This window comes from Deferrivibrio essentukiensis, from assembly GCF_020480685.1.
Lineage (GTDB): Bacteria > Chrysiogenota > Deferribacteres > Deferribacterales > Deferrivibrionaceae > Deferrivibrio > Deferrivibrio essentukiensis.
The window spans coordinates 1-57671 of the sequence record NZ_JAJAFU010000010.1; the positions used below are offsets into that span (position 1 = coordinate 1).

The window sequence follows — 57671 nt, forward strand, 5'->3', positions numbered from 1 at the left end:
TGGTTCTTATATGGTTATAAATTAAATTTATTTTAGAACTTTTTATAAATCTACTCTTTAAAACATTTACGCACGCTAAGGAATTGCATGTAAAGGAGTCAATAATAGGGTTAATATAGTAGAAAAGGTTATTTGGCTTACTTAGTACCCCTCTATTTATAAAGAGTTTGTTCTTTTTTAAATTTAATAATGTTAGCCAAAAACCAAGTTTATGGCCACCGTTATGATAAGTGTGAATGATATCGATATGTTCTTTTTTTAGTACATTCAATAAACCAAGAGCAGCTAGAATTTTATATTTAAAATCAGCGTGGTAAATATTCTTACAAAACCCTGAAACTATATTATTAATTTCAGCATTTTTTTTGCTTATTAAATAGATATCTAAACCACAATTGTACAGTGATTCGATGTTATAGCTTAATTGACGAATTCATCCTGAGGAATATTTATTAGAATCCGTAATAAACAAAATTTTATTTAATTCTTTTTGTTTCTTAAACTTTTTAAAGAAGATTGTAGCTGTTATTTTGTTTGAGTAGATGTTAAGCTTTTGACTCAACCACTTTATATTATCTTTATCATTAACCCCTATACGGTTTATGTAAAAAGGATTGGTTCCATAAGAATTAGGAAATCTTTCAAGGGTAAAACTTCCTTTATATCCCGAATCTTTTAATGCCTGCATAGAAACTTTGTCAAAATGCCCCCAAGGCCAACAAAAAAAGTCAATAGGTTTGTTTAGAATATTTTCCAGATACTCTTTACTTTCTTTGAATTCTTTGAGGCAAAAATGGTATCTTTCATCTGTATTTCTTTTTTTAAATATAACTTTTCCATTTTCTTCAATAGGCCAAAACCCATCATATGCATATGCAGAACCTTTATCAAAGTATTTTGTTCCCTGTTTTACCTCGTTGTATATTCCATAAATTCCCCAATGAAATTTTTCAGGATAATTACCAATTAATTTCATAGATTTAAAACACATTTGATGGTTAACGGAATGGCTATATACTTCATGTCCAAAATCATGTACTGCTGAGTAAATTTCATTTTTATTCATAAATTGTGTTTTATCTGAATTTTTTAGTACATTTATAAATGAAGTTTTAGCATCTAAAATTTCAGGCAAATTTTTATTTGGAAATTGAGCCCTTTTTTCCCCATCCCCTATAAAGTTTGTAATCGCAAAGAAAATACCACTGAAATTATATTTATTAAGCAAAGGGATTGCATACACCCAGTTATCTAGGGAACAGTCATCAAATGTGATTACAACAGGCTTTTTAGGTAATTTAACGTTATTTGACATAAAATTGTATAACAGTTCTGCTGAGATGGTTTCAAAACCATTGTTTTGAAGATACTCAAGGTGCTCTGTAAATCTTTCAGGGGTTATCCCCCCTGCATAAGAAACTTTATGGTAGCATAAAACAGGTACACTTTTAAACACCTATAACCTCTTGTAAAAAATTATTAAAATCATCTTTTATTTCATCAAAACTGAAATCATGTAAACATGGAATATTATCACCATATTTACATTTATTGCTTTTACAAGGTTGACATTCAAGGTTTTTTCTAACCCATCTATATTCATTGGAAGGAAAAATCCAACCTTCACTTGAAGCGCCAAGTATAACAAAAGATGGCTTGTTTAATGCTACTGCCATATGAAAAGGGGATGAGTCATTGCCAGAGTGAAATCTTGATAAACTTAATATTGCCACAAATTCTGATAATGAAAAAGCGTTGGTAAAAAAAACACTGTTGTATAGTTTGTGTTTTTTAATTTTATCTAAATAACTATCTTCATTAGGTCCATATGAAAAAATTATTTTAAAACCAGTTTTCATATGAATATATTCTGCCAGTTTAATATAATTATCCAAAGTCCATCTTCTGGTATCCCCTTTGTGAGTGGGAGAAATAACTACAAAGTCTTCAATATTGTTGTTTTTTAGATATTGCTTTACTTTTTCGATTTCTTTTTCACCTGGATATATTACCGGCCTAATATTATACTCATTAATACCTAAAGATTTGAGTAAAGAGCATTTTATTTCTGTTGCAGTCCCTTTAAGTGGTTCGATAAGCTTGTTATAGGCAAGTTTTCTTTTTGTATATGAATAAGTAACTCTATACTTGGCTTTTGATAAAAGAGATATCCACATAGTGCGGGGATTATTCTGAAAATCCAGAATGTAGTCATATTTTTCTTTTCTTATATCTTTAATTAGCTTTAAAGTTTGTAAAGGATTTTTATCTCTTTTAATACTCAATATTTTATCAATATTTTTATCATATTTAAGTATTGCATTACACATTGGAGTAGTTAAAAAATGAATTTCTGAATCTGGATATTTTCTCTTAATTTCTCTTGGTATTTGTGTTGTCAGTACGACATCTCCAATTTGGTACAACTGAATTATAAGAGTTTTCATGCAAGTTCCTTTATAACATTTAAATAATTATTAAATATATCTTTATCAGAGAATAAAGTACTATTTTTATTAATATGTTCCTTTTTAATGCACATTGCTTTTTTTAGGTAAATAGAAAGTTCTTTACCACTTAATTCTTCCACAGTTATTAAATAACCATTTTTTCCTTCATTAACAAAGTCCTGAGCTCCATTGTTTGTTGTAGTAATAACTGGAGTGCCAGCAGCTAAAGATTCTAATACAACATTTGCACATGTGTCATAAAATGTAGGCAAGCAAAAAACACTTAAAACATTGTAAAACTCATTCATATCTTTAATCTTACCTAAAAAATGAACTCTATTTTCTATTTTAAGTTGCTTGGCTTTTTCTATATATTTTTTAGGATTTCTATTACCTGCAATTAATAATTCTACATTATCAGGCAAATATTTAATAGCTTCTATTAAATAAATCAAACCCTTTAACTCGAAATTTGAGGCAGCAAAACCAACATAAATTTTATCTTTTGATAGACTATATTTTTCATAAAAAGAATTAGAGATATCATGCATTAACTTAAAAATATTTTTATTTACGCTATTCGGAATAATTTTATAATTCAAATTTGTTAAATTATACCTATTTAAAAATTCTTTTTTTGCCATATTTGATTGAAAAACAACTAACTTTAAATTAGGATTATTTCTATACATTTTTTTCTCAATAAATACAGTAATATAATTTACAGGTGAAAAAAGTCTTTTCAGCATCTTTTTAAACTTACTATAACCTCTATACCCTTTTAAAGAGTTCATTAAAAAATCCAAATGAGATCCACTCCCAGCTCTAATTACATGACAGTAGTTAACTTTTGTAAGAGCTATGTTCAAAGAATTTTCACTATATTTTGCAATCTTTGATGCTTTTAAATAATAACTTAAGGTCTTCAAAAACCTACCTGGTCTCCATAAACCTAATTCAATGATATTTTTATTCTTGATATCAGTTTTATTTTCACCACATACCACTTTGACTTCATACCCTTTTTCTACCAAAAACTGATAGAATCTATAACAAAAGCTCTCTACACCACCATACCTTGAAAAAGCCCTTATAAAAAGAATAATTTTTTTCCCCATTTAATATCCTTTAAAACCAACCAATTATTCATTTAAAGCATCAATATAGTTTTTATTTGAGTTTAATGAATATAATATTCCTATCAGAAAGCAAAAAAGCATTAATACTTCCGAGTCGCCAAAATTATTTTCTGTTAACCCATCAAGCATGTAGGCAATTGTTATACCTAATCCTGCCAATTTAGTAAATTGGTCATCAGAATTGTAAAATCTATATAATAACATACCTAATATTGCCATTAGTATTAATAAAGCGGGTACCCCATAATAAACGGCCAATGTTAAGTATGAGTTATGGGAGTGAGCCTTTGAGCTCACCGGCACGTCTATATATTGATCAAAATATTTTTTTATATTGTTGCCTATTCCAAAAATAGGGTTATCCCTAATTATTTCAAGAGAGCTTTTCCATAATACAACTCTGGTGCCAAATGAAGTATTTGAGACGTTGTACGAATTATTAAAGAAATCATTGAATCGATTTTTTAAATTAGTATTAGTAAATATCAGGCTGGTGAAAATTAATATTATAATTAAAGAAAATATTATGCCTTTTGATTTATATTTTAGTACAAGTATTACCAATAAAGTGATTGTTGTAAAAAGTATCGGGCCTCTTGAAAGAGTTAATATTAAAGAAGTAAAATATAGTATAAATAGTAATATGTAAGAATACAATTCTATTTTTGTCGTATATGTTTTAGTTATTAGTATGACAAAAACTAAAATAACTATTAATGAAATGGTATTACCATATGTTAGTGCGTGAGTAAAAAAGCCATCTGCTCTATGGGTTATTTTATTTATTATTTCATATATCGCATAGCATGAGGATAAAAAAGCTCCGAACATTAAGAATTTAAAAGTATTAAAAGGCTTAAGTTTTTTTTCTTCAAAGAAATACCATGTCACAAAAAATATCAGGTAGTGCCACCAGCTAAAAGATTTTTTTATTAGTTTACTTATACTACTAAAATTTTCATAGTTTACAAATTTTGATAATGTTGTCCATGCAACAAATAATATGAATAATATAACAATTTTATCTGAAAAGATATTTTTATTCCCTTTGATAATATCCTTTATAAAAAATAACAAAAGAATCCCAAATGCTATTTGTGTTGCACTTATTGATATAAAATGCGACAAACTAAAAATGTACATAAAATATTCAACCATTTTTATGCTCCCAAGCCTTTATGTATTTTAATGCTTCATAAAAACTGCCTAAAATGGCAATAATAAGCCCTCTGTAACCTTCAAAAATCCCACCTTTTAAAAAATACATTTTTATAAACTTTAAAGGTGGTTTAATAAATAAATTTAGAAGTATACTTAGATTACTCAGTTTACTTTTTTCTTTTCCTAAAATTGTTGTGTACTTATTCATTTTATTAATGTGGTCTTCAATATTTTTATATGAATAGTGATAAAGGTCACAATTTTTAGGGATGTAAAATATTTTTTCTCCGCAGACTAATGATTCATGCACCGATTTATCATCCCAAAAGCAGACATTTTTGTCATAAATCCTTATTTTATAATCAGGATACCAACCGCTGTTTTTAATGAATTTACCAAGATAAAAGGTCCGCCTTGGGGTTGCAACAGCGGAATAACCCTGGGAGAAAATATCATCTACATGCTCTAACAGATATTTTTTTAGCTCTACCGAAACTTCTTCATCAGCATCAATTGAAAATATGATATCATTTTTTGCTAAATTAGAGGCAAAATTTTTTTGCTGTCCATACCCTTCAAACTTATTAATATACACCTTATCAGTATATTTTTTGGCTATTTCTATTGTCTTATCAGTGCTTTCGGAGTCAACTACGATAATTTCATCAACAAAATCCAAAGATTTAAGGCATCTGTCTAAATTGTCTTCTTCATTAAAAGTTATAATTGTTGCCGAAAGTTTCACTTATTAATTCCTAAAAATTCTATATATTGTCCACAAACATTTAATTGCTCAAATTTTTTAATGTGTTCATCTTTTATTTCAGGATAATTTCTTAATGCTTGCTTCATTTTCTCAGCCAATGCATCTACATCTCTTGTAGGAACTAAAAAATTGGCAAGTTCACCAGTCAAAATTTCACTTGGTCCACTATCACAATTTGTACTAACTACAGGCGTTTTCAATATCAAAGCTTCAATCAAAACTCTTGGCAATCCTTCGAAGTCTGAACTTAAAACCAAAAGTTTTGCATTTTTAATTAAAGGGTAGGGATTAGTGACCATAGGATGCAAAATTACTTTACCATTTAATTGTAATTCATCAATCAACTTTTCCAAATATTGTTGACCACTGCCTTCACCTAAAAGTATTAATTTCTCTTTTAAATTTGCTTTTTCATATGCCTTTAATAAAATATCTTGTCTTTTGTGTTTAATATCAAACCTACCAACATGTATAATGTGGTCATCAACAGGAAGATTAAAATGCTCTTCAGACTTATTTAAAATATAGTCAGTATCAAAAGGATTATATATTGTTATGATACTCTCTGATTTTATACCAATATTTTTTACCAAATCATTATAAACTCCCTTTGATACACATATTATATTCTTACCCTTATAAGTATTAGCTAAATACTTCCTTTTAATATTTTTCAAAAATAAGCTATCGTTTCTATCTATTCTTTTTTTTGTAAATGAATTTCTAATTATATAGGAGATATTGTATTTCTTATCTAATTGATTAAGAATTTTTTCCCAACTTTTTGATGTTTGCGCTGTTAATATTGCATCATATTTACTTATTTCAAAAAAATTATTCAACTTATTCTTTAAAATAATATGTCTTAAAGGATGTTTTTTGTATTTATCAAGTTGCAATTTAATAATATTAAAATCACATTGCTTATCCCATTCAACTTTACTGCCATAAGCAAGGACTAAGTCAACTAAATAACCTAATTTAACGAACCCGTTTAAAAGAGTTAGCGTTGAAACCTCTGCTCCACCAATTCCAAAATTTCCCATTAAATATGCAATTTTTTTCATTTTATCCCATAATTCTTTTGTAAATTTTTTTATAATTAAAGGTCATTTTTTCAAAACTAAATTCTTTTACTGAATAAATTAAATTATTTTTATTAAATTTACTATCTAAAGAGTACAAAAAAAGTTCTGCTATTTTTGAACTATTTTTAACCTCAGCAAGGTATCCATTTACTCCATCTTTTACAATCTCAGGTATCCCACCGACTTTTGTAGCAACCACTGGTATTCCAAAGCTTAAAGCGTCTATAATAGATGTACAAAGCCCTTCCTCTTTTGATGTCATAGCAAAAACATCCATACATTTCAAGCAGGAATATACATCGTCTCTAAAACCGGTAAAAATAATATTGCTAAAACATGGTAAAGTTTTTGCGAAATCAACTACTTCATTAAAGAGTGGCCCGTCACCAACTAACAAAAGTTTAATTTTTTTATTTTCTTCGTAAGCTTTATCAAAAGCTTTTATCAGTGTTTTATGATCCTTATGATCGGCAAAATTTGCAATACAGCCAATAACAAAATATCCTTCCAATATTTTTTTTAAATCTTCCGGACAGTTATAATCATCTGGGTTTTTAAACTCAACACCACTATAAATAACTTCAATTTTACTGTTATCAACACCGTCATTTATTAATATATTTTTTACTGCTTCTGATATGGCAATAACTTTATCAACATATTTATTTGTATACTTGATTGCACTAAAAATATTTTTCTTTATCGAGAAATCAACTCGCCTTGTATGCAGCAGCTTAAAATCTTTTCCGAGCATTTTTATAATAACAAGAGGCGTTAACGAATGAGCATCATGTGAATGTACGATATCAGGTTTTATTTTATTAATAATTTTCGTTAGATTTAAAATACTGAGAGGATTAACTTCCCCTTTAAAATCAAAAGGTAAAATATTTTTATCATATTTATTAATCAATTCACCTTTACTGTTGGCAGCCAGGTAGCTTTCAAATCCATTTTCCAAAAGCCCTTTATGAAGCAGTAAAGCTTGCCTCTGTCCGCCTCTCCACTCTTTGCCTGTGTCAACATGCAAAATTTTCATCGACTATCCATTTTTAAATTGCATATCGTATAATGTTTTGTATGTAGAGGAAATAGATATCAAGTCTTTATGTTTACCTGTAGCTTCTATTTTTCCATTTTTTAAAACAACAATCATGTCAGCATTTAAAATAGTAGATAACCTATGAGCAATAACAAAACTTGTTCTTCCTTTCATTAGATTCTCTAATGCCTTTTGAACAATTTTTTCTGACTCAGTATCAAGAGCACTGGTAGCCTCATCAAGTATTAATATGGGTGGATTTTTGAGCAAGGCTCTAGCAATAGTTATCCTTTGCCTTTGTCCCCCGGAAAGTCTTACTCCTCTTTCTCCAATAAAAGTATTGTAACCGTAAGGCAAGTCTAATATAAAATCATGGGCATATGCTGCTTTTGCAGCCATTATAATATCTTCCTCTAAAACATTGTCTAATCCATACGCTATGTTATTTTTTATGCTATCGTTGAAAAGAAATGGTTCTTGGGAAACAATACCTATATTTCTCCGCAGGGAATGAATTTTAAAGTTTCTTATGTCCGTGCCTCCAATACATATGGAGCCATCTGTAACATCGTAAAATCTCGGTAATAGATTTACCAATGTGCTTTTACCTGCTCCGCTAGAGCCGACAAGTGCAACAGTAGTTCCAGGCTTTAAATTTAAATTAATTTCTTTTAGTATAAAATCTTCATCGTCTTCATATTTAAAATAAACATTTTTGAAAGTGATTTCCTTGCCTTGAGCTTTACACTCCAAATAACCGTCTTTTTCTAAGATCTCGTTATTTATATCCATAAGTCCAAAGACCCTTTCAGCTGCACCAATTGCAGCTTGTACTTTACTGTTGGCCCTATTTAACCTTTTAAATGGTTCATACATGAGTGCTAGAGCCGCAAGAAAAGAAAAAAATGTGCCTGGTGTAGTGCTACCGTTTAGGACTTGTTGTCCTCCATAATATACAATAAATGCGATCCCTAATGCTCCAAAAAACTCTAGTAGTGGTGAGCTTATTTCATCATAAATGATCATTTTAATTTGATCATTTACAAATTTATCATTAACTTTTTTAAACTTTTCTTTTTCTTTTTCTTCGTTTGTAAATGCTTTAACGACTTTTATGCCACTGAATATCTCTTGTAACAGGCTTGAAATATCGCCCATTTTTTCCTGGCCACGCTTGCTATATTTTTTTACTTTTTTGCCCAAATAAACTATGGGATAAATCAAAAATGGAACAATAAAGATTGCAATAGAGCCTAATATTAATTCTTGATTTAGTACTACACCAGCTAATACTACGATAGTAATACTTTCTCTTAGAAGAGAAATAGCAGATGGAATAGCATCTTGAATAACATATATATCATTTGTAATTCTTGACATTAGCATACCTGTTGGGTTTTTGGAAAAAAACTTCATGGGTAGTATTATGATTTTTTCCAACAAGTCGTTTCTAATAGCTTGTATGACTTTCTGCCCGGTTTTCCTTAGTAAATAGTTTTGAAAAAATCTAGAAACACCTTTAAGGGTATAAATTCCTATTAATAATAATGGGATAAACATCAACTTTTCTTTATCTTTGTTAATAAAGATTCCATCTAGTGCTGGTTTTATGATGTACGCTGTTGCTCCAGTTGTTCCAGCAACGGTTAGAGAAAATAAAATAGAGAGCAGTAATTTGATTTTATGTGGCCTAAAATATAGCCAAATCCTTTTTAACTTTTTCAATTTTCCACCTTTAAAAATTCTATTTTAAAATATCAAAACATAATGTATTTGTAAACAATGAAAGGACTCTATATACATATACCTTTTTGCAAAAGCAAGTGCAAATACTGCGGATTCTTCTCTCAAACAGATTACTCAGATTCTCTTGTAGAGAAGTATCTGAAAAAAGTAATAGAATATATTAATATCTTTGAGATTAAAGATTTTTCTACGATTTATATTGGTGGTGGCACCCCTACATCTATTTCTTGGAGATTATTTGATAAATTTTTGCTGAATCTTTCAAAGACTGTTTTTTGGGATAAAATTGCTGAATTTACTATCGAAGCAAACCCTGAAAGTCTTACTAAAGAACATTTGGATGTTTTTAAATCGTATTCTGTTTCCAGAATAAGCATGGGTGTTCAAAGTATGGATGACGAAGTATTAAAATTTTTGGGAAGGGTACATACAAAATCAGATGTAATTAGAGCAGTAAATTTAGTGAATAAAATTTTGCCAAACACTGCCTTAAATATCGATATTATATTTGACATACCAAAAATTGAGCCTGCAATAATTATCGATTCTTTGGATACGATAATAAGAATAAATCCTGAGCATATTTCTGCATATTCATATAGCTTTGACACGGATTTTTTACCGCAACATCTTGAAGTGGAAGAAAGTCAATTTTTAAAAATTAAAGAGATGCTGCAAGAGAATTCATACAAAAAGTATGAGATTTCAAATTTTGCCAAAGAAGGCTTTGAAAGTATCCATAACAGGCTTTACTGGGAAATGAAAGAATATTTGGGAATTGGTGCGGGAGCAAGCTCGATGCTTATTAAAGGTGATAAGAGGGTTAGATTTTCTTTTCCTAAAAGTGTAACTGAATTTTTGGAAACTCCTTCCCTTACAGACTTTGAGGTTATAGAAGAAAAAGTTGAGCTTCTAAAAGAGGATTTGATATTTGGGCTGAGGTTAATTGAAGGTGTAAATTTGAATGTTTTAAATAATAGATATGGAAAGCTGGTTGAAAAAATAATTAAAAAATGCGATAAGCTATTTACTGAAAATTTGTTACGTTATAAAGGGGAGAGTGTATGTCTCACGGAAAAAGGGGAGCTTTATTTGGACTTTGTGCAGCAGTATTTGTGGGAATTATAGGCTTTGTATTATTGACGTCTGACAGTTACGCCGGTTGCGCAGGTGATTGTATGACTTGCCATCCGGTATTAAAAGGCTCTGCCGAGCACCGCTCACTGGAATCATGTATAAAGTGTCACGACCCTGCAAAAAATATTTCTATTGTCCCTTCAAATGACAACGGCTGTGGAGACAGATGTTTTGATTGTCATAATGAGTGGCCAAAAGATGGATACCATGCTGACCTTGATACCTGTAAGAATTGTCATAAGGGTTAATAAATGAATTGGTACTGTATTTATTATAAACCTAATTGTTTCAAAGTAGTAGCAATTCATTTGAGCAGACTTAATGGTGAATACGAAATTTATTCTCCGAAGCTAAAATATGTTAAAGTCATTAATGGTAAAAAGGTAGAGAAATATCAAGACCTTTTCCCTTGTTATTTCTTTTTGAAAATAGATGAGGAAAAGTTGTCTCTTGTTCGCTTTACGAGGGGTGTAAAAAAAATATTGGGCAACTACAAAGGGGACTATTCTGTAATAGATGAGAATTTTATTGATTCTTTAAAAAGTGCTGAAAATGAAGATGGTTATATCTTTTTTGAAAATGACAAAAAGTTTGAAAAGGGTGAGCAGCTTGAGATAATAGATGGGCCTTTTAAGGGGCTGTCAGCACAGTATTTATATTCATTAAGCTCTCAAGAGAGGGTTGCTATTTTGTTAAATGTGGCAAATTCTTCAACAAAGATAATTATTGATAAACATTTAGTAAAGCCAAGGGGGTAGGTGTGAAAATTTTGGTAACGGGCGGAGCAGGATATATTGGCAGTCATGTGGTAAAACAGCTTGGAGATTATACCAAACATGAGATTGTAGTCCTTGATAATCTTGTGACAGGATTTAGGGAGTCTATACTTTACGGAAGATTTGTGGAGGCAGACCTTTCTGACTGGGATTTTGTTGCAGACTTTATGAAAAAAGAACAGTTTGACGCAATTATTCATTTTGCTGCAAGCCTTATTGTACCTGAAAGTGTGGTAAACCCTTTAAAATATTACCTAAACAATACCGCCAATACTGCAAATCTTATAAAATGTGCAGTAGAAAGTGGAGTTAAAAAATTTATATTTTCTTCAACTGCCGCCACTTACGGTGAGCCTGATAAAAAATATATCCCTATCAACGAAGAATGCCCTACAGTCCCTATCAATCCATACGGAATGAGTAAATTAATGAGCGAAAATATCCTTAAGGATGCATCTTATGCACATAAAGGTTTCAAGTATGTTATTTTAAGATATTTTAATGTTGCGGGGGCTGATGTGGGAGGGCGAATAGGCCAATCCACAAAAGATGCTACCCACTTGATTAAAGTTGCGGCAGAAGCAGCGACAGGTAAGAGGGATAAAATTTTGGTTTTTGGAACAGATTATGATACGCCGGATGGCAGCTGCATCAGAGATTATATTCATGTAGATGATTTGGCTTCAGCACATCTGCTTGCACTTGATTATCTTGATGATAATGATAGCGATATATTTAATTGTGGTTATTCAAGGGGTTATTCTGTCCTTGAAGTATTAAACACTATGAAAAAGGTTACGGGGGTTAATTTTAAAGTAGAAATTACTGGTAGAAGGGCAGGGGATCCGGCTGAGCTTGTGGCAGATAATAAAAAGATTGTTAGTAAATTAAAATTTAACCCTAAATATAATGACTTGGAGCTGATATGTAAAACAGCTTACGAATGGGAAAAAAGGCTTGAAGCTAAATAGACTGTATAGAGAGCAAAAAATTAATGCAGGAATTAATGAGGTTTGGGATTATTTTTCATCCCCTTCCAACCTGCCGGTAATTACCCCAGATTGGCTTAATTTTGAAATTATTTCAGTGGTGCCGGATGATATGTATGAGGGATTAATTATAGAATATAAAGTTTCTCCAATATTAAATATCCCATTTAAATGGATTACTGAGATTACTTATGTAAATAAGCCTTATTTTTTTGTTGATGAACAACGATTTGGACCGTATAAATTTTGGCATCATAAACATTTTTTTAAAGAGCTTGATGATGGCTCGACTTTAATGAGCGATGAGGTTCATTATATTGTTACTTTTAATTTTTTGGATAAAATGTTAATTGCTAAGAGGCTAAAGAGCATTTTTGATTACAGATTTAAAAAAATCGAAGAAATTTTTAACAAGAGGTGAATATGAGTCTTAAAGTAGTTATCCTTGCCGCAGGAAAAGGGACAAGAATGAAGTCTGAGAAGCCTAAAGTACTATTTGAAGTTGCCGGAAAACCTATGATTGATTATGTAGTGGATGAAGCAAAAAAACTAAACCCGGAAGAGATAGTTGTAATCGTAGGTAATCAGAGTGAGCTTGTAAGAGCCCATTTAAAAGATAAAGGTGTTGTTTTTGTTGAGCAAACCGAGCAAAAAGGGACAGGGCACGCTCTAATGTGTGCAAGAGATAAAATAGAAGGTAAAGAGCAAAATATTTTGGTATTGTGTGGCGATATGCCGCTTGTTAAACATGAAACTTTGGTTAAGTTTATTGATTCAGCCAAAGGTAGCAAAGTTAGTTTTATTTCTGTTAAGGTTCAAAATCCGACAGGTTATGGAAGAGTTATTCGCGGGGCGGATAAAAAGGTCTTAAAGATTGTAGAAGAAAAGGATTCCAACGACAATGAGAAAAAAGTAAATGAAATCAATACAGGTGTTTACCTCGTAAATTCCAAAATACTACTTGAAAGATTAAGCATGCTTACAAATGAAAATGCTCAAGGGGAATATTATCTTACAGATATAGTCAAAAGCGGGGCTGATGTATATATGGCTGACGATGAGCAGGAGTTTATAGGGATTAATGATAAATATCAATTATCTGTCGCATCAAAGGTGATTTGGAAAAGAATGGCGATAGAGCATATGAAAAACGGCGTACAAATACTGGATTTTGAAAATTGCTATATTGATGAAGATGTTAAAATAGGTATTGATACGGTAATATATCCAAATGTGTATCTGTTTGGTAAAACTGAGATAGGCCTAAGATGTAAGATTTATCCGGGTGTTCATATTGTCGATTCGGTAATAGAGGATGATGTGGAGATTAAGGATAATTCCTTTATAACTGAATCATTTGTCGGGGCAAAATCTTCGGTAGGACCTATGGCACAATTAAGGCCCGGGACAAAACTTCTTGGAGAAAACAAAATAGGTAATTTTGTGGAAACAAAAAAAGCCTTGATTGGAAAGGGCTCTAAAGCAAGTCACCTGACATATCTTGGAGATTGTGAAATTGGTGAAAATGTAAATGTAGGTTGTGGTACAATTACTTGTAATTACGATGGTATTTCCAAGCATAAAACAATTATCGGAGATAATGTATTTGTTGGTAGTGATGTCCAATTTGTGGCACCTGTTAAAATAGGCTCAAACTCATTGATTGGAGCTGGCTCTACTATTACTAAGGATGTTCCTGACGGAGCATTGGCTGTGACAAGGGCTGAGCAAAAGAATATCGAAGGTTGGGTGGAAAAATGGCGTGCTAAAAAGATGAAGATGAGGGGTGAATAATGTGCGGAATTGTTGCGTATATTGGCTCTAAAAATGCTCCTAATGTTTTGATAGATGGTCTGACAAAGCTTGAATATAGAGGGTATGATTCTGCCGGGATTGCAGTAATTAATAAGGATAAAATTGATGTTTATAGAAGTGTAGGCAAACTTATTAATCTAAAGAATATGTTAGATGAAAAAAAACCGGTTTCAAATATTGGAATTGGTCATACAAGATGGGCAACTCACGGTAAACCTTCCTATGAAAATGCTCATCCCCATTCTTCATTTGGTATATCACTCGTCCACAACGGAATTATAGAAAATTACCTTGATATAAAGAGGAATTTGGCTGATAAAGGGTATAAATTTGAATCTGAAACGGATACAGAAGTAATAGCTCACCTTATTCATTCAAATTACAAAGATGACATATTTGAAGCTGTAAAGGTGTCTGTCAAACAAATTAAAGGCTCATTTGCTTTGGCAGTAATTTCGGTCAATGAGCCGGATAAAATTATTTTGGCAAGGCATGACAGCCCATTGGTTATAGGCATTTCTGACGGGGAAAATTTTGCAGCAAGTGATATTCCTGCACTTATCAGTTACACAAACAAATTTATCTTTCTTGAAGAGAATGACATAGCCATACTTACAAAAAATTCTGTGACATGTTATGATTTTGAGGGGAAAAAGACTGATAGAGAAGTCAAAATTGTAGATATTAACCCTGTAATGGCTGAAAAGGCTGGTTACCGACACTTTATGCAAAAAGAAATCTTTGAGCAGCCAAGAGCCATAATTGATACAATTAGAGGGAAGTATTCACTTGAAAATGGTGAGCTTCTTTTAGATGAGTTAAAAAGTATAGATATTAAAAAATATAGAAGGGTTAATATTGTAGCGTGTGGGACTAGTTGGCATGCCGGTCTTGTCGGTAAATTTTATATTGAAAAATTCGCTAAAATTCCTGTTGAAGTGGATATTGCATCCGAATACAGGTATAGAGATACTATAATTGATGAAGAAACTTTATTTATCGCAATAAGTCAATCAGGGGAAACAGCCGATACGATTGCCGCTATGAGGTTAGCTAAAAGTAGAGGGGCTGGCATCTTATCGATTTGTAACGTAATTGGGTCAACAATTCCAAGAGAGTCAGACGCGACATTTTTCACGCACGCCGGGCCAGAAATCGGTGTAGCTTCTACTAAAGCTTTTACCACCCAAGTCATTGCTCTTCTTATGCTTGCCTTATATTTTGCTCAGGAAAAACAAACTCTAAATCATGTAGAAATAAGAAATATTTTAACTGAGATTGTGAAATTGCCTGAAAAGATGGAAGAGGCATTAAAGCTTGATAGCCATATTGAAGAGATGGCAAAGGATTTCAAAAGTTTCCCAAGCTTTTTATATCTTGGCAGAAATGTAAACTACCCAATTGCACTCGAAGGTGCTTTAAAACTAAAGGAGATTAGTTATATTCATGCGGAGGGTTATCCGGCAGGTGAGATGAAGCATGGACCTATTGCCTTAATTGATAAAAATATGCCGGTATTCATAATTGCTACTGATTCTAAGGTTTATGATAAAGTCCTTGCAAATATTCAAGAGGTAAAGGCAAGGGACGGAATTGTAATTGCAACTGTCACAGAGGGGAATAAGGATGTAGAAAAGTTTACCGAGTATTGCATTAAATTGCCTGCAGCCGTTGAAGAGCTTTCGGTGTTTTTAAACTCTATTGTTATTCAGCTGCTTGCTTATCATATTTCGGCAGAGCTTGGTCTTGATGTAGACCAGCCGAGAAACCTTGCAAAAAGTGTTACGGTAGAATAAAAAAGGCCTCTTTTGGAGGCCTTTTGTTAAATCTTTGGGAGATTTTCCATAGATTTTTTAATCTCTTCTTCAGGATATTCAAAGTCAACCAGTTTGCCGTCAAGGTAAGCGTCATAACTTCCCATATCAAAGAAACCATGACCGCTCAAGCAAAACAGGAGTGTTTTTTCTTTCCCTTCCTCTTTACATTTTAAGGCTTCTTTTACAGTAGCAGCAATTGCGTGTGAAGATTCCGGAGCGGGGACTATCCCTTCTGTCTGAGCAAATAACATCCCATATTGAAATACTTCAGATTGCAATACGCTTTCGGCATTTATAAGCCCATCTTTATAAAGTTTGCTAACAATAGGTGAATCTCCGTGATATCTAAGGCCTCCTGCATGGATAGCAGGTGGTTCAAAATCATGACCTAAAGTAAACATTTTCATAATAGGTGTCAATTTAGCTACATCACCGTAATCATAAGCAAATACGCCTTTTGTAAGGGTAGGGCAGCTTGCTGGCTCAACAGCCACACATTCTACGTTTTTATCTTCTACAATTTTATCTCTGACAAATGGGAATGCAATCCCACCAAAATTTGAGCCGCCACCGCAAGAGGCAAATACTTTGTCGGGATAATCGCCGACTTTTTCAAGCTGTTTCTTAGCCTCAAGTCCTATAACTGTTTGATGAAGAAGCACATGGTTTAGTACACTTCCAAGAGCATAGTTTGTATCTTCTCTTCCGGCAGCCTCTTCCACGGCTTCACTGATTGCAATACCAAGACTTCCGTTTGAATTTGGATTTTTTTCCAAAATGGCACGGCCTGAATTGGTAAACTCAGACGGACTTGGGATTACTTCCGCACCAAACATATGCATAAATGACTTTCTGTATGGTTTTTGGTGAAAACTTACTTTTACCATGTAAACACGGCAACTCATATCAAACATTTTACAGGCAACAGACAGTGCGCTCCCCCATTGGCCGGCGCCCGTTTCAGTAGTAAGTCTGTTAATTCCTGAAATTTTATTGTAATAGGCCTGAGCAACCGCTGTGTTTGGTTTGTGGCTTCCTGCTGGGGATACACCTTCATACTTGAAATATATTTTTGCTGGTGTACCCAATGCCTCTTCGAGCCTCTTTGCTCTAATTAGTGGGGTTGGTCTCCAGATTGAGAGTATATCAAGTACTTTTTCAGGAATATCTATCCACCTTTCCGAAGACATTTCCTGTTCGATTAATGCAGGCGGGAAAATTGCTTTCAGTTCGTCAAGAGTTACGGGCTTACCCGTAAAAGGGCTGATAGGTGGCTCCATCGGTGTGGGCAAGTCAGCCAGAATATTATACCATTGCGTAGGCATCTCTTTTGCGTCTAAATATATCTTATGCATCTCATCCTCCTTAAAAGATTAAAAAATATTTAACATATTTGGGGCATAAATCAACAAAATATTTGAGGTTGAAAGTTATCAATATTTATAACTTAAGCATATATTTGAAGATTTCCAATCCTTGAAAGAGCTGATTTGAATATGTCAAATTTTGTAACATCGGCGTCATTGAGTTTTTCCCATTTTAACTTAAGGCCCGGCAAATTTAATGCGTTAACAAAACTTGATATATCTATTGAAGTTTTCACCGTGCCGAAAATAGTTCCTTTTGTTTCTGTCAAAAATATTACGACATCTTTTAACTCGGAAAAGTTAGCCTTAATGTAAATGGAGTTAGATTTTTCTCCTTTTTTAAAGATTATTTCTCCGTCCTTAATGTCAAAATCTTTGGCTGAGAAGGTATAAAAGAGTGCCTGATTTAAAATTGTTGTTACTTGCAGTTTTGTTATGCTGTCAACTGTTTGTGCGTCACCTGCTTTATAGGCTACAGTTTTTAAATCATCATCAATATTTTCATCATGCAGCAATTTTGCCTCAAAATTAAGCCCCGAGTTTTTGATAAGTTTTTTAAACTCTTCTTTATTTAAGCTTTTCAAATCGTTGCCATCAAATTTGAAAAGTGTATTTTTTATAAGGTTTTTATCAAAATTAACGAGGAACTTTTTCAAAACATTTAAACTTTCCGTTTCTTGATTTAATAACTTTATTTCCAAAAAAGGTTCAGTGGAGGCTACTTCCCCAAAATATCTTGAAAGGGTAGGCTGGCTTTTAAAAGCAGCATTTAAAAGTTTTCCTTTTATATTAATGAGAAAAAGGTCTTTGGAAATGGCTTTGAGGACATTGATTGCTACCTTATCCCCTATCTTTAAATTTAAATCGGAATTTTTAAGATTTAAAGTTAAGTTGTTTATATTATTTATAGTGTTCATTGTTTCATTTTTATAACGAGATTGACTTCAGTAACTGATACACAAAGCTCCTTAGCAATCTCAATAGGACTTAATCCTTTGTTGTATAAATCTTTTATCTTTTCACTTAATTTTTTTTCTTCCTTGTTTGTGCTTGTTATTGAGGCATATTTATTAAGTTTTTCATCAACTAATACACTCAAATCTTCAAGTAAGTTTTCCTTTCTTGTGATTTCCGTATCAAGATTTTCGGAAACACGCTCGCTCTCAATAATTAATTCTTTCAACTGCTCAATTATCAGAGGCAATTCGTTAAGATTATTTTTATAAATAAATTTATTGAGCCTGTTAATCTTTGATATTAAGTAAAAAATAATTAAGTAGTTTATCCCTACAAGTAAAAAGAGCAGAATTAAAAATAGGGAAAGATTCATCTGTTTTTCGACCCTTTTATCAACTCTCTCTCTTTTTCAAAAATAAATTTTACGATTTCTTCCCTTATCTCTCTGTCAATGTTATCGTAATTTGCCCCATAAATAAAGCCTTTTGGTGTTTTTATTATGCTTACGATTTTGCATAAAACAGACAGCTTGATTTTATAATAAGATTCGGCGATTTCACCTTCAAGGTAAATTGTGTCATTTTCATTAAAAATCTCTTTTGAAAAAAAGCTTAGACCGCCGCCGCTGATATCAACTGCATTCACCGATATTAGGTCTGTCGAGATTTCGTTATCTTTGAGCAGAGTAATAATATCATCAAGCTTGTTGTTCATTTCGAGTAAAAATTTAAGGACAAGCTGATTATTAAGACTTTCATTTGGAATAACATTTTTTACCTTTTGGGCAAGAGAGCTTTTGGATGCGAATGTATTATTTTCAGATAGGATTACATACTTACGCTTTTCACCCGGTTCAACCTTTTTTATCTTAAATATACCTTTATAATCTATCCTGTTGTATTCTCTTTCGGAGTCAAAATCTACTTTTTTAAGCCCCTTTAATGTCAAGGTATTGTTGTCGAGCTTTACATTCTCAACTTCAAAGATATTGAGCTGATTGTTTTCAGAGAATGTTGCCCAAACTCTAATAAAATTTTCATCTATCTCTTTTGTTTTGATGTTAACAACAATTTCATTATTTCCAATTTTGATTATGTTGCCGTAATGAGTTTTGATATCATTTTCGTAAAGTGCTCTTATTTTTATTACTATCATAAGCTATCCTTTAAAGTCGATTATTTGTCCATGCTCCTCTTCGACAAATTTTTTTCTTTTGTAGTTTTTGTCTTTCTTGCCATCTTTATTTTTTTGCTTATAAGAATCTTTCTTTTCCTTTTTGTCTATGGTTTTTGTCTGAGCATGTTCGGTTTGGACTACAACCTCGTTTTCTTGTTTTAGTTTAACCCCAACTTCATTGGTCAAAATCTGTTGTTTGTTGAAAACATTCTTGTCCATTACATCCTGAACTTTTTCAACAATACTTATTTTACCAACAACATGTTGTAAATCAATTGGGCCTATCCCATTTTTACTCCTTTATGTAAACAATTCCACCGCCAAAGTTTAACATTTTAAATTTGTCGGTAATTTTGTTTAATGTTTCTGAATGACCTAAAAATAAAAATCCGTTTGGTGCAAGTGTACTGTAAAACATTTCCATAACCTTTTGCTTGGCAGGTATATCAAAATATATGAGCACATTCCTACAAAAAATAACATCCGCAGTGCCAACTCTTGATGAAGCCATCCTTTCTACAAGATTTGCTTTAAAAAAGGTTACCATACTCTTTATTTCGGGAGAAAGTTTGTAGATAAAGCCATCTTTCTCAAAATATTTATTGATTATGGCTGGTGGTACCCCTCTGAAAGAAACCGTCCGATATTCACCTTTTTTGGCAGTTTCAAGGACTTCAGTATTGATATCGGATGCAAAAATATCAACCCTTATTTTTCCAAGAAGCCCCGATTCTTTTAGTAAGATTGCAATAGAATATGGCTCCTCACCTGTTGATGATGCTGCAGACCATATCTTAATACTTCTCTTTCCATTGGAAATAAGCTCAGGAATCACTTTATTTACAAGATAATCCATTTGCGGTCTTTCCCTAAGGAAATAGGTTTCATTAATTGTAACAAGGTTTAACAGGGTTATCATTTCCTGCATTTTTTTAATATCATACTTGAGATAGTAGATATAATCTTTGAATGAGTTAAAATTAAGCTCTTGTATCCTTCTTGAGAGTCTGTTTTCAAGAAGATATTTCTTTGTAGCGCTAAACGTAATTCCAGAGTGTTTGTAAATTATATCTGAAAGCTCGGCAAACTCATCATCTTTCAGTTTTATAGTGCCTGCCCCAATCATAACTCACCAACCAACCCTGCAAGTTTATCTTTTACGTATCTGTTAGTTTCTTTCTCAAGAGCCTGTTTAAAGATATTTGCAGTTTCACTCAAAGATAAAGTTTCAAGTATTTCTGCAGCCTTAAACCTAACAATCCAGCTATCGTCTTTCAATAACATCTCTTTTGCTGCACTAATAGCCATCTCTTTGTTTAGAAGGTAGAGTGAGTTTAATGATTCTTTTCTTAAATCTTCATTCTCCTCTTCAAGAAGTTGGTATAAAAAATCGATTACATCTGCACCAATCTTGCCCAGAGCTTCTAAAATAGCCACCTTAACCCTTGTGGTTGAGCCAGGATACAGATGCATTAATTTATCGGCACATTTGAAATCTCTACAAATATTGCCAAGTGTTTTTATTGCAAAAAATGATACCATTTCATCTTTATCGTTGGTATATTCCATTATTTTATCAACTTTATCGGTGGCGTTGATTCTTGACAATGATGCTGCAGCAGATTCCCTTATCTCTTCTGATACATCTTTAAGCAAGTCTATTAAAATGTCTGCCACTTCAATTTTATTAAAAAATGAAAGACACTTGACCATTATGCTTTTTACAGCAGGATTTTTTTCTTTTTTGATGGCCTCTAACAGGTAACCAAATGATTTGTCATCATTGATAAGTGACAGAGATTTAGCAGCAATTTTTCTAAGTCTTTCATCAGGACTTAGTAAAAGCTCTTTTAGCTTATCAGCATCATTATCATCACTTAAAAGTGATATTGATGCAGCAGCAGCTTCTGCGACATCGATAAATTCACTTTTAAGATATTCATAAATCTTATCTTTCAAATCATCAAGCCCGAGCCATCCGGCGACCAAAATGGAGGCTTTTTGAACATTTGCGACCTCAAAGTTCATAAACTCAGGGATAAGTTTTTCCACAGCTTCTTCATGCACTTTTCCGAGTGTAATTAGTGCATACTCCAATATTACCGGGTCGTCAGTCTTTAGTGCTTCAAAAAGCTTATTCTTGAAATCTTCGTTATAGTTTTGTGCAATAAAATCTGAAACTTCATCTGCAATCTCAGGATTGAAAAAAGATTCAATCAGTTCATCACTGCTATAAGATGAGTAATCTCTTTCTATTTGAAATTGAGATAAAAGGTTAGTTATTTCAAGTATTTGTAAAACACTTTCCATAACGTTTGTCAAAACTAGCCTGACATCATCTTTCATTAGAACTTTTTTAAAAGCAATAAGTTGAGCCAGGTCTTTACTTTGTATGTAGAAACAGTTTTTCAGGTCAAGGATAACTTCCTTAACAGGCTTATTTTCATTATAAATATTAGCTAAAGACTCAAAATCTTTAGTATCAGGCTCTTGAGTCATTAAAATTTTTAGTTTACCTGACTCTTTTTTAAATGAAATATTCATTGTTTACCCCAATGCAGCAGACTCGCTATCGTGAATTTTAAAAACTTTATCAAGTCCAGTAAATGCGAACATATCCCTGATATCTTTTGACATTTCGCAAAGTGCAAGCTCTTTTTTATCTTTTCTGCTTTGTTTTAATAAATCGATAATTTCTCTTAATCCAGAGCTGTTCATATAGACGACCCCTTTAAAAGAGAGAGCAGCGAAATCTTTTGTTTTGAAAACTCCTAAAACCTTGTTTTTTAGTTCCAACCCAGATTGTGCATTGATTTCACCCTTCAAATAAACAACAGTTTTTCCATTCTTTTCTTGGATATCAAACATTTAATCCTCCTTTTTTATAACAAATATAGTAATATCATCATCGAAGGGTCTGCCTTCAGTGAATTCTTTTAAATCTTTCATTATATTATCTATTATAACACAGCATTTTTCATTTTGAAACATAATTAACTTAGAAATTAATCTATCGTAGCCATATTGTTCACTTGATTTGTTCATAGCCTCTACCAGGCCGTCGGTGTACATAAAAAGGATATCACCGGTATCGATTTTGACATTCCCCTCTTCATACTCTACATCTTCAAATGTTCCCAAGAAGAGTCCGGATGCAGTAAGTCTTTTAACAGTCATTTCACTTTTATCAAAAAATAGTAATGGATTATGACCTGCACTGGCAAAATTGCACTCGGAGGTATTTGAGTTCATTACAAGGTAAAACATTGTAACAAAGTCAGTGGTATAAATATTATCACAAAGTATTTCATTAACCATAGCAAGGGCTTCGGAAGAGGAAATGACATCATAGGTGTATGATCTCATTATTGCTCTTGTGATTGCCATTATAACTGCCGCAGGTATTCCATGTCCTGATACATCAGCTACCGTAAACCCGTAATAGCCATTGCTCATTTTTATACAATCGTAATAGTCACCGCCAGCTTGCTCTGCAGGTGTATAGAATGCACCAAAGTCAAATCCTTCTATGTCAGGTAATTTTTCCGGTAAAAGACTTGTCTGTATTTCACCGACTTGTCTTAATTCATCATCAATAAGTTTTTGAGCTTCCTGCAGTTTGGCATTCATTTTTAGTAAGTCTTCATTAAGGATTTTCATCTGATGTTGTTTCTCTTTTAAATCAATTTGCTGCTTTTTAATCTCATCAAGCAAATATATCTCTTTTGTGGTATCTCTTACACTCTCTACAACATATTCATCAAAAAGGTTAAAATTTACTGTTAAATGCTTATCTTTAATTTTTCTTGCAGACTTAACTGTTTTTTTATCTTTGAAAGGGCATTCGGGGCATTGGTTATTAAAACCGTAAATATTATAACATTTTTCAATATTTTTATCTTTATATTTAGTTAATGTTTTAATTTTATAATTGCTTGTGATTACGTTAAAATTATTGTCAATAACCATCAATCCTTCTTCAGTGCTGTTAAGAATCTTTTCAAGAAATATTCGCTTCTTTTCGGTTTCCCTTTTTTGAAGGTTTAGCATCACATTTTTTGCTTTGAGCTCTTTAAGGTGATGATTTAATTTATCCATCATTTTTTTGTTTTCAGTTATGTCATTTAAAATTTCTATATAGCTATTCGTGGTAGTTTTACTAAATTGAGCAGAATATATTTTTCTGAATCCTCTATGTGTCAATACATCGTGAGTAATCATTTTAGGAAGTTTATTGTCAATCAAATCTTTAAGTTGGCAATTTTCGCATGGGTTTGTTAGACCGAAAAGGGTAGAGTAACATTTTTTCCCTAATAACTGCTCTGAAGTTTTTCCAGTGAGCGATTTTACAGGATAGTTTGCGTATTGTATTTTATAGTTACTGTCAATTTCTATAACTATATTTTCAATAAAATTGAGTATCTCTCTACAACTATCCATTTTTCACCTTATGTTAAAGTATATTATAGCAGCAACCAGGATAATGATAATAGAAATAGCTATTAGTTTTGTTGAGCTTATATAAGTATTTTTTATCTGTCTTTTTTTATAATTATCTACAATTTCATCTATTTGTTTTAAATTATCAAGATTTGTTATCAGATTATTTTTATATTTTTCTACATCCTCTTCCGCTTCATATTCTGCCAAAGCACCAATATAAAGTATACAATTTTTGAGGGTATCAAAAAGAATCTCTTTTGCTTGGTCGACTTCAGGGGGAAGCTGAACAGACGAAATCTTAACAAGCTCCGGCAAAAGTGCATATTGAAGTTTTTTCAATTTATCCCTTTCTTCTACTGAGATTTTGTTAATATCTTCGATAGAATCCAGGGTTTTTAGTGTTTGTTCTACTTTAATCAGCGTTTTATTAGCATAAGAGGAGATATGTTCCAATTTTAAAACAATATGTTTTATTTCCTGTTTATGTGATTCCAGATAATTTTTAATTAATATAAATCCGCTCGGGACTTTTACCTTTTTTCTTTTTACCCTGGTTTCTTTGTTTTCCGATTTTGTCTTAATTACGCTGACAGTCTCTATAATTTCAGATGGAGTAAATATAAAATGATTTTTTCCGTCCAGGATATCAAGATTATCTTCCGATATACCACCATTTGTGAAGAAAAAAAGCTTTGTCAGATTTTCATCGTTCATTGCTCTTAAGACTTCTATTGGTACATCTTTGGAAATATCTGAGCCTGAATTGGTTATCTCTATCCACACCAGAGCTTTGTCGGATTCATTTTTTTTGGACAGCCAGAGCTCAACCCTTCTTTTTTCAGGTAATTCTTTTATATTTCTATGAAAAATAAAATTAAAGTCATCCATAATGGATGCAGCAAGCTCATAAAAGTCAGATATTCCGATATTATAAAATTTTTCAAAATCCAAGGTTTCATTTGTATTCATAAATTTCCACCCGTCTGTTAACAGGACTTCCATTAAATGTGTTGTCTTTTTTTGGATAAAATTCTCCAAAACCCGCTATTTTCAGGTTTTCATCTTTGAGCCCTTTTTTTTCAATTAAATATTTTTTCACTTCAAGAGCACGTAGTATAGACAGCTCATAATTTGTTTTAAAATAATCATTTGGTTTTACAGGAAGACTGTCCGTATAGCCGTAAATGAGATAAATCTTGTTATTTGAAAAAGTTAAATTATCAAATTTTGAAAAATCAGTGTTGTATTTTCCTGATTCAAAGTAAATGTCAGCGACAAAATTTATGTTTTTAAAGTTAGTGTTAAAATTTTGTGACATGTTGTGAGAAGTAGCATCCTCAGTGCCTTGAAGCATGCTATTGCTGTTATCGATGTTGTTAGTGTTATTTTTTGATTCCTCATTGAGCGCAGGCGGGTTAAACTTTTTTACATTTAAGATTTTCCACCCATTTAGAGAAAGGTGCTCTTTTGCCTCATCTTCGGTATACGCCCATACATGAAAAGTTGTCTTAACCCCTTTAGGTGCTTTTTCCACATAAACTTCATATATATTTTTCTTGTTTTGCGCCAGACTATCTCCACCAAATATAAGGAGCAGGATTGTTATTAATAGGATACTTTTTTGGTAACAATTCTTTTTTATTGTATTTATCAAGGTTAAAATCCTCAACAGCCCTTTTTATATTATTATCGGCATAAATTTTTACTACTTTAAGGTTTACAATGACATCCTTCCCCCCGTTTAGATATAAAAATGTCACAGGGTCTTTAATGGATGATGTCAAAAACCTCCTGCTATCAGTTGCAACCTCATACACATACACATAAGCGTAAGTGTGTTTACAAAATAAACATATAAGCAAAAAACTAAACGTTAGTCTTTTGCACAAGGCTGTTAATCTTAGCAACCATTTCATCTAAGTTAATCGGCTTAACTAAAAATGCATCAATTCCTGACAATTTTGCCTTTTGCATATTTCCTGCTTCACCTCTTGAAGAAACAGCAATAATTGGCTTTTCAAACCCTTTTTCTCTAAGTGTCCTTGCAAGTTCAAAACCGTCCATATCAGGCATTACGATATCTGTAATCAATAGATCAATATCGACCTTTTGTGCGGCATGCATAGCATCATTAGGGTTTGAAACTTCCACGGTATCAATCCAACCGGTAGAGGTTAGCAAACGTTTCATAATTTTTCTGTCTGTAGCTGAGTCATCAACAATAAGAGCTTTTATATTATTGCTATTCTTGTATAAATTCTTCATACTTTTTCTTTTGCTTCTTCGTGGCATCTTTGTGGCTATTTCCATTACTCCAGAGACATCTACTATAAGCCTCACCTTGCCGTCCCCCATAATGGTTGCTCCGGCGATACCGACATTGCCTCCCAAGTATTCACCTAAAGACTTAATAACTATTTCTTCCTGCCCTACGAGTCTGTCAACAATAAGGCCAATCCTCTTTTCTGCCAAAGCGACTACTACCACATACATATCTTGTGAAAAAGAGCCTTCAAGCTGAAATACTTCATCAAGCCTTATAAGGGATAAGACAGAGTCTCTGAGCTTCAAAACTTCTCGCCCTTCAAAACTATGTATTTCGTTGTCATTAATCTTAACAGTTTCAATTACTGACACAAGAGGGATTGCGAAAACTTCACCTGATACCTCTACCAAAAGAGCCTGAATAATGGCTAGTGTAAGAGGTAATTTTAATTTGAAAGTAGAGCCTTTGTTTATTTCAGACTCAATGGTTATTATACCATTGAGTTTTTCAATGTTTGTTTTTACGACATCCATCCCAACGCCACGACCTGAAACACCTGTAACCTTTTCGGCAGTGGAAAATCCTGGTTTGAATATTAACCCTAAAACCTCTTCTTTGTTGAGATTTTTTGCCTCATCAGGGGTAATAACATCTTTTTCAATAGCCTTTTGCTTTATTTTTTCAGGGTCAATCCCTTTTCCGTCATCTTTTATTTCAATTACTATGTGATTACCTTCGTGGTAAGCATTAAGCCATACAGTCCCCTTTTTAGGTTTGCCCTTTTTAACCCTTTCCTCAGGTGATTCAACCCCATGGTCAACGGCGTTTCTAATCATATGTATTAAAGGGTCACCAATCTCTTCAACTACTGATTTATCAAGCTCGGTATCCTCTCCGGCAATGACAAGATCTATCTCTTTATTTAAATCTCTGCATAGGTCCCTTACCATTCTTGGGAATTTATTAAACACTTTCCCAATCGGCACCATCCTGGTTTTCATAACCGCAAGCTGTAGCTCAGTAGTGATTAGTCCAATCTGTGAAGTAGTTTCGGCAAGCTGCTCGATTATAAAATCACCTTCATATTTTTTCTCAAGCTCCACCGCAAGCTGTGTGATTCTGTTTCTACTTAAAACAAGCTCACCAACCAGATTCATAAGGGAGTCAAGTCTTGAAACATCAACCCTGATGGTTTGCTCTATCGCCTTTGTGACCTTTTTAATTTGTGAAGGCTTGTTTACATTTTTTTTAGACTCTTTAGTTTTACCAGGCTGCTCTTGAGTTTTTACTGAAGAGGGGGCAACAAGTTTCCCCTCATTAGCTAACTTTAATTTTTTTACGGTTTCATCTATTGACGCTGTATCGGAATTATTTTTTATATCATCCATTAGCTGTTTGACTACATCGACAAATTCAAGCAAGACATCCATTATCTCTTTTGTTACAGCCATTTCACCTTTACGAAGCTTATTTAAGATCTCTTCGGCGTGGTGAGTAACGGTTGCCATTTTGTCAAAGCCCAAAAATGAAGATGAACCTTTGATAGTATGAGCGCATCTGAAGATTCCATTTAGCAAATCAAGATCATTTTTTCTATGTTCAAGTTCCACAAGGTCTTGGTCTAATTTTTCTATAAGTTCTTCTGATTCGACAATAAAGTCGTTAACCAGATCTTGCATGTCATCAAAGCTCATATTTGCCCCCTTTAATTGCCAAACTCTTTCAAAAGAGCGTCAACTATATCTTGATCATTTAGGATTTCATCTATATTTCCGGCTCTGTTTAGAGTATCAACATCTATTTTATTATCTTTTAATCCAAGTTTAATAACAAGCTCACCTATTTTTCTTTCCAAGACTTTTATTATTCTTATAAGCTTGTCAATCTTTTGTTTGGAGATGTCCTGAAATTCTAAAGAGGCAATCATATCAAAAGATACATCTTGCCCTTCAATTGTCTTGTCTAATATTCTATCAATAACTCCAAGGGCATGTTCAAAATCCCCTGAATGGACATAATCTTTTAAAAGCTTAATGTTTTCTTTTACTTCATCTATGATAAAATTAATATTATCAGACAGATTTAAAATTTCTTCAGAAGCTTTTTTTGTATCATTTATAACTTCTGTTAGTACTTTTTCAAATAATGGTAAATCATCAAAAGAGTCTTCCACTGTATTGCTTACTTCAGAAAGTGTTTTAACAGCATCGCTAAAATATTTTGCTATTTCAAAAAGCTCACTTTCAGGGCTAATAGAAATATTTGTTATATCGTATTCGCCACTGTTAATCTTTTTGGCTATTTCAATAAGTTCGCCAATATCCTTTAACTCTTCAGCCATAATTAAAGTCCCAAGAGCTTAAACACTTTCTCCTGTAAAATATCGGGAGTGAAAGGCTTAACCACGTAGTTATTGACTCCGCTTTTAAGAGCTGTGAGTATATCCTCTTTTGCAGCTTCTGTGGTGACCATTAAAATAGGTATCTCCTTGTACTGATCTTTAGCTCTTAAAGTTTTTACAAAAGTAAGCCCATCCATCTCAGGCATATTCCAGTCAGTAATGATTAAGTCTACATTGTTTTGTGCTAAAACTTCTAGTGCTTCAATACCGTTGCCGGCTTCCAATATATTTGAAAAACCGATTTTTATAAGTGTATTTTTTATAATACGTCTCATTGTGGATGAATCATCAACAGTAATGATTCTGTGGTCGTAGGCCATTATTTCCTCCTTGGAAAAACTTGTATTTGTCTAATTATAACTAAAATATTCAAATTTTAAATATAAATTTTATGCATCCCTTAATTTTTTTAATCTTTCTTCGCGGCTGATAATCTCTTTTATCCTGATTCCAAAGAATCCGTCTACAATAACTACTTCACCCCTTGCAATCGGCTTGTTATTTACCAATAGCTCTATAGGCTCATCAGCATAGTTGTCAAGCTCAATAATATTACCTGGGCCTATCCCCACAATATCTTTCAAAAACATTTTTGTAGAGCCTATCCTTACACTGACAGGGATTTCAACATCAAGAAGCATCTCTATATTTCCGTCATAAGACTGCGCAAAGCTATTTGATGATTTTTTAGGGGTATCCTCAAATCCGGGCATGTCATCAAAATCAAAATCGTTATCTTGTGTATTCTCTTGTTCTTTACCCAAAATATTTTTTATTGAATCTGAAATAACCAGTTGGTAAACCTCTTCATTATTATCGTATGAAATTTTATAGTTTTGAACTAACAAATCACTATCTATTGTTATTTTTTCTATTTTTTCAACTTTAGTAACTTCAAATGAAATTTTAGTCCCAAATTTTTCTTGAAATGGGACATTTACCGCTGATACCCCTTGTGATGCAAGCTCTTTTACTGCATCTATTAAATCAGGATTCAAATCATCTGCCCCGTTCCCTTCACCCATAAGCATAATGTCAGCAAAAGCCGTTATTAATTTAATATCAAATATTAACAGTCCGTTGACACTGTTTCCTTTATCACTGAAATATATTCCTGCCTTCCCTTTACTTTCATTTTCAACTGTTTCAGCATCCGATTCAAAAATATCCGCAACCTCATAAATTAGAGGCTTACTTATTATCGTGCCTACACTGTTTGAAAATACTTCCCCAAATAAGTCAAAAAATTTGTAAAGGTTACTATCTCTGTTCGGTTGTAATTGATTTTTCACTGCTTAACTCCGCAATAATCTTTTTTATTTTTATCCCTTTTTTCACTCCCACAATACCAGGCTCTCCAAGAAAACTTTCCAAGTTGTTAACATTTACCTTAATATCTTGATTTGACTTTCTATCAAGTACAACCACATCGTCAGTAGCAAGGTCAAGGATTTCTTGAACTAACAGGGTTGTTTTACCAAGCTCAGCATAGACAGGAATTTTAATTTCTTGCAATAGCTCAATAATTTTACTTTCGTGCTGTCCACCTTTCATCTTTTTGGCTCCGATAAGCCAATCTTGAGAGTTTATTTTACCAAGTATAGGCTCTAAAGTAATTGCAGGCAGACATAAATTTATCATCCCGGTAACTTCTCCGAATTTCACCTCAAATACTACAAGTACGACCACTTCGTTTTGAGCAACAATTTGGACAACTTGAGGACTGTTTTCACTTATTTCTCTTTTAAATTTGATGTTAGGGATAATTTGTTTCCATATATCTTCAAGCTCATTAAGTATCAGAGCAATAACACTTTGTATAATATTTTGTTCTAAAGATGTCATTTCGCGAATTTTATATAAAGGCTGACCTGGACCTCCTAATAGCTTATCAACTATAGGGAAAACGATAGATGGATTTATTTCAAGAACGGCATTTCCTTCGAGCGGTATCATACTTATTACATTAAAGCTTGTTGGGTCAGGTAGTGACATTAGAAATTCACCATAGGTCATTTGGTCTACACTTACCAAATTTATATCTGTTATTGTCCTTAAGTAATTTGAAAATACGGAGCTGAAGTTTCTGGCAAATTTATCGTGTAAGTTTCTAATAGAGCGCAACTGTTCTTTTGAGACCCTGTCAGGTCTTCTAAAATCGTAGACGGATACTTTTTTAGGGACATAGCTTAAAGTATCTTCCTGCTTTTCTTCAATGCCGTCTACTGCGACAGTCGATAGTAGAGCATCAATTTCTTCTTGGCTTAAAATATCTGCCACATAGACTCCTTAATGTAAATTTACTTGCAATAGTTGATAATGGTATTTGCAATGGATTCAAGTGGTACAACTTCATCTGCAATACCAGCTTCAACTACAGCTCTTGGCATACCGTAAACTACGCATGTTTCTTGGTTTTGAGCTATAACAGCACCGCCCAAACCTTTTAACTTTTGTAAGCCTTTCAATCCGTCACTTCCCATACCGGTCATTATTACTCCTAAAGCATCCCGTCCAAAATTTTCTGCAACGGACTCCACCATAACATCCACACTCGGAATGTGCAGCATATTAGATGGTTCATTAGTCACATCTGTATAATAATTCGTCCCAATTTTTTTAATCTTTAGATGAAATCCGCCTTTTGCAATGTAAACTATATTTGGTTCAAGCTTTTCTTTCCCTTGAGCTTCAACAACTGTAAGCTGACTAAGCGTGTTTAGTCTGTTTGCAAGTGAAGCTGTAAAATTAGGTGGCATATGTTGGACAACCAGTACAGGCTTGTTTAATGATGACGGAAGCAGCGGTATAACCTTTTGCAAAGACTGGGGACCACCCGTTGAGGTGCCAATAGCTACTATTCTTTTATTACCGCTACCGGCTTTTACAGCAGTAGGTGTAAATGTAGTTTTAGGCTGTATTGATTGTTTCGGTTTAGCAGTTGGTATTCTAAAATGTTTTTTCGTTGCAAATTGTCTAATTTTTTCGATAATTTGATCTTCCAGCTTCATTACACCGAAACTTGCAAATGACTTATCTTTTGTCAGAAAGTCAACTGCACCAAGTTCAAGCGCTTTTATAGTGGCTTCAGCCCCTTCGGAAGTAAGTGAACTTACCATAATAACAGAAGTAGGGCATTTTGACATAATTTGACTTAGAGCCTCAAGTCCATCCATAATAGGCATTTCAATATCAAGGGTGATAACATCAGGTCTTAACTTTTCGGCAAGCTCGACAGCCTCTTTACCGTTTCTTCCAAAACCAACAATTTGTATGTCAGGTGCTTTTTGTAACATGTTTTCAATCGCTTTTCTCATAAAAGCGGAATCATCGACTACAAGCAGTCTAATTGCCATAGAATGCCCCTTTCAATCTTTTTTTCAGTTTTGCCACAGCTGCTGAATGTATTTGCGAAGTTCTCGATTCGGTTATATTTAATACTTCACCTATTTCTTTCATTGTAAGCTCTTCATAATAATATAATGTAATTACAGCTTTTTCTTTTTCGTTAAGCTTGTCAATTGCATCTGATAATAAACCTATAAGCTCTTCTTTTTCAATAGCTTCTTCAGGATTTAGAAAAGTTCCTTTTATAAAGTCTACCAGGTCTGTTTCATTATCATCCCCTACAGAGTTGTTTAGACTAATAACCTGGTTGTTTTCAAGAACTTGTAACAAGTTAAAAACTTCATCAAGTTCCATATTAGTATATTCTGCAAGCTCTTCTGCGTTAGGTTTTCTTCCTAATTTAGTAGAAAGTTCAGCTATCTTTGTTTCAAGAGATTTTACTTTTGTTCTAAGGTTTCTCGGTAAGACATCCATTTGCCTCAGGGCGTCTAAAATTGCCCCTTTAATCCTTCTTTCAGCAAATGCTTTAAATTCAACATTTCTTGACTTATCAAATCGTTTAAAGCTTTCAACCAGTCCCAGACATGCGGCTGAATAAAGTTCGTCAAGGTCTACCGATGAGGGTAAAGTTTGGGAGATTCTGATTACCCAGCTTTTTATTTTAGGGATAAACTCTTCAGCGAGAGTATTTTGGTCTTCAGCGGAAATTTTATCTAAATATTTATCATAACCTGTCACAGAAGCTTCCTGTATGTATTAAAAATATCTTCAATATAGCCAAAAATAATTTTTGACACAATGTAAACTACTATAAAGAGAATAAAATCTTTTACAATGTATTCAAAATTAATTTCAAAATATACGATATATTTATACAAAAAAGAAACAATAAATGCGATAGAGGCCACAAGAAAAGCAAAATGTTTGTATAATCCGGTCATGATACAAGCCTCCTTAATATATCTTTTAAGCTAATGTTATTTTTGGGAATTTCAACGGTAATCCCGTTTAGCTTTTGCAAAACTGCTGATAAATCTTTTATATAAACGGAATTTGGATTAAATACCGCAAGAGGTTGCTGCTTTTTTACCGATTTAATAATATTAGTATCCTCTCTGAGGTAACCAAGAAAATTTATGTTTATTTTAAGAAACTTATCAATTATTTTTTGTAAATTGTCAAATAGTGCGTTTGCTGCCTTTTCGTCAGTTATTCTGTTTATTACAAGGTTTATCTCTTTTATGCCGTAATCTTTGTTGGCCACTTTGATAAGTGCATATGCGTCGGTTATTGCTGTCGGCTCAGCTTGGGTTAAAATTATGTTGTAGTCGGAAATCGCAACAAACTTCATTACGTTTTCAGAAATACCTGCACCTGCATCAAAGATGATATATTCATATTTTTCATCAATATAGACAAAAATCTCAATTAATTTTTCAAAATCTTCTTCCGAGATAGAAGCAAGCTTTGAAAAACCGCTTGATGCCGGGATTACGTCAAATCCGTAGTTTGAAGTCGTGATTAACTCTTTTGGAGAGAGATTTTTTTCAAAATAGTCAATAATGGTATTTTTGGGACTTAAATTAAGTAATATGTCAACATTTGCTAACCCCAAGTCCGCATCAAACAAGAGGACTTTTTTTCCGTTTTTTGCTAGCAGGTAGGCAAAGTTTACTGAGAAATTAGTTTTTCCGACTCCACCTTTGCCGCTGGAAACGGTAATATACTTAGCCTTCTTTTTCCTTTCCCAGGCTATCTTTCTTAGTTGTTGTGCCTGATCTGCCATTAACTTCTCCATAAATTCGGTATTTCGTTGAAGATAAATTTAGCAATCTTTTTGCCATCCGGAATTTCCATATCTTCGGGTACGTTTTGACCATTTGTCATGAGAAGTATCGGGACTTTTTTTAAGATAGGAAGACTTGCCAGACTTCCAAAATATCTTGTTTCATCAAGCTTTGTAAATATTAGGTAATCAGGGCTTAATTTTGAATATCTGTTAAAAGTGTCACCCAGCTCACTATGGTTTGAGCTCATTGAGAGCACTAAAGCCACATTTATCAAAGGATTAATGGTAAGAAAACTTTTCAGGTCGTCAATCTGTGCTGTGTCATATTGGCTTCTACCCATCGTATCAAGGAGTATGTATTCATAATCTTCAAATTCCAAAATTATTTCATTTAATTCTGTGGGGCTACTTGCAACTCTTAACGGGACATCAATTATTTCCGCATAGCTCTTTAACTGCTCTACGGCACCGATTCTAAATGTGTCTATCGAAATAAGTGCAACAGATTTTTGTAATTTGAGGGCAAGGTTAGCGGCAATTTTTGCCACAGTGGTAGTTTTCCCCACGCCGGTCGGGCCGACAAGTGCCAAAACTTTTTTCTTTAAAGATGAGAAATAACTCTTTTCCGTAGGTATCAAGTCACCAAATAGCTGAGCAGCAATACTTTTTATCTGCAAATGTGTGGAATTTTCAGGAATACGGTTTTCTATCTTTTTGAGAAACTTATAACTGAGGACATCATCCACTTCGTTTTTTATCATAATATTATAGACTTCTTGTAATGATTTTGGCAAATCAAGAGCAATATTTTCAGAAATTGCAGTTTTCATTTCACTGATTTGCTTCTTGATTTCATTCATATCGTTAAGAAGCATTTCAAACTTATTAAGCCCCAAAGAGTTTATTATATCAGTAATTTTACTTATATCTGCACTATCGTCCGTATTTTTTTCAGGTGCAGGATTATAATTTTCTTTCGGTTTTTTTACTTCCCTTTTGGCTGTATAATCTATGGCAGCGGTGACTTCAATCATTGGCCTTGAAAAAAGTCCGAAGCTGCCATTTTTTACAATTTTTCTTGTGGATAAGATAACTGCATCAGGTCCAAGCTCTTTTTTGATAAGTGCCATCGCCTCTTTCATATCATAAACTTCATACTTTTTTATTTTCATAATTGTATCTCCACGTTTCCTAAAGTTTCTATTTTAACATTATCTGCAATCTCGTTGTGAGAAATAATATTCAGATTAGGGATAAATTTTTCAACAAATCTTCTAAAAGGGAGTCTAATCGGTGGAGAAATTACGAGCACAGGCGGTAGCCCTTTCATATTTATTTCATCCACTTTTTTCATTAAAGCGGAAAGTATCTTTTGACCAAAAGATGGGTCGACTACAATATCTTTTCCATCATCTGTTTGTTGAATATTTTTTGCCAAAAATTGTTCAATAGGGGAGGCCAGTGTAAAAACGTAAAGCTTACCATCGGGAGCAAGGAGACTTTCTGAAATCTGTCTTTTAAGTGCAATCCTTACCTTTTCGGTCAAATAATCAACATTTTTTGATTGTGTACCATATGAGGCCAGGACTTCAAGTATTGTTTGAAGATTTCGGATAGAAATCCTTTCTTTGAGAAGGTTTTGTAATACTCTATGGACAAGCCCCAAATCCAAAATATTTGGGACTAAATCTTCTACTAATTTTGGATATTTTTCTTTTAATTTATCAAGTAAATCCTGCGTTTCTTGTCTGCCTACGAGTTCAAATGCGTTTGTCTTAATTACTTCTGTGATATGTGTGGCTATGACGGTCGCAGGGTCTACTATCGTGTATCCTTCCAGCTCTGCTTTTTCACGTTCTGCAGTATCTACCCATTTGGCGTCAAGTCCAAAAGCAGGGTCTTTTGATTCAATCCCTTCTACAAGATTCAAATCTCCGTCAGGGTTCATTACAAGCCACTTATCAGGCAGCACAAAGCCTGATGCTACCTTTACCCCTTTTATTAAAATAACGTAATTATTCGGATCAATTTGAAGGTTATCTCTGATTCTTACAGGGGGAACTATAAACCCCATCTCGAGTGCTATTTGTCTTCTAATAGATTTAATTCTGCCCAATAGATTCCCACCTTTTTGCTCATCTACAAGCTGTATAAGATTAAAACCAATTTCAAGCTCCATAGTATCCATATCAAGCAGATCTCTTACAGCTTTTTCTTCAGGCACCTCATCAGGCTCTTCTTCAGGTTCTTCAGCCTCTTTTTCAGCAATATCTTTCAGTGAGGATTTGGAGTAGTAAGCAATTGCAAACATTATCCCGGCAAGAATAAAAAATGATAGCTTTGGAAGCCCTGGTATTAGACCGAAAAATACAAGTATAGCACCTGTGACATAAAGTATTTTTGTGGTCTTAAACATTTCTGCCAGAAGTCTTGTGCCTAAGTCTGCTTGTTCTCCAGCTCTTGTCACAACAATACCAGCTGCAGTAGAAATGATAAGTGCAGGCATCTGGCTTACAAGTCCGTCACCGACTGTTAATATTGTAAAACGTTTTGCTGCCTCACCTACTGTCATATCAAACTGCGCAACACCTATGATAAGTCCACCAATGATATTTATTGCTGTAATTAAAAGGCCTGCAACTGCATCACCCCTTACAAACTTAGAAGCACCATCCATTGCTCCGTAAAAATCAGCTCTCTTTTGAATGTCTTCCCTCAGCTTTTTTGCCTGCATTTCATCGATGATACCGGCATTAAGGTCAGCATCTATACTCATCTGCTTTCCGGGCATTGCATCAAGAGTAAATCTTGCAGCTACTTCAGCCACCCTTCCTGAACCTTTTGTGATAACTACAAAATTTATAATAACGAGAATCAAAAATATAATAAGACCGATTACAAAATTTCCCCCTACTACAAATTGTCCAAAAGACATAATTACTGCACCGGCAGCATCTTCACCCTCGGCACCGTGGAGTAATATTCGCCTTGTTGATGCTACGTTTAACGAAAGTCTGAACAAGGTAGAAATAAGTAAAACCGAAGGGAATGTAGAAAAATCAAGAGGCTCTTTTATGTATAATGAAACAAGTAAAATTATTAGAGCAAGCGTAATACTCATTGTAAGGAAAATATCGAGCAGAGGCGCAGGCACAGGTATAATCATTACTATAAGGATGCCTACTACCAAAAACGGCATAAATATATCGCCACTTTTAAGTTTACTTAATACACCGGTTTCCTGAGCCATTTTACCTCAAATTAAAATTATTGATATACTTTTGTCTATTATACACTAAAAATATTAAAAAAGTTAAGCCTTTTTATTAGTTTAGTTTGATTTTAAATTTTATTACTCAATATTTGACATTTATCAATTCAAAAAAAATATTTTTATGTATATTTCCCACTAAAGAGTAAGGAGGCAGATATGACAGCAGTAATTGATACAAATATTTCAATAAAAGAATTGGTTGAAAAATATCCTGAGACACTTGATATACTTGTTGCTAACGGTTTTGAAATGTTTAAGGATGAAAATAAGTTAAATAGTGTAGGTAAAATTTTAAAGCTTGGTTCAGCCCTGAAATCAAAAGGGTTTGACGAGGAAACCTTTGTAAAACTTTTGGAAGAGAAGGTTGAACAAGAAAGAAACGTAAGCGATGTTACGATGAAAAAGAGAGTGGCAGTGGGGGATATCAAAGTAAAAGGTTTACTCCCTTGTCCCGTAAGAATACCTCTTTTAGAAGGGTTTGACAGCTTTACAGAAAAATTTAATGAAGAAAATGGTATAAATATTACCTATAAACTTGAAGCAGCTTCAGTAGGTGCAAAGTTTCTTGAAGAAGAGATTGCAAAAGTGGAATCTGAAGATGAGCTTCCGGATATCTTTGTTTCTGCGGGCTTTGAGACATTTTTCGACAAGAGAGCCATTGGCAGATTTAAGGATAACGGGGTGTTTGTAAACCCTTATTTTGGTGAAAAATTAAATGATGATTTTAATGGAGTAGATATAGAAGACCCGAAGGGTGATTATACGATAATTAGTACTGTGCCTGCGGTATTTATGGTAAATTTGCAGGAAATCGGTGATTTAAAAGTCCCTGAAAGTTGGGCAGACCTTTTAAGTGAAGAGTATTATCAAAAAGTTGCTCTACCGGTTGGTGACTTTGACCTTTTTAATGCAATTTTGATAAGTATTTATAAAGATTTTGGTATGGATGGCGTGGAAAAATTGGGTAAAATTTTGCTCAAGTCAATGCATCCTGCACAGATGGTTAAAAATGCGGGTAAAAAAGTAGCAGACAAGCCGGTTGTGACTATTATGCCGTACTTTTTTACAAAGATGGTTAGGGACGTGTCTACAATGAAGGTTGTATGGCCTAAGGATGGAGCGATTATTTCACCTATTTTTATGCTTGTGAAAAGAAGTAAACTTGAGATTTTAAAACCTGTAGCTGACTTTCTATTTTCAAAAGAGGTAGGGGAAATACTTTCGCACAAAGGGCTTTTCCCATCTTTAAACCCTGAAGTAAAAAATATTTTGCCTGAAAATGCAAAATTCAAGTGGGTTGGTTGGGATTACATTTATTCAAATGATATTGGCGAATTGATAAAAACTACTAATGAAGTTTTTGAAAAAAGTGCAGATGAGGTGAAATAATGAAATTTTTAACTATTTCAGGGCCCCCATCTTCCGGGAAGACATCAGTAATTTTAAAGACAATAGATGCATTGAAAGAAAAGGGGTATAGGGCAGGTGTGGTCAAATTTGACTGTTTGTTGACTGACGATGATAAGCTTTATATGTCAAAAAATATCCCTGTTAAAAAAGGTCTGTCCGGTGCATTGTGCCCTGACCACTTTTTTGTAAGTAACATTGAAGCTTGCGTTGAGTGGGGGATGGAAAATAATCTTGAATTTTTGATAAGTGAAAGTGCAGGGCTTTGCAACAGATGTTCTCCGCATATTAAGGATATATTGGCTGTATGTGTAATTGATAATTTAAGCGGCGTAAATACACCTAAAAAAATTGGCCCGATGTTAAAATCTGCAGACATAGTGATTATTACAAAGGGTGATATTGTTAGTCAGGCAGAAAGGGAAGTTTTTGCAAGCAGAGTAAAAAATGTAAATCCGAGTGCTACAATTATGCACGTAAATGGTATCACAGGGCAGGGTGCTTATGAGTTTGCAAGCCTTATAGAAGATACAAATGAAATAGAGACTTTGAAAGGTAAGAAATTAAGATTTTCGATGCCTTCAGCACTTTGTTCATATTGTCTTGGTGAGACAAGGATAGGGGAGTCCTATCAGATGGGCAATGTAAGAAAGATGGAGATGTAGTTATGAGTACGATATTAAAAGAGCCTATTTCAAAGATTATAATTGAAAAACCATACCTGTCAGACTTTTTTGAGTCTTACGGAATAACTGTTGATAAAGACGATGAGAGAGATTTGGATACCTTTTTCAATGAGTTGAGCGAAGATTTACTTGAGGATGTAGGTACAACTCTTTCAGATTTGAAAAAGGCATTTAAGGAATATTTGTCGGCGATGGAAGAGGTGCTTGAAAATGATTTTCAGGTAGAAGAGATAACTATTATCGGAGGGTTTAATAAGTCAAATGAGCCTGAAAATTTTGAGCTTACTATCAAAAAAGGTGATGTTGTTTGTATAGTAGGCCCCACAGGGTCAGGAAAAAGCAGACTTTTGGCAGATATTGAGTGGATGGCTCAGGGGGATACCCCTACTAAAAGAAAAGTATTAATAAATGGTGAAAAGCCTAAAAAAGAGTGGCGATTTTCTACTGAACACAAGCTTGTGGCTCAACTTTCTCAAAATATGAATTTTGTAATGGATTTGACTGTTGAAGAGTTTGTTACTCTTCACGCAGAAAGCAGATTTATTCAAGATGTTGAGGAAAAGGTTAACAGAATCATAGAAGAGGCAAACAAACTTGCAGGGGAAGAGTTTACAAAGGACACCCCTGTAACTGCACTTAGTGGTGGTCAGTCAAGGTCATTAATGATTGCGGATACTGCCTTTTTGAGTAAATCCCCCATAATTTTAATTGATGAAATAGAAAATGCCGGTATTGACAGAAAAAAGGCCTTAGAGCTCTTGGTAAAAGAGGAGAAAATTGTCCTTATGGCTACTCACGACCCTATCTTGGCACTGATGGGTGACAAAAGGCTGATTATTAAAAATGGCGGGGTTGCCAAGATAATTGAATCGAGTGAAGAGGAGAAGGCAATTTTGCCGGAGCTTAAAGCACTTGATAACAAGCTTTTGGAATTAAGAAACAGATTGAGAAATGGTGAAGTTTTAAAATAAGATTAATAAATACAGGAGGCTTAATTATGCATGAAGGATGTATGGGAAGTTTTGAAAATGGAAAGCAGGTAGTTGATAAACTCAGAATGATGGGGTTTAGTAATCAATATATGCCTATGCCGATGAAGTTAAAGTGCTGCTGCGGTGAAGAATTTGAAATGGAAACATTTGAAACAAAATGCCCAAAGTGTAATATGGTTTACGGCGTAACGCCTTGTCATGCTTTCGACCCGTCAAATATTCAAGCAGCAGGAGTGGACTACTAAATGGCACTTTCCAAAGAAAAAAGAATTAAGAAAGATGCTAAAATTTTAAGAAAATTTGTGTATGTATATTGCAAAAAAAATCATCCAGATAGAGAAAAAAACTCTGACGGTTATTGTGATGAATGCTTTGAAGTTTTAAACTATGCACTCAAGAGGGATGAAAAATGCCCTCTTGACCCAAAACCCAAATGTAAAGATTGTAAAATCCACTGTTACAAACCTGAAATGCGCCAAAAAATCAAAGAAATTATGAAATTTAGCGGTATCTATTTTATCAAAAGGGGCAGACTTGATTGGGTATTTCATTATTTCTTTTGATTGGTCGATTTTTTGCGAAGGGTTTTAAGGCTTAAGGGTATAAAAAGCTAATTTCCTAAAAGCTCAATCTCTTTTCCATTTACTTTTATAATATTTTCTTCGGTAAGTTTTTTTAAGAGTCTTGAAAATGTCTCAGGGGCTATCCCCAAAAGGATTGCTATATCCCCTTTGCTTGCAGGCAGTATCACCTTATTATCTTTATTTTTATCAGCCAGTACAGTTAAATATCGCAAAAGTCTGTTTCTTGCATCGCTTAGAGTAAGATTTTCTATCATATTCAAAAAATATTTTATCCTTTGGGCCATCATTCCGGTTAGCTTCATCGAAATATCAGGATTTTCTCTAATCAACTGGAAAAGTTTTTTGGAATTTATGCTAAGTGCGGTACAATTTTCTACGGCTTCGGCTGTCACGGGATATCTGTTTCTAAGATAAAGTAAAATTTCAGCAAATAATTCTCCGGGCCTGACAAAATGGATTATCGCCTCTTTCCCCTCATCGTTTGTTTTGTATAGTTTTATAAGGCCTGAAGCAAGAAAGTAAATGTTTTCCCCTTCCTGATCTTCAAAGAAAAATATCTCTTTTTTATCTTTTTTAACAAGTGTTGAAATGTTTTCAAGTAGTTTAAATGTCTCTTCGTCAGAGTTTCCCAAAAAGCAGTTTACAAACATTTTTAGCGCACTTTTTTTATCCATGTCAGGAATATAGCATTTATTTACGAAAAATCAAATCACTTATTTAGCCCGGCAAAAATTATAAATACACTTTTTATCCCTTTAAACACATATCAATTCGTGCTAATATCTATATGTTAGAAAATATCTGTCTTTATTTTGGGTTATATAAGTAGCTATTTTGAATGCTTTGTATGATATGATGAGGTGATTATGCTTAAACCAAGTCTTTGCACGCAGGCGTCTGCAGGCTCAGGCAAGACATATAGGCTTGCATCTCGATATATTCACCTGCTTAAACTGATTTTTAAGGGGAATATTAAGGACAATTTCCCTGAAATTCTTAACCCCGATTCTATCGGCTCAATAGTTGCCCTTACATTCACAAATAAGGCTGCTGCTGAGATGAAAGACAGAATCATTCTTTTTTTAAAGAAACTTGCAGATATTTATCCTGACAAAGATTTTGATAAAAATAGTTTTGGTATAAAAGAAAATGAAGCAGCAAATCTACTCGTGGATATAATAAAAAATTACGGTGATTTTAATGTCACTACCCTTGATTCTTTTATGAATAAAATATTAAAAGCTTTTGCAATAGAAAAAAAGATTATGCCCGATTATGAGGTATTTTTTGAATCGGATGAAATTTTTGAGCTTGCCTTTGGAGATGTGGTTTCTAATCCCGATAACTTTATACAGCTTCTCGATTTTTTAATCAAACTTCTTGATTTGGGGCAATCCGGCGTAAATCCGGAGAAGATTATATTTGATGGGCTTAGTAAATACAAAGATATCGATATTCCTGAAAATCTGCTACTTTTTGAAAATCTATGTGAAAAGCTTGAGTTTGATAATAAAAACTTTGCTGAAATACAGTCTGAAATTGAAACTAATCTGCTTGAAAATTTTAGGTATTTTCAGGAGTTGTTTTCTGAGCATGCAGATATTTTTAATAAGACAAATATAAAAAAGTTTAAAAAATCTGACATTAATGAAATGATACAACAGCTTGGTAGATATGAAGAAATATTAACTGAAGGTTCCCTTGTCAGCCTTTATAAAGGAGGCGGTTTTCTAGATGAGGCTAAAGAGAAAGAATTTATTTCAAGACTAACTGAAAGTGTGGATTTGCTTAAGAAATATATGCTTTTGAAGAGCAGTTTTGAGACAGATGTAGTGGCACGGCAGCTGAAAAGGTTAAGGGATAAAGAGGAAGAGATTAAACATATCTCAAATATCGTAGATGGGCAGAAGGTTGCAAAGGATGTGAGTGAGATTTTAAGCGAAAACGATATCTCTTATGCCTTTTTGAAATTGGGGGAGAAGATTTCTCACTACCTTATTGATGAATTTCAAGACACATCTAAAGAGCAGTTTGATGCGATTTTCCCTCTTATCGAAAATGCAGTATCTGAAGGGGGGACACTATTTATCGTAGGGGATAAAAAGCAGGCCATTTACGGCTGGAGAGGCGGAGATTATACAATATTTGACGAAGCTCTCAAGAGCGATAGTCTTAGATTAGAGGAAGAATTTACTGACACAAATTATCGCTCCGCAAAAAATATTGTAAATTTTAACAATTTTACATTTAACACTTCAAATCTTTTAAATGCAAACTTGCTGGGGATTTTTGAAGATGATTTGGGAAAGGATTTTAAAATTTTGATGATGGATGCAATAGAAGGTATTTACGGGGCTTCAGAGCAAAAGTATAAAAATGAAAATGATGGTTATCTGGAAATTATTTTGCAAAATGTGGCTGATAATGACGAGTCAGAAGATTTTTATCGAGATGAATTTGTTGATACCCTTAAAAAAGTAATTAATGATTACAAGGTGCCCCCATCAGATATAATGATTCTTTTAAGAAAAAAGGGTGATATAGACTTGGTTGTTTCCTGGATGAGGGAATATTTTGAAGAGCTTCCCTTTGTGACGGAAGATTCAATGAGAGTATCATCTAATTTTGAAATTAAAAAATTGCTCTTTATCGCAAATGTCATGACTATGCCCGAAAATCAGGATTTTGATAAAATATTCAGTGAATTAAAAGTAGATAAAGAGACGTTTGATAATATAAAAAGTGAGATTGCATTTTTATCCCCTTATGAAATTTTTTGCAAAATTATTTCTGCCGATATTCTTAATTATAATGACAATAAAGTTTATTTTGAAAGATTCTTAGAGGAAGTTTTAAAAATCTCTGATAAACATAAAACTTTGGAAGATGTATTAGAATATTTTAATAAAAAGAAGGATATTACAATAAGTCTCAACGAAAATATAGAAGCTGTTAAAATAATGACAATTCACAAGTCGAAGGGGCTTGAAAGTCACACTGTCATAATCCCTTTTTACGATTGGAAACTTTACGATAAAGGGAAGTTAAAAGATGCATATCATGCCGTAAATATTGAAGAGTTTACAGGTGAGCCTGATTATTTGCTGATAAAGCTTACTAAGGCGAGGGATTTTTTAAAAGATGGTAGAGATAAGTATTTTGAAAAGTTTAAAAATGAAATCGTTGAAAATTTAAATCTTATGTATGTTGCAAATACAAGAGCGAGGGAAAATCTTTTTGTTATTGGGCAGTATAAAAAGGATATTCAGGAAAATAGATACGGCAGACAAATATCGGCTTCCGATTTACTGCATATGATACTTGAAAATTCGGAATATGGTTGCAAGTCTGAGAAAACTTGTAATGAAAGATATATTGTAGGCGAAATGAAAAAATGCTCTAAAATTAAATATGAAGAAAAACCTGTGGAAGATGATAAAGTTGAGATAAATGCAAATTTTAGAGGGCATCTTAAAATATATGAAAAGGAAACATATCTTAATTTTGAAAAAAAGGAGAGACTAAAAGGTGAGCTGTTTCACTTGGGGATGTCTTTTCTTAGCAAAGTAGATTTTGAAAAAGATTTAAAAGCAATGATAAATGATGCTTATTTTAGAGCAGTGAATTTAATGAGATATTCAGATGAAGATGTCAAACCGTTAATGATGAAGGCTGTGTTAGACTTGAGGAAATATTTTGAAGATATAGATGCCTTTTGGAATGAAAAAGAGTTTGTGGACAGATATGGAAATATTATGCGTCTTGACCGTGTAGTAAAAATAGGTAGAGAGATTACCGTAATTGATTATAAAACAGGGGAAAAAGATTTAAGCCATGAGCTTCAGATGAGAAGGTATATGAAGATTTTTGATAACTGTAGAGGAATAATTTACTATTCAGATACTGGGGAGATATTTGATGTCGTTTAAGCTTTACAAGGTTGATTTGAGTATAAATTTTGTAAATTTTATATCTAAAAGGCTAAAGGGATTGGCGAAAAATTATGGCAAAGTTGTATTTATCTCTGCCAATAAAAGACCTATCAGATTTGTAGAAAAAAGTATTGATATTGATACTTCTTTAAAAACGGAATTTTATACAATAGAAGAGTTTGCAAGGACAGTGGTGACAAACTATTCTGATAATTTGCCTATTTTCCACACAAAAATTGAAAGGGAAATATATTTTCTCGATTTGATAAAAGGGGATGAAAATCTCAATAAAAGAATTGGGCTTGATGATGCAGGCCTTTTATCCTGGGCAAAGAGACTTTCAAGGCTATTTGATGAAATAGACAGGCAGCTTTTGGAAAACAAGATAAAAAATTTTCAGTATATAGAAGCTTTGCCTGAAGCTGTAAGTATCTTAGAAAATCTTAAAGATTTGTATGTGAAATACAGAAAAGAAAATGAAAATATTACCTATGGTGGTGACATTTTCAGGCGGGCTGCCAAACTTACGTCCGAAGAAAGTTTCAGACAAAATTATACCGGGGCAATTTTTATCTTTACAGGGTTAGTTTACCTTTCAAACTCGGAAGTTGAAATAATTAAAAATATTGATGAGTTTGCAGATATAGATTTTTATGTGCAAACGGATTTGATGGATAGAGAAAGAGGGGTTGAGAGGTTTGAGACGTTTAAAGTGGTAGATAATCTTAGTAAAAGGCTTGGTAAATCAGTCAAAAACCTTGATATAGAAGAGATAAAGCCTGACTCTTATACCCCTTCAAAAATTCATTTCTTTCAGTTTACTGATACTCATAATGAAGCAAAAAAGGCTGTAACACTAATTGAAGATAAATATAAATCTTTTAAAAATAAATATGACAGCAGTAATTTGGCAGTAATCCTTCCGGATTCAAAAACCCTTTTCCCGTTGCTATCTTATTTGGAAAATATAGAAGATTTGAGCCTTAATATATCTTTGGGTATGCCATTGAAAAGCACGGAAGTGGGGGTATTTGTAGAAACACTTTTTATGCTTTTGGTTGATATTAAAAGAAAGGAAAGCATAGGTGTAGCAAATTCTGCTGATTCCAAAACTCTATTGAGATTTTTAAATTCAAGCCTTCTATCCCTTTTTAAAGAGCAAATTATTAACGATATTAATTGGATTAAAAATGAAATTGTCAAAAGTGAGGCTTCTGTTTTTCAACTTGATTCAAATAGAGCTGTTTTTAAAAAACTTTTAGCCCCTTTTTTACAAACTAAAAATTTAATACAATTAGAAGAAGCATTTAAAAATCTATTTGATAACCTCGATGAAAGCAAATTGAGGCAGGAGACGGCAAAATTAAGTTTTCAAATTTTGCAGTACTTTTATTTTGAGGTAATAAATAATTTCAGATTGATTGACAAAGACAGATTTGGAGATTTGCCATTTTTTTATAAGCTGTTGAGTGAGATAATTAATGACATAATTATCCCATATGAGGGGCATCCGCTTCAGGGCATTCAGATAATGGGGATGCTTGAGGCGAGACTATTGACTTTTGAAAATATCGTAATTACTGACGTTAATGAAGGTGTACTGCCTTCAGGTGATAAAATTGACCCCCTTTTGCCTGAATCGGTGAAGATAGAGCTTGGTCTTACCTCTTTTAAAGAAAAAGAGATGTTGATGAGATACAATTTTTTCAGGCTCATCTATTCTGCAAAAAATACCTATATCCTTTTTAAATCAGGGGCAACAGGGAGTGATAAATTTATCCGTAGCAGGTTTGTAGAGCAGCTTTTGCTGATTAAAGAGAAAAATGAAAAAAGGGAGATTAAAATTGATTCTGTGCCCTTTTCTATACCGAGATTGAATAAGATTGAAAATTACATACCAAAAGGGGAAGTAGAGTCAAAATTTATTGACAGTATAAAACATTTTTCACCTTCTGCATTAAATAGTTATATGAAATGCCCTTATTCTTATTATTTAAAATATATCAAGGCTGTGCCTGATAGGGTAAGGTTTGACAGAGATTTTGAGGCAGATACCCTCGGCAGTATCGTTCATAAATATTTTGAGATACACTTTGGAAAAGTTTTAGGCAAAATCTTGGATGAAAAATTGCTTGATAATGTAGAGTATAAAATTTTAGAAGATATAAAGAGGCTACCTGAATTTTTATATGAAGATAGGGACAATAGAATAAAAAACTTTTTAGGAAGGCTGACAGAGTTTCAAATTGAAGGGTTGAAGATTATATTGGAAAGAAGAGTAAAAGATTACTTTAAAAATATTAAAAGTGCTGGAGAAATATTTAAGATATTGGAGACAGAAAAGGATATTGTCAATTTTGGTTTAAAATTAAAGGGGAGAATTGACAGGGTGGATGAGCTTAGGGATGGAAGGATAAGAGTGATTGATTACAAGACAGGCTCAGGGAAAAATACCCCTTATACAAGAAAAGTGGCAAAATTAATTGAAATGTTTGATGATATTAAAGATATATATGATGATAAAAACCTTACCCTTGTGAGAGACAGTCTTAACTCAGCACAGTTGCCATGCTATATTTTACTTGCAAGGGAATGTTACGAAAAAGATATTATTTCTGAAATTCATTATATCGGGAAGAAAGATAGGGATTTTAGAGAAGTGCTGACAGATGAAAATATTGATGATTATAAAAAATTAATAGATTATATAATGAGCCATATGAAAATGACAGATAAGATTTATGCCCTGCCAAAAGAAGATATTTGTAAATTTTGTGAGTATGAGAGTTTTTGTAAATTTAGTGTATAGGTGACAGTTATGATTAATAATACTTTGATAAAAAAGATATTTGAGGCAGCATACATTCAGCGGTGGAATGACCATTTAAGGCCGTCTATGGGGTTTACAGAGCTTGATAAACAGGCTCATAAGGTAATTATTGCGTATGTTATTGGCAAAATAGAAGAAGCTCTTGGTAACAATTTTAGTTGGTTAAAGCTGATTGAGGGCTCAGTTTTTGAAACATTGCAAAGGATAATTACTACTGACATTAAGCCGCCTATCTTTTATAAGCTAAAAAGTGTCCACGGAGAAAAATTTAATAGATGGATATATTCCGAAATAAAAGAAAAAAGCGGCATAGAAGATAATCTTTTTTTTGAAAATCTTGATAAATATCTGTTTGATGAAAGATATTGCTTTTTTGAGAAGAAGATTTTAAAGGCTGCCCACTATTTGGCAACTTATTGGGAATTTAAAATAATTTATGATATGAACAAAAATTTATACGGTATAGAAAAGACAAGGGAAAATATCCTGTCAGAAATAGAAAATCACTATGACCTTGTTTCAGTAAAAGAGATAATGACAATCAGGGAGAATACGAGAAATTTTATCGACCTTGTAGGGCAATTAAGGTTTCAACAAAGATGGGCACATACTCCGCGAATGCCTGAAACAAGTGTGCTTGGACATATGTATATTGTTGCTGCACTTGGGTATTTTGATAACTTTCATTTGCAAATTTGCGACAGGCTCAAGTACAATTACTTTTTTGGCGGTATTTTTCATGATTTGCCCGAAGTGATGACAAGAGATATTATATCCCCTGTAAAAAGGGGGGTAGAGGGGCTTGATGAGCTTCTCAAGGAGATTGAAATTCAGCAGATAAAGGAAAATGTGTTGCCGCTATTGCCTAAGACACTCCACTTAGAGATAGAATATTTTGTAAAAGATGAATTTGAATGCAAATTTCAAGAAGGTGGAAAAACTAAATTTGTTAGCAAAGATGAGCTTTTTGAAAAATATAATGATGATAATTTTAATCCGGTAGACGGCAAAAAGATAAAGGAATACGATATAATCGCCGCATATTTTGAAGCCCTTATCTCCATTGAAAATGGCATTAAACCTATCACCCTTTTGCAAGCAAAGGAAAATATGGAGAAAAAATACAAATTTTTAAATATTTTTATCAATGAGTAATATTTTATTATTAATTTACAGCCTGTAAAAATACGTTAACAGTATCCGCAGATGTAAGCAGAATATAATTATTCAAAAGTGGTAAAGCTAAATATCGCCTCACTGGTTTCGATATTCTTACTTACGTTTTTAAAGCTCAGCCCCCTTGTTTTGCCCACATTAATGATAGGTTCATTTTCAAGAACACAATACCCATCCTTGTTTGTATGGCAAGAAGGAATATTTAATTCGCATTTTCCGTCATTACCCAATGTTGTCGCAAAAAGCTGCAATACTTCTCTGCCATAGGGTGGGGCAATTTCTATATTTTCCGCAACTACGTAATTCGTATTGACAAGTTCGCCGGCTATCTTCCCTTTAAATTCATCTCCATAAACACCTATCGGCAACAGGTAGCTGAATTTTTCATTTTTGTTGAATACGTGTCCTACAATATAATAGCAAATGGGCTGATTTGTATTTATAACAAGGTCGACTTTGTCTCCTGCATTCAGGTCGATACCTTCGCCTGTACCATACCCCTTAAACCCAATTTTTACCTTAAGGTTTGACCTTGTAACATTTCCGGTAAGTAGCGCGTAATCAAAATTTTGATATTGTGGCTGAAATTGTGCATTAATTATTTTTGAATCAAATATTAGGGAATAATTTTTTATGCTATTATAATTTTTATTATAAAGATTCATGTGTAGCAATATCTTATTATTTATAACCTCGTAATTGCCCCTTAAAATAAATTCAGCATTTTCAGGGGTGCTGACCGAATCTGTTTTCTGTGCGAGCATTGTTTTTAATAATTTTGAAAATTCTGTAATCTCCTCTGACATTTTTGGTTTTACAGGAAAAATGTAAATTTTATTGAATGTCAGCTCTTTTGATATGATGCTGGCTACAGTGTCAAGGGAGTCAGGGGTTTGCTGAATTTTAACAAGTTGGTCTTTGATTTCACTTTCGGTAATATCAAGTACAGGAAAATTAGAATGCCCGAGAATTATTGCAACGGTTTTGTATTTTTCAAGAAGCTTCAGGTTGCTTAATATTTTTAGCAAATAATCGTATTTTAAAGATGAGTTATTTGTTTGCTCCGCCATAGTTTTTAATTTATTGGTTTCTACTGTAAGTTTTTCTATTTCATTAATGTAAGCACTCAAACTGTTTTCAGATGAAAGGATTGCAATCACCTTGTCCTCATCTTGATATTCAAACTTGATCCTCAACAGAGGGATTTCGGATGAAGTTTTGATAATACTTGTTGCTGCACTTGACTTAATTTCATTATTTAGGACTTTTTGGACTCTTTCAAAGTCACTTTTGATGTTTACAGAAATTTGCGTGGCAAGATCAGCAAGGGCTTCTTTTTTGGCAATTTCCCTATCTTGCCCATAGCCTATTCCGAAAATCTCTTTATTCTCAGCCATTACATTTGTAAAGCTTATCAATAAAACAATTATGGCAAAGATTTTTTTCATACTTAATCCTCTTATAATGTTAGATTACTCTATTCCACTTATTTTAAGCTCTTTAGGATATTCTATGTCAAATTTCAAGTTAAGTTTTCGGTTTGATTTGGCAGGTATATTGACTTGCCAAATTATTATTCCGTCTTTTGAAATGGCTGCATCTTTATCAGTAGGTGTTTCCAAATGTGTTTTTATCTGTTCATTCAATGATATAGGGTAGCTGTCTTTTACCTCGATTCCTACTTCTTTTGATTTGCCGTTTTGGATATCTATCTCATACTCAAAGAATATCTTTTCAGATTTTGAAACGATTCCTGAATATTCGGTAAATTTTTTAAGTCTTTTTCGTTCAACTTTTAAAGATTCATCCACTCCCAAAGGGAGCTGAATCTGTTCGGCAGGAGCTTTTGTGCTCGACAAATTTTGAGTATTTAAAAATTTCCCGTCTACGAAAATGTTAACTTTGCCGGCAAAAAGCGGGAATTCAAATGGGTTGTTGAAGAGCCCTGTAAGAAATACATATGGTGACTTTTTAGGTATCGCGACATATTTTATTAGCTTTTCCTTTAAGTTGTTTTTTGTAATTTTTTTAGAAGCTATAAATACTTTATGAGGCTGATTATCTGAAGGCACAGTAACAGTATCTCTTAATATAAAGCTAAAAGATATGCCCTCTTCCTTAACAGCAGGTTCATTTGAGTCAACACCAGCCAACTTATCCTCAATTTCTTCAGGTATCAAGGCTTTGGATGCCCTCATCTCCTTGTAAAAAACCGGTTGGGAAGGTTTGTAAATATCCACATACCATGGTGATACATCCGAAAATTTGGCTGATACGGATTTGGCAGTGGAAATTTCCATAGTCACATTTTCCCAATTCTCTCCAGTGCTTTGCGTGATATTTGTATAGATATCAAAAGTTATTGAATCGTTGGAAGTATCTACATCAGCATTGTAAAGAGGGCTCCAACCTGCACCGTTTACAAGATAGCTTAATTCTATTTTTGATTCCGCAGTTTTAAAACCTTTTACCGTGAGAATAATGTTTTTTGATTCCTTATTTTGACCTCCGATGTTTGAAAGCTCATTTTTCAGTTTGTCTTTTTCTTCATTAAGAGTAGAGATTTCAGTTTCAATTTTAGCCAAATCTTTGTAGGATTTTTTCAGGCTGTTTTCCAGGAAGTTAGAGTAATTTTGTAGTTCGGCAGCAGTTAATTTTAAGCTTGCTGAAAGAGGGTTGGACTTGCCGATAATATCAATAAAATTTTCTGTAGCCTTTTTTTCATGTCCGAGCATTTTTATTTTGTTTTCTACCTCTTTTATTTGTTGCAAAAGCAGATTTATTTTTTCTTCATTTGCAGCTGAAGTATAGCTTTTTTCAACCTTTACATCTACTATTTTGCCAATATTTTTGTCGATAGAAGCCTGAATTGTATTATCTATGACGTTTGTAGTTAATCCTTTTATAATGAATAAGTTTTCCCCTTTTGTTATGTTTATCTTTCCGCTTCTGTTAATAAGTGCCGAATCTATAAATACCGTGACCTTTTCAATTTTTGTATTTGTTTCTGGGTAAGAATAGCCAAACCCACAAATAATAAAGATGATGAGCAACGCAAGCAGAATTCTTTTCATTACAGCCCCCTTTATTTTAACTTTTTATTTTTGCCTATCAGAAAATATGAAATTCCAAAAATAATAGAAATCAGTCCAACTAAGAGCTCAAATTTAGAGTTTATTGGAAATATTTCTTTAACAGTAATACCAATAATGCCAATTATCACTGAAATTAATAAAATAATCACCCATACCACTTTTTCACTTCCATTAAATTTTCCGCTTATTACATCTATAAATGCCAAAACAGACACTAATATTCCTATGCCTGCAGGCCCTGCATCAACGCTTGCAAGTAGTATCCATAAAATTATAACAACTAAAGAAATACCTATTATTTTAAAATAAGTTCTGTTCTTATCGTTTGATATACTCATTTTTATCCCTCGCCGTGTAATATAAAGACAGCCCAATAAAACGGGTTATGGTATTTAGATTTTATATAGTTTTTTGCAAGTTTTACTGACTCGGTTTTACTCTTGCCAGATTTAAGGTTAGTATAAAGTTCTTCCATATATTCCACTGCTGGCTCAGAGGCTACTTCCCAAAGGCTAACCAAAACCGAATTTGCTCCAGCTTGCTGAAATGCTCTTGCAAAATTGGCGACACCTTCCCCCTCTATCTCTTTTCCTACTCCTGTGACGCAAGCTGATAATACCACAAGGTCTGCATTGATTTTCATCTTTGAAACTTCGCTCAGTGTTAAAAAACCATCATCATTTTTATTTTCCACTTGACCAAGCAGTATAAATGGCTCTTTTATCCCTTGAATCATTCCAGGCAGTGATGCGTGAGTTGCAAAATGAAGGTATTTATAATCCTCTGGTCTTATTAATTTAAAATTGGTTTCATTTGCTTCCACCCCAAAAAGAATGTCCGGTGGCTCTGGCTTAGTCCCCATTATTTTCGCGATCTTTTTTATTTCAGTTTCGGTTTCAGGTAAAAGGGGAAATTCTATCTTATTATTTTCACTTTTTGTCGTTGCTCCCCATTTTACATTTATTGCAAGTGCTCTAAATGCATATTTACTTTTATCGTTTAATGTGTAGTTTTTTAAAGTCTTTCCCTCTTTCCATGCTATATATCTTTGATCGTCAGCAGTAAAAACAGGGTTGCCGATAGCAAAAAGTAATTTTTTGGGATTTTTCTTTTGAAACATTCTATTTAATGCAAGTATTGTGGCAGATTGGTAATAAGATATATTGTACCTGTCATTTACAAATATAGACGTTTCTATATTATTTCCTTTTTGAATAATTAATGATTCAAATGGCAAAACACCAAGTATCCCATCAGGTACTATAATTACTTTTGTATTTTCATCTACATTTTCCAAAGCTTCGGAAAGTAGTAATTTGTAGAGATTTTGTGCAGCTTCAATAGAAAACATTTCCGGCTTTTTAAGTGTCATTGGCGAAAGAAATGCTTTTATGTCTTCTTCAAGTTGTTTTTTACTTACAGGTAGTTTTATGATTTTTTTTATCCCGCCTTTGGCAACAAGAAACAGATATGTAGCATCATTTGTTACAGAGTATTCCAATAATAACTCATTCTCTTTTAAAGGGAGTTTTTCTGCAGTTACAGGTAAAGGGTAATTGATTGCAGCATATCGGGGATATCTTTCTCTTAAAATTGCTATTAAACTATCAAGTTCTTTTTTCAATCCTTCTTTTTTTGCTATGAGTTCTTTTGTCTTTTGTTCACCAGATTTATAAGAATTTATAAGCTCTGTTTCAATTGAAGAAAGGTTATTCAAAATTTTATTTTCTGTAGTTCTTAGATTAGATGGGATTTCCGACATATCATTATTTTTATTTGATGTAGACATTGCTTCAAGCAATGTCCTTGCTTTTGTCATTTCAGAAAAGTAAAATGCTGCTGCTTCGGGTGAATTGCCAAACTGTAAAAAATCATATGCACTTCTTCTTGCCTTGAGTAGCTCTGAGTATGCTTGGGACTGCGATGTTACATTTTTTACACCGGGGACAAGATATTCGCTGTTTTTGTGCATTTCATAAAATACTGCTATAATCTCTCGATAAGGTCTTAATCTGTTGTAATAATTTCCCCCGGCAAAAAATTGCTCTTTGCTGTTTATCAAGTGTCTGTTGTCTTCAATCGAATTAATAGCAGTCATAAAATTTATGGCGGCTTCTTGCAAAAGCCCTTTTTCTTTCAATATTAATCCCTTTTGTGTATAATATTCCATATGTCTGGTGGGGGTGTCTTTCCATGTAGGCGGAATTTCATTTAATATTGCTAAAGCTCTATCTAATTCTCCGGTTAGAATATATGTTTCGACAAGGCCTGAGTTTATTAATCTGTTTGGTTTTATTTTACTTTCAAGATTTTTTCTTTCACTAAATACTTTTTCGGCTTCTCTATATTTTTTTTGTTTTAGCAATACTGCTCCTATATTATTTAACCTTGTTTCAATTAAGTGAGGATTATTGAGCTTTTTATCAATATCAAGAGCTTGTTTAAGGTATTCAAGCGCCTTTTCATAATTTCCAATTTTGAAATATGCCATCCCTATATTGTTTAAGAGGTAAGTTAATGAGTAAGGCCTGTCGAGCTTATTTTCAATTTCAAATGCTTTGTTGTAATATTGAAATGCATAATCGATATTGCCGAGACTGCTTTCTATGTGGCCTAAGTTATTTAGAATAGTTGCTTTAGTGGGGTTATCGTTTTGTTTATTAGCAAGTTCGAGAGATTCAAGATACAGGGTTTTTGCGTTTTCGTATCTGTTAAGATCCATGTATAATGTGCCAAAGCTGTTAAGGCTTATCCCCAATTCTTTTGAGATGTGATTTTTCCTTTGAATATTTATTGCTTCTTCGTAGTATTTCATGGCATTTTCATAATTGTAGATGTCTGCGTAGGCATCCGCTAATTGTCTTGTAACAATTGAAATAGCTTCAGGGTCGTTTACTTTTTCAGCAACTTTTAAAGATTCCTTGAAATAAGATATTGCTTTTTCAAGCTGGCCCATTTTTGAATATGTTATTCCCAATTGATTTAGGTTGGCCCCGATGGAAAATTCATCGCCGAGTTCCTTGTATAATATGTTGGATTTATTAAAAGAATCTATTGCTGATTCAAATTTACCTAACATTCTTTCTGTTTTTCCGAGTTCGTGTAGTGTGATTGACAGACTGCTCTTATCATTGTCTTTTTCGTATATTTTTTTACAATAGTTAAGGTATTCGTAAGCTTTTGGTATATTTATGCCAAGGCGATTGTAAATAGAAGCAGTGAGAAAATATCCTGTTGCAATCCAGCCCTCATCTCCAAGTTTTTTTGCTGCTTCAACTGTTTTTTCATAATAGTAAAGGGCTTTTTCATTATTTCCCATATCTTCGTATGATGCTCCAAGACCATTGTAATCGGCAGCATAACATTCATAGTCCTGGCCACAAAGAGCCAAAGATTTTTCATAGTAATATATCGCATCTTTATACCTTTTTTCATTGTATGCTTTATCAGCTATTTCCCAAATTTTCTCAGCTTCGCTTTTAGGCGTAGTATTTTTATTATTTGTAGTAGATTCTTCTGACAATTTTGAGTGGTAAGTATTGGTTGAACATCCAATATTGATTATGGTGAATAATATTATTAAACAGAGCTTGATATAAAGATTTGATTTTATCATAGGAATCTCCAAGCAAATGACTTAGTAAATTATACCACACATATCAAATGAATTTGTCAACAATATTTAAAATAAAGATTATTATATATTTGGTTGTATACCCAATTATTATAAAATTTTTACTTTGCATCTCTTACGCATCTGACATAGTTAAATACATACCTTAAATCCCCTTGTGGGCCGAAGTATTGAGGATAGTCGCTTACTCTCCCTGATTTTGGATCGCTGCGCTGTGAGCCGGCACCGTGAACATCCATAATTCGATTTCTCATGTTTCCTTGTGCAGCACCAAATGCTATGTAAACAGCCGAGCTGTAAGGATTTCTGCCATCCAGATGGGTAGTACTTGTCCAAAAATAAGGATATTGTTTATTCCCTTCAGTATCTTTGATAGTGCTAATTTCAAAGATAGGGTCTATAGCAGCTGTGCCTGTTGCCTGTGTTTTGCCACATTAATCCGGTGATTTTGTCGGTAATGGTACCATCTCCGTTATCGACATAAGACGGCGGATTGATTTGATATTGTGCATCTTGTCCGTAAAAAGGCTCTCCCGGTTTTGGAGCAGGGATGATAGATGTATTGCTATAAAATTCGGTTACTCCCGTGTCAACAATTGGATAGCTTAATTTTTTCTTCCCAATATATTCATTGATGGAAGCTGCTTGTAGTGTTGTTAAATATATGATGCATAATATAATTGTTTGCATTGCATTTTATATGCCTCTCGAATTTATAGTTATCGCTGGCTGTTTATATTAGGTATGCTTATTAGCATTTTTTACTTTAATGTTTAAACACCTTGCTATACCTACCAAACTTATTAATAACCAAAATGATTCAATTATAAAAGCCGATAAATTAAAATCAAAGTATAGTGACATTATAATAAAAAAGCACCAAAAGCGTTTAGAATGCTAAATTTTAAAGATTGGCTGTTAATTTTACTCAGTTGTAGCAGTAAATATGCAAGCAAAATTAAAAAAACGCCGACATTGCCTACAAAATCATACCAATGATATTCTATCATGAGCTTTGGGAGAGTGACTGCAGAGTATTTAGTGCTTCATTTGCTTTATTTGCAGACACAAAGATATGATCGTGATAATATGCGGCAACTACGTTTGCACTAATGCCTTTTTCGGCCAGTGCTGTTGAAACCGCTGCAGTTAAGCCAACTGCTTGCAGGCTAGAATGAATTTGTAATGTTATCTTCTTAAATATTTCATCAAAATGGAATTGATATTTTTGAGCGATATTTTTTTCTAATATCAAAGTCAAACCTTCATCCTCTTTAAATGTGCATATAGGATTTAATTTTTCTACATCATCTAAAATAAATGATTTGACAGTGCAAAAGACATATTCTTCTTCGGATATCACAGGGCGCATATTTTTTAATAATTCGTCCAACTTTACAATTCCGCTCATTAAATTCTCCAAGTTATGTTGCATTTTTCAACGCAAGTTAGCACTTTTTATATTTAATTTCAATGCTGTTGAAGCTTGCTATATATGAAATAAATTTAGCTAAGATATTATTTTTGACATATCGGGTAGCTGTGCAGAAAAATTTCTAAATTTACATTTTTGGTTATGAATTGACTTTTTAGTAAAAATTTATAACATTTGGTAAAAAATAAGGAGGTATATTTTTGAAGAAATTTGTATTATTGGTTTTAATTATCTTTATGGTATCAAGTGTAAGTTTTGCTTTTGAGAAAAATGGTATGTTTCATTTTGGATTTGGTATTAAAAATCTTTCTCTTGACATACCTGGAGAGGATTCAGCTACTTTGTATGGTGGTGAAATTGGTTTTAACAATGCTTTAGTAAAAGCTGATTATGGAAATTTAGATATGATTTTTAATATTGGATATTATGTAGGCTCTGATGATGTAGGGTATTCTAAAGATGTAAGTATTAATGATACAGTTGGAGAATTTGGCATCGGTTACAGCAAATTATTATTGAATGACAGCTTGATATTAAAAGCAGGAATACTTGGCGGCTATGAATACGTTAGCTTTGATGGCGATGGAGAGGATGGATTTATTTATGGTTTGTCAGGTGACATTGCCTACAAAGTAAACGCAAGTATGTTTCTCGGGGTAAATGCAAAAGTGATGAAATCAAGCAACGATGTAATTGACAAAACCTTAACATATAACGCAACTTTAACATTTCTATTCTAACAGGCGGGCTATCCCGCCTTTTTTTGTGCCATAATTCTATTTTTTACCACTCAATTTAACACTTCAATCAGATTATAGTCCCCATCGATGAGGATGTCATCTCTGACGGTTTTCAACTTGGACTGTGTTGAAGGGATTGACAGTCTCAGTCCCCATCGATGAGGATGTCATCTCTGACTGATAAACATTTCAAGAGTCATAATCCTAAGGTCT

55 protein-coding genes, 1 pseudogene and 1 CRISPR repeat array (1 of these 57 running past the window's edge) are annotated in these 57671 nt (G+C 33.2%); of the genes and pseudogenes, 16 read left to right on the forward strand and 40 right to left on the reverse strand.

Going from position 1 to position 57671, the window contains the following annotated elements; translation table 11 throughout:
- Positions 1-433: 433 nt before the first annotated feature.
- The 8 genes from LF845_RS06270 to LF845_RS06305 form a co-directional block, all read right to left on the reverse strand.
- On the reverse strand, positions 434-1456 hold the full coding sequence (locus tag LF845_RS06270) for a polysaccharide deacetylase family protein (RefSeq protein ID WP_242820151.1): 1023 nt from the start codon (positions 1454-1456) through the stop codon (positions 434-436).
- The gene (locus LF845_RS06275) at positions 1449-2447 is read right to left on the reverse strand and encodes a glycosyltransferase family 9 protein (RefSeq protein ID WP_242820152.1); all 999 of its coding nucleotides are present in this window, start codon (positions 2445-2447) and stop codon (positions 1449-1451) included. Before LF845_RS06275 ends, LF845_RS06270 begins: the two co-directional genes overlap by 8 nt.
- Positions 2444-3484: a glycosyltransferase family 4 protein gene (locus tag LF845_RS06280; RefSeq protein WP_242820153.1), complete on the reverse strand. Its 1041-nt coding sequence runs from the start codon at positions 3482-3484 to the stop codon at positions 2444-2446. The genes LF845_RS06275 and LF845_RS06280 overlap by 4 nt, the downstream gene beginning before the upstream one ends.
- A gap of 108 nt (positions 3485-3592) precedes the next feature.
- Entirely contained in the window at positions 3593-4747 is a 1155-nt protein-coding gene (locus LF845_RS06285; protein WP_242820154.1) for an O-antigen ligase family protein, read from the reverse strand.
- On the reverse strand, positions 4740-5495 hold the full coding sequence (locus LF845_RS06290) for a glycosyltransferase family 2 protein (protein WP_242820155.1): 756 nt from the start codon (positions 5493-5495) through the stop codon (positions 4740-4742). The genes LF845_RS06285 and LF845_RS06290 overlap by 8 nt, the downstream gene beginning before the upstream one ends.
- Positions 5492-6583: a glycosyltransferase gene (locus LF845_RS06295; RefSeq protein ID WP_242820156.1), complete on the reverse strand. Its 1092-nt coding sequence runs from the start codon at positions 6581-6583 to the stop codon at positions 5492-5494. The genes LF845_RS06290 and LF845_RS06295 overlap by 4 nt, the downstream gene beginning before the upstream one ends.
- Position 6584: 1 nt before the next feature.
- Positions 6585-7643, reverse strand: a complete 1059-nt coding sequence (locus tag LF845_RS06300) for a glycosyltransferase (RefSeq protein ID WP_242820157.1) — start codon at positions 7641-7643, stop codon at positions 6585-6587.
- Between the two features lie 3 nt (positions 7644-7646).
- The gene (locus LF845_RS06305; protein WP_242820158.1) at positions 7647-9371 is read right to left on the reverse strand and encodes an ABC transporter ATP-binding protein; all 1725 of its coding nucleotides are present in this window, start codon (positions 9369-9371) and stop codon (positions 7647-7649) included.
- A gap of 57 nt (positions 9372-9428) precedes the next feature.
- Here LF845_RS06305 and hemW point away from each other — a divergent pair, with 57 nt between their 5' ends.
- Genes hemW through glmS form a run of 7 tightly spaced genes read left to right on the forward strand, consistent with a single transcriptional unit; the run spans position 9429 to position 15905 of the window.
- The gene (gene hemW / locus LF845_RS06310; RefSeq protein ID WP_242820159.1) at positions 9429-10520 is read left to right on the forward strand and encodes a radical SAM family heme chaperone HemW; all 1092 of its coding nucleotides are present in this window, start codon (positions 9429-9431) and stop codon (positions 10518-10520) included.
- Positions 10457-10777: a hypothetical protein gene (locus tag LF845_RS06315; protein WP_242820160.1), complete on the forward strand. Its 321-nt coding sequence runs from the start codon at positions 10457-10459 to the stop codon at positions 10775-10777. Before hemW ends, LF845_RS06315 begins: the two co-directional genes overlap by 64 nt.
- Positions 10778-10780: 3 nt before the next feature.
- Entirely contained in the window at positions 10781-11287 is a 507-nt protein-coding gene (gene nusG, locus LF845_RS06320; protein WP_242820161.1) for a transcription termination/antitermination protein NusG, read from the forward strand.
- A gap of 2 nt (positions 11288-11289) precedes the next feature.
- Positions 11290-12276, forward strand: coding sequence for a UDP-glucose 4-epimerase GalE (gene galE / locus LF845_RS06325; protein WP_242820162.1), 987 nt, complete (start codon positions 11290-11292; stop codon positions 12274-12276).
- Positions 12263-12715, forward strand: a complete 453-nt coding sequence (locus tag LF845_RS06330) for an SRPBCC family protein (protein ID WP_242820163.1) — start codon at positions 12263-12265, stop codon at positions 12713-12715. Before galE ends, LF845_RS06330 begins: the two co-directional genes overlap by 14 nt.
- 2 nt (positions 12716-12717) lie before the next feature.
- The gene (glmU, locus tag LF845_RS06335; protein WP_242820164.1) at positions 12718-14088 is read left to right on the forward strand and encodes a bifunctional UDP-N-acetylglucosamine diphosphorylase/glucosamine-1-phosphate N-acetyltransferase GlmU; all 1371 of its coding nucleotides are present in this window, start codon (positions 12718-12720) and stop codon (positions 14086-14088) included.
- Positions 14088-15905: a glutamine--fructose-6-phosphate transaminase (isomerizing) gene (gene glmS, locus LF845_RS06340; RefSeq protein ID WP_242820165.1), complete on the forward strand. Its 1818-nt coding sequence runs from the start codon at positions 14088-14090 to the stop codon at positions 15903-15905. The genes glmU and glmS overlap by 1 nt, the downstream gene beginning before the upstream one ends.
- A 26-nt stretch (positions 15906-15931) precedes the next feature.
- On the opposite strand, the gene LF845_RS06345 is transcribed toward glmS, so the two are convergent.
- The 23 genes from LF845_RS06345 to flhA all read right to left on the reverse strand — a co-directional run bounded on the left by LF845_RS06345 (position 15932) and on the right by flhA (position 36923).
- Complete coding sequence (locus LF845_RS06345; protein WP_242820166.1) at positions 15932-17281, reverse strand: TrpB-like pyridoxal phosphate-dependent enzyme; 1350 nt, start codon at positions 17279-17281, stop codon at positions 15932-15934.
- 92 nt (positions 17282-17373) lie between these two features.
- On the reverse strand, positions 17374-18210 hold the full coding sequence (locus LF845_RS06350; RefSeq protein WP_242820167.1) for a hypothetical protein: 837 nt from the start codon (positions 18208-18210) through the stop codon (positions 17374-17376).
- Complete coding sequence (locus LF845_RS06355; RefSeq protein ID WP_242820168.1) at positions 18207-18623, reverse strand: DUF6115 domain-containing protein; 417 nt, start codon at positions 18621-18623, stop codon at positions 18207-18209. Before LF845_RS06355 ends, LF845_RS06350 begins: the two co-directional genes overlap by 4 nt.
- Positions 18620-19405 carry a PilZ domain-containing protein gene (locus LF845_RS06360; RefSeq protein WP_242820169.1) on the reverse strand — a complete coding sequence of 262 codons (786 nt, stop codon included), beginning with the start codon at positions 19403-19405 and terminating at the stop codon, positions 18620-18622. The genes LF845_RS06355 and LF845_RS06360 overlap by 4 nt, the downstream gene beginning before the upstream one ends.
- Before the next feature lie 3 nt (positions 19406-19408).
- Entirely contained in the window at positions 19409-19645 is a 237-nt protein-coding gene (locus LF845_RS06365) for a hypothetical protein (protein WP_242820170.1), read from the reverse strand.
- A 73-nt stretch (positions 19646-19718) separates the two neighbouring features.
- Positions 19719-20552, reverse strand: a complete 834-nt coding sequence (locus LF845_RS06370; RefSeq protein WP_242820171.1) for a CheR family methyltransferase — start codon at positions 20550-20552, stop codon at positions 19719-19721.
- Positions 20549-21970: a HEAT repeat domain-containing protein gene (locus LF845_RS06375; RefSeq protein ID WP_242820172.1), complete on the reverse strand. Its 1422-nt coding sequence runs from the start codon at positions 21968-21970 to the stop codon at positions 20549-20551. Before LF845_RS06375 ends, LF845_RS06370 begins: the two co-directional genes overlap by 4 nt.
- A gap of 3 nt (positions 21971-21973) precedes the next feature.
- Positions 21974-22294 carry an STAS domain-containing protein gene (locus tag LF845_RS06380; protein WP_242820173.1) on the reverse strand — a complete coding sequence of 107 codons (321 nt, stop codon included), beginning with the start codon at positions 22292-22294 and terminating at the stop codon, positions 21974-21976.
- The gene (locus LF845_RS06385; protein WP_242820174.1) at positions 22295-23866 is read right to left on the reverse strand and encodes a SpoIIE family protein phosphatase; all 1572 of its coding nucleotides are present in this window, start codon (positions 23864-23866) and stop codon (positions 22295-22297) included. It abuts the gene before it with no gap.
- Positions 23867-23869: 3 nt separating this feature from the next.
- Positions 23870-24838 carry a hypothetical protein gene (locus tag LF845_RS06390; protein ID WP_242820175.1) on the reverse strand — a complete coding sequence of 323 codons (969 nt, stop codon included), beginning with the start codon at positions 24836-24838 and terminating at the stop codon, positions 23870-23872.
- The gene (locus tag LF845_RS12015; protein ID WP_242820176.1) at positions 24825-25403 is read right to left on the reverse strand and encodes an OmpA/MotB family protein; all 579 of its coding nucleotides are present in this window, start codon (positions 25401-25403) and stop codon (positions 24825-24827) included. The genes LF845_RS06390 and LF845_RS12015 overlap by 14 nt, the downstream gene beginning before the upstream one ends.
- Positions 25404-25440: 37 nt before the next feature.
- Positions 25441-25653 (reverse strand): hypothetical protein, encoded by a 213-nt coding sequence (locus tag LF845_RS06400; RefSeq protein ID WP_242820177.1) that lies wholly within the window; start codon positions 25651-25653, stop codon positions 25441-25443.
- Positions 25654-25735: 82 nt separating this feature from the next.
- A complete protein-coding gene (locus LF845_RS06405) occupies positions 25736-27829 on the reverse strand; it encodes a hybrid sensor histidine kinase/response regulator (RefSeq protein WP_242820178.1) in 2094 nt (697 codons plus the stop codon).
- A gap of 11 nt (positions 27830-27840) precedes the next feature.
- The gene (locus tag LF845_RS06410; RefSeq protein ID WP_242820179.1) at positions 27841-28476 is read right to left on the reverse strand and encodes a protein phosphatase CheZ; all 636 of its coding nucleotides are present in this window, start codon (positions 28474-28476) and stop codon (positions 27841-27843) included.
- A gap of 2 nt (positions 28477-28478) precedes the next feature.
- Positions 28479-28856 (reverse strand): response regulator, encoded by a 378-nt coding sequence (locus LF845_RS06415; protein ID WP_242820180.1) that lies wholly within the window; start codon positions 28854-28856, stop codon positions 28479-28481.
- A gap of 69 nt (positions 28857-28925) precedes the next feature.
- Positions 28926-29828: a flagellar motor switch protein FliN gene (fliN, locus tag LF845_RS12020; protein ID WP_242820181.1), complete on the reverse strand. Its 903-nt coding sequence runs from the start codon at positions 29826-29828 to the stop codon at positions 28926-28928.
- Positions 29797-30816, reverse strand: coding sequence for a flagellar motor switch protein FliM (fliM, locus tag LF845_RS06425; RefSeq protein ID WP_242820182.1), 1020 nt, complete (start codon positions 30814-30816; stop codon positions 29797-29799). Before fliM ends, fliN begins: the two co-directional genes overlap by 32 nt.
- A 20-nt stretch (positions 30817-30836) precedes the next feature.
- Positions 30837-31892 carry a protein-glutamate methylesterase/protein-glutamine glutaminase gene (locus LF845_RS06430; protein ID WP_242820183.1) on the reverse strand — a complete coding sequence of 352 codons (1056 nt, stop codon included), beginning with the start codon at positions 31890-31892 and terminating at the stop codon, positions 30837-30839.
- Positions 31882-32622: a sigma-70 family RNA polymerase sigma factor gene (locus LF845_RS06435; protein ID WP_242820184.1), complete on the reverse strand. Its 741-nt coding sequence runs from the start codon at positions 32620-32622 to the stop codon at positions 31882-31884. The genes LF845_RS06430 and LF845_RS06435 overlap by 11 nt, the downstream gene beginning before the upstream one ends.
- Complete coding sequence (locus LF845_RS06440) at positions 32619-32825, reverse strand: hypothetical protein (RefSeq protein WP_242820185.1); 207 nt, start codon at positions 32823-32825, stop codon at positions 32619-32621. Before LF845_RS06440 ends, LF845_RS06435 begins: the two co-directional genes overlap by 4 nt.
- Positions 32822-33670, reverse strand: a complete 849-nt coding sequence (locus tag LF845_RS06445; protein ID WP_242820186.1) for a MinD/ParA family protein — start codon at positions 33668-33670, stop codon at positions 32822-32824. The genes LF845_RS06440 and LF845_RS06445 overlap by 4 nt, the downstream gene beginning before the upstream one ends.
- On the reverse strand, positions 33670-34845 hold the full coding sequence (gene flhF / locus LF845_RS06450; RefSeq protein ID WP_242820187.1) for a flagellar biosynthesis GTPase FlhF: 1176 nt from the start codon (positions 34843-34845) through the stop codon (positions 33670-33672). Before flhF ends, LF845_RS06445 begins: the two co-directional genes overlap by 1 nt.
- A complete protein-coding gene (gene flhA, locus LF845_RS06455; protein ID WP_242820188.1) occupies positions 34842-36923 on the reverse strand; it encodes a flagellar biosynthesis protein FlhA in 2082 nt (693 codons plus the stop codon). The genes flhF and flhA overlap by 4 nt, the downstream gene beginning before the upstream one ends.
- 180 nt (positions 36924-37103) lie before the next feature.
- Here flhA and LF845_RS06460 point away from each other — a divergent pair, with 180 nt between their 5' ends.
- From LF845_RS06460 to LF845_RS06480, 5 genes are read left to right on the forward strand one after another with little or no spacing between them, the layout of a single operon-like run.
- Positions 37104-38336 (forward strand): ABC transporter substrate-binding protein, encoded by a 1233-nt coding sequence (locus LF845_RS06460; protein WP_242820189.1) that lies wholly within the window; start codon positions 37104-37106, stop codon positions 38334-38336.
- Positions 38336-39019 carry a GTP-binding protein gene (locus tag LF845_RS06465; protein WP_242820190.1) on the forward strand — a complete coding sequence of 228 codons (684 nt, stop codon included), beginning with the start codon at positions 38336-38338 and terminating at the stop codon, positions 39017-39019. The genes LF845_RS06460 and LF845_RS06465 overlap by 1 nt, the downstream gene beginning before the upstream one ends.
- Before the next feature lie 2 nt (positions 39020-39021).
- Positions 39022-40011 carry an ATP-binding cassette domain-containing protein gene (locus LF845_RS06470; RefSeq protein WP_242820191.1) on the forward strand — a complete coding sequence of 330 codons (990 nt, stop codon included), beginning with the start codon at positions 39022-39024 and terminating at the stop codon, positions 40009-40011.
- A 26-nt stretch (positions 40012-40037) separates the two neighbouring features.
- On the forward strand, positions 40038-40277 hold the full coding sequence (locus tag LF845_RS06475; protein WP_242820192.1) for a hypothetical protein: 240 nt from the start codon (positions 40038-40040) through the stop codon (positions 40275-40277).
- Positions 40278-40595, forward strand: a complete 318-nt coding sequence (locus LF845_RS06480; protein WP_242820193.1) for a nitrous oxide-stimulated promoter family protein — start codon at positions 40278-40280, stop codon at positions 40593-40595. It abuts the gene before it with no gap.
- A 47-nt stretch (positions 40596-40642) separates the two neighbouring features.
- Here LF845_RS06480 and LF845_RS06485 read toward each other — a convergent pair whose 3' ends face one another.
- Positions 40643-41290 (reverse strand): Crp/Fnr family transcriptional regulator, encoded by a 648-nt coding sequence (locus LF845_RS06485; RefSeq protein WP_242820194.1) that lies wholly within the window; start codon positions 41288-41290, stop codon positions 40643-40645.
- A 192-nt stretch (positions 41291-41482) separates the two neighbouring features.
- Here LF845_RS06485 and LF845_RS06490 point away from each other — a divergent pair, with 192 nt between their 5' ends.
- The 3 genes from LF845_RS06490 to LF845_RS06500 are packed head-to-tail and all read left to right on the forward strand — an operon-like array spanning position 41483 to position 48533.
- Positions 41483-44545, forward strand: coding sequence for a UvrD-helicase domain-containing protein (locus LF845_RS06490; RefSeq protein ID WP_242820195.1), 3063 nt, complete (start codon positions 41483-41485; stop codon positions 44543-44545).
- On the forward strand, positions 44535-47357 hold the full coding sequence (locus LF845_RS06495) for a PD-(D/E)XK nuclease family protein (RefSeq protein WP_242820196.1): 2823 nt from the start codon (positions 44535-44537) through the stop codon (positions 47355-47357). The genes LF845_RS06490 and LF845_RS06495 overlap by 11 nt, the downstream gene beginning before the upstream one ends.
- 9 nt (positions 47358-47366) lie before the next feature.
- On the forward strand, positions 47367-48533 hold the full coding sequence (locus tag LF845_RS06500) for an HD domain-containing protein (protein WP_242820197.1): 1167 nt from the start codon (positions 47367-47369) through the stop codon (positions 48531-48533).
- Positions 48534-48601: 68 nt separating this feature from the next.
- Here LF845_RS06500 and LF845_RS06505 read toward each other — a convergent pair whose 3' ends face one another.
- The 8 genes and pseudogenes from LF845_RS06505 to LF845_RS06535 form a co-directional block, all read right to left on the reverse strand.
- Positions 48602-50002 carry an LPP20 family lipoprotein gene (locus LF845_RS06505; RefSeq protein WP_242820198.1) on the reverse strand — a complete coding sequence of 467 codons (1401 nt, stop codon included), beginning with the start codon at positions 50000-50002 and terminating at the stop codon, positions 48602-48604.
- 24 nt (positions 50003-50026) lie between these two features.
- Positions 50027-51628 carry a mucoidy inhibitor MuiA family protein gene (locus tag LF845_RS06510; RefSeq protein WP_242820199.1) on the reverse strand — a complete coding sequence of 534 codons (1602 nt, stop codon included), beginning with the start codon at positions 51626-51628 and terminating at the stop codon, positions 50027-50029.
- Between the two features lie 11 nt (positions 51629-51639).
- Positions 51640-51987, reverse strand: coding sequence for a hypothetical protein (locus LF845_RS06515; RefSeq protein WP_242820200.1), 348 nt, complete (start codon positions 51985-51987; stop codon positions 51640-51642).
- A gap of 2 nt (positions 51988-51989) precedes the next feature.
- Positions 51990-55265, reverse strand: a complete 3276-nt coding sequence (locus LF845_RS06520; RefSeq protein WP_242820201.1) for a CHAT domain-containing protein — start codon at positions 55263-55265, stop codon at positions 51990-51992.
- A gap of 119 nt (positions 55266-55384) precedes the next feature.
- Entirely contained in the window at positions 55385-55537 is a 153-nt protein-coding gene (locus LF845_RS06525; protein WP_242820202.1) for a hypothetical protein, read from the reverse strand.
- A 130-nt stretch (positions 55538-55667) separates the two neighbouring features.
- On the reverse strand, positions 55668-55973 hold the full coding sequence (locus tag LF845_RS06530; protein ID WP_242820203.1) for a hypothetical protein: 306 nt from the start codon (positions 55971-55973) through the stop codon (positions 55668-55670).
- A gap of 48 nt (positions 55974-56021) precedes the next feature.
- Positions 56022-56293, reverse strand: a pseudogene (locus tag LF845_RS12065) (CBU_0592 family membrane protein).
- Positions 56290-56694: an ACT domain-containing protein gene (locus LF845_RS06535; protein WP_242820204.1), complete on the reverse strand. Its 405-nt coding sequence runs from the start codon at positions 56692-56694 to the stop codon at positions 56290-56292. The pseudogene LF845_RS12065 and the gene LF845_RS06535 overlap by 4 nt, the downstream one beginning before the upstream one ends.
- A gap of 224 nt (positions 56695-56918) precedes the next feature.
- Here LF845_RS06535 and LF845_RS06540 point away from each other — a divergent pair, with 224 nt between their 5' ends.
- On the forward strand, positions 56919-57458 hold the full coding sequence (locus tag LF845_RS06540) for a hypothetical protein (RefSeq protein WP_242820205.1): 540 nt from the start codon (positions 56919-56921) through the stop codon (positions 57456-57458).
- Between the two features lie 71 nt (positions 57459-57529).
- A CRISPR array of direct repeats spans positions 57530-57671; the repeat unit is 36 nt; unit sequence GTCTCAGTCCCCATCGATGAGGATGTCATCTCTGAC (it continues 449 nt past the right edge of the window).

Coding starts and splice junctions, on each gene's coding strand:
- LF845_RS06275 (WP_242820152.1), bottom strand. CDS start 2,447: ATGAAAACTCTTATAATTCAGTTGTACCAAATTGGAGATGTCGTACTG.
- LF845_RS06285 (WP_242820154.1), bottom strand. CDS start 4,747: ATGGTTGAATATTTTATGTACATTTTTAGTTTGTCGCATTTTATATCA.
- LF845_RS06295 (WP_242820156.1), bottom strand. CDS start 6,583: ATGAAAAAAATTGCATATTTAATGGGAAATTTTGGAATTGGTGGAGCA.
- LF845_RS06300 (WP_242820157.1), bottom strand. CDS start 7,643: ATGAAAATTTTGCATGTTGACACAGGCAAAGAGTGGAGAGGCGGACAG.
- hemW (WP_242820159.1), top strand. CDS start 9,429: ATGAAAGGACTCTATATACATATACCTTTTTGCAAAAGCAAGTGCAAA.
- LF845_RS06315 (WP_242820160.1), top strand. CDS start 10,457: ATGTCTCACGGAAAAAGGGGAGCTTTATTTGGACTTTGTGCAGCAGTA.
- nusG (WP_242820161.1), top strand. CDS start 10,781: ATGAATTGGTACTGTATTTATTATAAACCTAATTGTTTCAAAGTAGTA.
- glmU (WP_242820164.1), top strand. CDS start 12,718: ATGAGTCTTAAAGTAGTTATCCTTGCCGCAGGAAAAGGGACAAGAATG.
- glmS (WP_242820165.1), top strand. CDS start 14,088: ATGTGCGGAATTGTTGCGTATATTGGCTCTAAAAATGCTCCTAATGTT.
- LF845_RS06345 (WP_242820166.1), bottom strand. CDS start 17,281: ATGCATAAGATATATTTAGACGCAAAAGAGATGCCTACGCAATGGTAT.
- LF845_RS06350 (WP_242820167.1), bottom strand. CDS start 18,210: ATGAACACTATAAATAATATAAACAACTTAACTTTAAATCTTAAAAAT.
- LF845_RS06355 (WP_242820168.1), bottom strand. CDS start 18,623: ATGAATCTTTCCCTATTTTTAATTCTGCTCTTTTTACTTGTAGGGATA.
- LF845_RS06360 (WP_242820169.1), bottom strand. CDS start 19,405: ATGATAGTAATAAAAATAAGAGCACTTTACGAAAATGATATCAAAACT.
- LF845_RS06365 (WP_242820170.1), bottom strand. CDS start 19,645: ATGGACAAGAATGTTTTCAACAAACAACAGATTTTGACCAATGAAGTT.
- LF845_RS06370 (WP_242820171.1), bottom strand. CDS start 20,552: ATGATTGGGGCAGGCACTATAAAACTGAAAGATGATGAGTTTGCCGAG.
- LF845_RS06375 (WP_242820172.1), bottom strand. CDS start 21,970: ATGAATATTTCATTTAAAAAAGAGTCAGGTAAACTAAAAATTTTAATG.
- LF845_RS06380 (WP_242820173.1), bottom strand. CDS start 22,294: ATGTTTGATATCCAAGAAAAGAATGGAAAAACTGTTGTTTATTTGAAG.
- LF845_RS06385 (WP_242820174.1), bottom strand. CDS start 23,866: ATGGATAGTTGTAGAGAGATACTCAATTTTATTGAAAATATAGTTATA.
- LF845_RS06390 (WP_242820175.1), bottom strand. CDS start 24,838: ATGAATACAAATGAAACCTTGGATTTTGAAAAATTTTATAATATCGGA.
- LF845_RS06405 (WP_242820178.1), bottom strand. CDS start 27,829: ATGAGCTTTGATGACATGCAAGATCTGGTTAACGACTTTATTGTCGAA.
- LF845_RS06410 (WP_242820179.1), bottom strand. CDS start 28,476: ATGGCTGAAGAGTTAAAGGATATTGGCGAACTTATTGAAATAGCCAAA.
- LF845_RS06415 (WP_242820180.1), bottom strand. CDS start 28,856: ATGGCCTACGACCACAGAATCATTACTGTTGATGATTCATCCACAATG.
- LF845_RS06430 (WP_242820183.1), bottom strand. CDS start 31,892: ATGGCAATTAGACTGCTTGTAGTCGATGATTCCGCTTTTATGAGAAAA.
- LF845_RS06440 (WP_242820185.1), bottom strand. CDS start 32,825: ATGACCGGATTATACAAACATTTTGCTTTTCTTGTGGCCTCTATCGCA.
- LF845_RS06445 (WP_242820186.1), bottom strand. CDS start 33,670: ATGGCAGATCAGGCACAACAACTAAGAAAGATAGCCTGGGAAAGGAAA.
- flhF (WP_242820187.1), bottom strand. CDS start 34,845: ATGAAAATAAAAAAGTATGAAGTTTATGATATGAAAGAGGCGATGGCA.
- flhA (WP_242820188.1), bottom strand. CDS start 36,923: ATGGCTCAGGAAACCGGTGTATTAAGTAAACTTAAAAGTGGCGATATA.
- LF845_RS06460 (WP_242820189.1), top strand. CDS start 37,104: ATGACAGCAGTAATTGATACAAATATTTCAATAAAAGAATTGGTTGAA.
- LF845_RS06465 (WP_242820190.1), top strand. CDS start 38,336: ATGAAATTTTTAACTATTTCAGGGCCCCCATCTTCCGGGAAGACATCA.
- LF845_RS06470 (WP_242820191.1), top strand. CDS start 39,022: ATGAGTACGATATTAAAAGAGCCTATTTCAAAGATTATAATTGAAAAA.
- LF845_RS06475 (WP_242820192.1), top strand. CDS start 40,038: ATGCATGAAGGATGTATGGGAAGTTTTGAAAATGGAAAGCAGGTAGTT.
- LF845_RS06480 (WP_242820193.1), top strand. CDS start 40,278: ATGGCACTTTCCAAAGAAAAAAGAATTAAGAAAGATGCTAAAATTTTA.
- LF845_RS06485 (WP_242820194.1), bottom strand. CDS start 41,290: ATGGATAAAAAAAGTGCGCTAAAAATGTTTGTAAACTGCTTTTTGGGA.
- LF845_RS06490 (WP_242820195.1), top strand. CDS start 41,483: ATGCTTAAACCAAGTCTTTGCACGCAGGCGTCTGCAGGCTCAGGCAAG.
- LF845_RS06495 (WP_242820196.1), top strand. CDS start 44,535: ATGTCGTTTAAGCTTTACAAGGTTGATTTGAGTATAAATTTTGTAAAT.
- LF845_RS06500 (WP_242820197.1), top strand. CDS start 47,367: ATGATTAATAATACTTTGATAAAAAAGATATTTGAGGCAGCATACATT.
- LF845_RS06505 (WP_242820198.1), bottom strand. CDS start 50,002: ATGAAAAAAATCTTTGCCATAATTGTTTTATTGATAAGCTTTACAAAT.
- LF845_RS06510 (WP_242820199.1), bottom strand. CDS start 51,628: ATGAAAAGAATTCTGCTTGCGTTGCTCATCATCTTTATTATTTGTGGG.
- LF845_RS06515 (WP_242820200.1), bottom strand. CDS start 51,987: ATGAGTATATCAAACGATAAGAACAGAACTTATTTTAAAATAATAGGT.
- LF845_RS06520 (WP_242820201.1), bottom strand. CDS start 55,265: ATGATAAAATCAAATCTTTATATCAAGCTCTGTTTAATAATATTATTC.
- LF845_RS06525 (WP_242820202.1), bottom strand. CDS start 55,537: ATGAGAAATCGAATTATGGATGTTCACGGTGCCGGCTCACAGCGCAGC.
- LF845_RS06530 (WP_242820203.1), bottom strand. CDS start 55,973: ATGCAAACAATTATATTATGCATCATATATTTAACAACACTACAAGCA.
- LF845_RS06535 (WP_242820204.1), bottom strand. CDS start 56,694: ATGAGCGGAATTGTAAAGTTGGACGAATTATTAAAAAATATGCGCCCT.